The organism is Roseimaritima sediminicola (assembly GCF_009618275.1).
Classification (GTDB): Bacteria; Planctomycetota; Planctomycetia; order Pirellulales; family Pirellulaceae; genus Roseimaritima; species Roseimaritima sediminicola.
The window spans coordinates 1-43787 of sequence record NZ_WIAD01000050.1 but is presented as its reverse complement, the minus strand read 5'-3'; the positions used below and the strand labels follow the sequence as shown (position 1 = coordinate 43787).

At 63.8% G+C, this 43787-nt stretch carries 24 protein-coding genes; 11 read left to right on the top strand and 13 right to left on the bottom strand.

Annotated features, from left to right (window positions below):
* Positions 1–195 precede the first annotated feature (195 nt).
* The 4 genes from GE027_RS18670 to GE027_RS18655 form a co-directional block, all read right to left on the bottom strand.
* Positions 196–936: a GDSL-type esterase/lipase family protein gene (locus GE027_RS18670; RefSeq protein WP_153558739.1), complete on the bottom strand. Its 741-nt coding sequence runs from the start codon at positions 934–936 to the stop codon at positions 196–198.
* 221 nt (positions 937–1157) lie between these two features.
* Positions 1158–2420, bottom strand: coding sequence for an LL-diaminopimelate aminotransferase (locus GE027_RS18665; RefSeq protein ID WP_153558738.1), 1263 nt, complete (start codon positions 2418–2420; stop codon positions 1158–1160).
* Between the two features lie 657 nt (positions 2421–3077).
* Positions 3078–4490: a UTP--glucose-1-phosphate uridylyltransferase gene (locus tag GE027_RS18660; RefSeq protein ID WP_153558737.1), complete on the bottom strand. Its 1413-nt coding sequence runs from the start codon at positions 4488–4490 to the stop codon at positions 3078–3080.
* A 149-nt stretch (positions 4491–4639) separates the two neighbouring features.
* The gene (locus GE027_RS18655; protein WP_153558736.1) at positions 4640–5986 is read right to left on the bottom strand and encodes a replication-associated recombination protein A; all 1347 of its coding nucleotides are present in this window, start codon (positions 5984–5986) and stop codon (positions 4640–4642) included.
* Between the two features lie 25 nt (positions 5987–6011).
* Here GE027_RS18655 and GE027_RS18650 point away from each other — a divergent pair, with 25 nt between their 5' ends.
* Positions 6012–6482 carry a DUF1499 domain-containing protein gene (locus tag GE027_RS18650; protein ID WP_162006814.1) on the top strand — a complete coding sequence of 157 codons (471 nt, stop codon included), beginning with the start codon at positions 6012–6014 and terminating at the stop codon, positions 6480–6482.
* A 397-nt stretch (positions 6483–6879) separates the two neighbouring features.
* Here the strand turns inward: GE027_RS18650 and GE027_RS18645 are convergent, their stop codons facing one another.
* Positions 6880–8208: a PLP-dependent aminotransferase family protein gene (locus tag GE027_RS18645; protein ID WP_153558734.1), complete on the bottom strand. Its 1329-nt coding sequence runs from the start codon at positions 8206–8208 to the stop codon at positions 6880–6882.
* A 481-nt stretch (positions 8209–8689) separates the two neighbouring features.
* On the opposite strand from GE027_RS18645, the gene acnA reads away from it, so the two are divergent.
* Positions 8690–11398: an aconitate hydratase AcnA gene (acnA, locus tag GE027_RS18640; protein ID WP_153558733.1), complete on the top strand. Its 2709-nt coding sequence runs from the start codon at positions 8690–8692 to the stop codon at positions 11396–11398.
* A gap of 116 nt (positions 11399–11514) precedes the next feature.
* Positions 11515–15291, top strand: coding sequence for an FG-GAP-like repeat-containing protein (locus tag GE027_RS18635; protein WP_153558732.1), 3777 nt, complete (start codon positions 11515–11517; stop codon positions 15289–15291).
* Between the two features lie 519 nt (positions 15292–15810).
* Here GE027_RS18635 and GE027_RS18630 read toward each other — a convergent pair.
* Positions 15811–16416 (bottom strand): metallophosphoesterase family protein, encoded by a 606-nt coding sequence (locus GE027_RS18630; protein WP_153558731.1) that lies wholly within the window; start codon positions 16414–16416, stop codon positions 15811–15813.
* Positions 16417–16839: 423 nt separating this feature from the next.
* On the opposite strand from GE027_RS18630, the gene panB reads away from it, so the two are divergent.
* A complete protein-coding gene (panB, locus tag GE027_RS18625; RefSeq protein WP_153558730.1) occupies positions 16840–17649 on the top strand; it encodes a 3-methyl-2-oxobutanoate hydroxymethyltransferase in 810 nt (269 codons plus the stop codon).
* 166 nt (positions 17650–17815) lie between these two features.
* Entirely contained in the window at positions 17816–19459 is a 1644-nt protein-coding gene (locus tag GE027_RS18620; RefSeq protein ID WP_202617466.1) for a dipeptidyl-peptidase 3 family protein, read from the top strand.
* Positions 19460–19550: 91 nt separating this feature from the next.
* Here GE027_RS18620 and GE027_RS18615 read toward each other — a convergent pair whose 3' ends face one another.
* The 3 genes from GE027_RS18615 to GE027_RS18605 form a co-directional block, all read right to left on the bottom strand.
* Complete coding sequence (locus GE027_RS18615) at positions 19551–20735, bottom strand: MFS transporter (protein ID WP_153558728.1); 1185 nt, start codon at positions 20733–20735, stop codon at positions 19551–19553.
* Positions 20736–21421: 686 nt separating this feature from the next.
* Positions 21422–24544: a DUF7133 domain-containing protein gene (locus tag GE027_RS18610; protein ID WP_237607651.1), complete on the bottom strand. Its 3123-nt coding sequence runs from the start codon at positions 24542–24544 to the stop codon at positions 21422–21424.
* Positions 24545–25293: 749 nt separating this feature from the next.
* Complete coding sequence (locus tag GE027_RS18605) at positions 25294–26727, bottom strand: sulfatase family protein (RefSeq protein ID WP_153558726.1); 1434 nt, start codon at positions 26725–26727, stop codon at positions 25294–25296.
* A 305-nt stretch (positions 26728–27032) separates the two neighbouring features.
* Here GE027_RS18605 and GE027_RS18600 point away from each other — a divergent pair, with 305 nt between their 5' ends.
* From GE027_RS18600 to GE027_RS18590, 3 genes are all read left to right on the top strand, one after another.
* A complete protein-coding gene (locus tag GE027_RS18600; RefSeq protein WP_153558725.1) occupies positions 27033–27638 on the top strand; it encodes a hypothetical protein in 606 nt (201 codons plus the stop codon).
* Between the two features lie 453 nt (positions 27639–28091).
* Positions 28092–28784, top strand: coding sequence for a hypothetical protein (locus GE027_RS18595; protein ID WP_153558724.1), 693 nt, complete (start codon positions 28092–28094; stop codon positions 28782–28784).
* Between the two features lie 140 nt (positions 28785–28924).
* Positions 28925–30094 carry an SGNH/GDSL hydrolase family protein gene (locus GE027_RS18590; RefSeq protein ID WP_202617465.1) on the top strand — a complete coding sequence of 390 codons (1170 nt, stop codon included), beginning with the start codon at positions 28925–28927 and terminating at the stop codon, positions 30092–30094.
* Here the strand turns inward: GE027_RS18590 and GE027_RS18585 are convergent.
* Positions 30061–31404: a Gfo/Idh/MocA family oxidoreductase gene (locus GE027_RS18585; protein ID WP_153558723.1), complete on the bottom strand. Its 1344-nt coding sequence runs from the start codon at positions 31402–31404 to the stop codon at positions 30061–30063. The two genes, GE027_RS18590 and GE027_RS18585, sit on opposite strands and share 34 nt — an antisense overlap.
* 526 nt (positions 31405–31930) lie before the next feature.
* Between GE027_RS18585 and GE027_RS18580 the strand changes: the two genes are divergently transcribed.
* On the top strand, positions 31931–33541 hold the full coding sequence (locus GE027_RS18580) for a sulfatase family protein (RefSeq protein ID WP_237607649.1): 1611 nt from the start codon (positions 31931–31933) through the stop codon (positions 33539–33541).
* Between the two features lie 184 nt (positions 33542–33725).
* Here GE027_RS18580 and GE027_RS18575 read toward each other — a convergent pair whose 3' ends face one another.
* Entirely contained in the window at positions 33726–35852 is a 2127-nt protein-coding gene (locus GE027_RS18575; RefSeq protein WP_162006813.1) for a sodium:solute symporter family protein, read from the bottom strand.
* Between the two features lie 223 nt (positions 35853–36075).
* On the opposite strand from GE027_RS18575, the gene GE027_RS18570 reads away from it, so the two are divergent.
* Together GE027_RS18570 and GE027_RS18565 are read left to right on the top strand one after the other, a co-directional pair.
* The gene (locus GE027_RS18570; RefSeq protein ID WP_153558721.1) at positions 36076–36723 is read left to right on the top strand and encodes an RNA polymerase sigma factor; all 648 of its coding nucleotides are present in this window, start codon (positions 36076–36078) and stop codon (positions 36721–36723) included.
* Between the two features lie 124 nt (positions 36724–36847).
* Positions 36848–40810 (top strand): serine/threonine protein kinase, encoded by a 3963-nt coding sequence (locus tag GE027_RS18565; protein WP_153558720.1) that lies wholly within the window; start codon positions 36848–36850, stop codon positions 40808–40810.
* Between the two features lie 286 nt (positions 40811–41096).
* Here the strand turns inward: GE027_RS18565 and GE027_RS18560 are convergent, their stop codons facing one another.
* Both GE027_RS18560 and GE027_RS18555 read right to left on the bottom strand, forming a co-directional pair.
* A complete protein-coding gene (locus GE027_RS18560; RefSeq protein ID WP_153558719.1) occupies positions 41097–41843 on the bottom strand; it encodes an MIP/aquaporin family protein in 747 nt (248 codons plus the stop codon).
* A gap of 23 nt (positions 41844–41866) precedes the next feature.
* A complete protein-coding gene (locus tag GE027_RS18555; protein WP_237607647.1) occupies positions 41867–43435 on the bottom strand; it encodes a glycerol-3-phosphate dehydrogenase/oxidase in 1569 nt (522 codons plus the stop codon).
* Positions 43436–43787 lie beyond the last annotated feature (352 nt).

The window sequence follows — 43787 nt, the reverse complement described above, 5'->3', positions numbered from 1 at the left end:
CACACCCCACCCCACGGATAGTCGCGAAGCGACGACCGTTGGCTTGCGCGACGCAATTCCTCGATGGACGCTGTAAGCTCCTACCTCGGATTGCCATCCGAGGCTATCAACTGCCATCGCTTCGCGATTCAGCGCGTTGCGGCAGGCTCCAGACCACAGAACCGGACGCTAGCGCGCCAGCGGCTGATAGACGGCCTACTGCAACACTTCCTCGAACCGACGCTTCAACAGTTTCGTCCAAACTTTGTACCCGTCGTGGGTCAGATGCAATTTATCTTCGCGAAACAATTCCGGTCGCGGCTGCTTCTGCGGGTCCAGGAAATAATCGGCCGTGGGGACAAAGTACGTGTGGGGCGTGGTCAAGCACAACTGGCGCATCGCCGAGTTGACGTCGCGGATCTGCGGCCACACATCCCAGCGCCGCTCGGTAGGCGTGATCTCCAGCACAAACACCGGGGCCTCGGGCTGGTGCCGGCGCGAGACCCCGATCACGTACTCGAGCAATTCGGTCACCTCTTCAGGCGTGCGATCGTCGTCGCCACCCGAAACGTCATTGGCCACGAACAGGACCAGCGCACCGTAACGATGCGGCTGAATCAGTCGCTCGGCGAATACGGCGAGGTCCGAGAATTTGGCGCCGCCGTAACCGCGACGAATCGTGGGGTAGGGGTGCATGTCCTGGGCCAGCGTTTCCCACAAGCGAATGCTGCTGCTGCCCACAAACAGGATGGCCTCCTCGGGATGCGACTGCTCCACATCCAACCGCTCCAGGGCAGCAATCGTGGTTTCCCAGCGTTTGACCGCCGCCGCTTCATAAGGAGCGAACACGGCCGAGTCGGTCTCGGTCGACGGCTCGGCCGGTACACGGTCGTCGTCAGCACTGGCGGTACTCAGCACGCAGCAGGAAATCAAAGTCCACAGCACGAAGCGTCGCATGGAAAACTCCAAAACAGGGTAGGGAACACACAATCATGCTCCGAACAGTTTAGTCACCGCCTGGGCCGCACTGTCCCCTCGTTCGCCTGCGCACCGTGACCGCGCCCCACACCCCACTGGCCCGGAGCCCAACAAGCGGCTCAGTTCGCCGCAAACTTCAAAACTTCAAAACTTCAAAACTTCAAAACTTCAAAACTTCAAAACTTCAAAACTTCAAAACTTCAAAACTTCAACTTGGCGGCCGAAAGTCGCTGGCGCGTTTCCTGCATCAAGGCATCTTCGGCCGCTTCGTCGGCGGCCTCGTAGGTGACGCTGAAGCGGAGGTACGCTCCGGCGTCGTCCCAGGGCACGGTCACGATACCGTGCTGTTCGATCAGGTGACGCGTGGCATCCTCGGCGGCGTCGAACGAGACGCCGTCTTCGGTGCCCTTGGGAGCGGCCGTGTACAGGAAGTACGTGCCGCCGGGCATCTCGCACTGGAATCCGCAATCCTTCAAAACGGCGACCAACTTTTCCAGCCGGCGACGGTACTTGCTGGCCACCGCGGTGGGAATCGAGTCGTCGTCGAGGGCCGCCGCGGCCGCTTTTTGGGTGGCGATGAATTGGCCGCTGTCGCTGTTGTCCTTGACGTCGGCAAAGGCCTGCACGATCCGCTCGTGACCGCACACCCAGCCCATCCGCCAGCCGATCATGTCATAGCCCTTGCTCATCGAATGCACTTCGACGCCCACGTCCAGGGCGCCGGGCGTCTGCAGGAAGCTGCGCGGCGGACCGTCAAAGGTCAGCATGATGTGGGCCGCATCGTGCACAACGATGAACTGCTTCTCTTTGGCCAAGGCCACAACGCGTTCGAAGAATTCCGCCGGAGCGGTCCGTCCGGTGGGGCTGTTGGGATAGTTCAACACCAACATCTTGGTGCGGCGAAACACGTCTTCGGGTACGCGGTCCAAGTCGGGCAGAAAATCGTTCTCGGCCAACAGCGGCAACTTGAAGACTTCGCCGCCGTAGTACTGCGTATGCGTGCCGGCCACCGGGTACCCGGGAACGGTCATCAAGGTCACGTCGCCGGGATTGATAAAGCAGGCCGGCAACATCGCATAAGCCGGTTTGCTGCCGATGCAGTGATTCACCTGGGTGTCGGCATCGAGTGTCACGCCGAACTGGCGCTGCATGAAGCGGGCTGCGGCGGCCTTGAATTCGGCCACCCCGTTGTCGGCATAACCGCGGTTCTCGGGCTTGTCGATCTCCGCCGCCATGGTCTGGCGAACCTGCGGGGCGGCCATCGAATCGTTTTCGCCGATGCCAAAGTCCAGCAGTTGGCGGTCGGGATGATCAGCCAACGCCTTGCGTTTGGCGCGTTTGATCTTTTCGAACTTGTAGATCGCCGTGCCCTTGCCGTACTCGGCACCTCCGATGCGGTCGGCGAACAACTGTTGGAAATAAGGATCGGCGGCGTCGGTCGTGCTCTGCTGCGTCGTGGACATGGTTTCAGTGGAAGCTTAACGAGGGGGGGACTGCCGCGGCGGGCGAACAGTCTGAAACGGCTGGGAACCGGTAAACGAGCCGCCAGCCTACCAAACCAGGTTGCTTCGGCAACCGCGGCCCGAACCGCGGATGCGTCTATCAGCCGCTGGCGCGCTAGCGTCCGGTTCTGTGCTCTGGAGCCTGCCGCAACGCGCTGAATCGCGAAGCGATGGCAGTTGATAGCCTCGGATGGCAATCCGAGGTAGGAGCCCCCCAAGATACGTCGGGAGTCGCGGAGCGACGGCAGTCGTTTGTGCTCGTGCCTTAGAGCGTCCATCGAGGAATTGTGTCGCGCAAGCCAAAGGTCGTCGCTTCGCGACTATCCGTGGGGTGGGGTGTAGCCGACCTGGGATTAGCATCCCAGGCTATCGACGGTCGTTGCTTCGCAACTGGCGTAACCGTGGGTTAGCGCCCTGCGGCTGATGCGTCTATCAGCCGCGACGCGCTAGCGTACGGTTCTGTGGTCTGGCGCCTGCCGTGATGTGTTGCGTGGATCGAACCGTGGGCTAGCGCCCTGCGGCTGATCGAACCGTGGGCTAGCGCCCGAACCGCGGATGGCGGGTTTCACAAGCGCGACCGCTGTGGACCGCCCAACGTTTACGGAAAGGCGCCGTGCGTTACTGGAAGTACGTGTCCCGCTCGATCCGCTTCGTTCCGGCCAGCTTGCTGCGCAGCGCCTCGGCGTCGAGGGCAAAGCGGGGGTTGATCTCCACCTGCACGCCCTCGGCCACTTCGATGCCCGCCTCCTCTAATTGGCGGCGAGCCTGTTCGACCATGGCCTGCCGAGCCAGCTCGGGCGTGTCGGCCGGGGCTCCGTCGGCGTTCTTGACCGGCGCAAACACATCCTCGGGCAAGCCTTCGACCACGAACGCGTTCTTGGCCGCCGGCAACAGGTCGAAAATAAACCGCTCGAACTTGATCGCGTTGGGCTGCTCGGGCGAGACCTGATCGCCGTGCTCGTCGATGTAGGGCACCTTTTTGTTGGCGCGGTGGAAGGGCAGGGCGTCGGCCTGGTCGCTCATCCGCTGGAAGAAGTCGACGTCGCAGACGTGCACCGCGATACTGCCGGCCCACAGTTTCAACTGGCCGTCGTCGTCCTTTTGATGAGCGGCTTCCTCGGGCAAGTCGCTGTACTCGATGATCTGAACCTTGCCGTCGGCCAGGACGACGTTGCCGACCTTCTCGGTCGGATAACGCTTGCGGACCACCTGCGTGGTCATCTCGCTGTCGGCGGCGATGTGATGGCCGATCAAGCCGGGATCGCACAGGTAGACCAGCGGGTTGTCGACTTGACCGTAGGACAGGTACCGCACGCCACGGCGCTGCGCATCGGCCAGGCAGCCGGATTTTTTTAGCGCCGCGACGGTGCCGCCGTGACCATCGGGACTGAGCGCGATCTGGTCCTTATCGGCCAACAGCACGCGGCCCGAACGAGCATCGACCGCCGGCATCGTCCCTTGGCAAAAGACACGCACGTCATCGGGCGACATCCCCAGCCACTGGTTCTCTTCCCAATACGCCACGGTCTCGTCGTGCGTTGCCGGACTGGTCATCAAGTACAGTGGAATCGATACGCCGAACGCGTCGCCGATGGCCAACAGACGGTCGGCAAAGATCTGGAACAAGGTCCGCTCCGACAGTGGGCCGATCGGGAACATGCCCTTGGGTTTGTCAAAGCCCAGCCGCGTCCCCTGTCCGCCGGCGACGATGACCGCGGCGACCTGCCCTTGCGAGAGCGCCTCGCGGCCTTTCGCCAACGCCTGCTCGACCGTCCAGTCGGCTCCCTCGCCCCGGGCGTCGACCGATGGCGGCGGCGTGCTGCGCGCCGCCAGCGCCGCAAAGTCCACTTCGTCGTCCTTGCCGGCGACCAACTGAGCCAATTGCTCGAAGTCGATCTCGGCCAATTGCTTCCGCAAGCGATCCTGCTCCTGCGCCGACAATTGCTCCCAGAACTGAACCAGGTGCGACTGGGAATACTGGGCCAAGTGGTTTCGCAGGGTCGGGAGATCCGCGTTTGGTGGCAAACTCATGTGCATCAAGTTGTTCTAGAGGAAACAGGTTATCGAAGGCTTACGGCAAGGTACTCAAGGTAAGCGTACCGGCGCGGCAATGGCCTGTCGATTTAGTGAGCCGTGCGTTTTCGACGAAATCGACAGGCGCGGCAAGCCACCTGGCAGGGCTACGACTTCAACCGCTGGCGGATCGTTTCCAGCCGCGCCTGCAGCTCGGCTTCGAAGCCGCGATCGGTGGGTTCGTAGTACACGCGGTCGACGCCCAGATAATCCTGGGCGGCGATGCCATCGGGAGCGTTGTGCGCCGAGCGGTAGCCTTCGCCGTGGCCCATCTGCTTGGCTCCGCCGTAATGGGCATCGCGAAGGTGTTTGGGAACGGGCACGGTCTGGCCTTCGCGCACATCGCGGCGAGCGGCGGAGATGGCCGTGGTGGCCGCGTTGCTCTTGGGCGCACAGGCCAGGTACGCCACGCACTGGCTGAGCGTCAGTTGGCACTCGGGCAAGCCGACGAACTCGCAGGCCTGCATCGCCGCCACGGCCAGCGACAGGGCGTGCGGGTCCGCGTTGCCGATATCTTCGCTGGCCAAAATCACCAACCGGCGACAGATAAAACGGATGTCCTCGCCGCCTTCGAGCATCCGGGCCAACCAGTACAGGGCGGCGTCGACATCGCTGCCGCGGATGCTCTTGATCAGGGCGCTGGCCAAGTCGTAGTGGTCGTCACCGCTGCCGTCGTAACCGACCTGCTTCTGCTGGACCGATTCCCGCACCAACGCTTCGGTCAGATGCACCGCACCGCTCTGGGCGGAGCCCGTTTCGGTGGCGGAGCCCGTTTCGGTGGAGCTGAGCACGGCGATCTCCAGGGCGGTCAGCGCCCGCCGGGCATCGCCCTCGCAGATGGTCGCCAGAAATTCGATGGCCTGCGGATCGGCCTGGATCTTCCAATCGCCCAGTCCCCGCCCGGGCGTTTCGATCGCTCGCCGCAGCAGCGTGGCGATTTCTTCCGCCGACAACGCTTCCAACTGAAACAGCTGACTGCGGCTCAGCAGCGCGGCGTTGACCGAAAAGTACGGGTTGCTGGTCGTCGCCCCAACCAGATTGACGACGCCGTCTTCGACGTCCGGCAACAGCACATCCTGCTGGGATTTGGAAAAGCGGTGGATCTCGTCGATGAACAGGATCGGTCGGCCGTCGCCGGCGGCCACGCAGTCCCGCGCCCACTGCATCACTTCGCGAACTTCCTTGACCCCGCTGGCCACGGCGCTAAGCTGGCGGAAGGCGCCTTCGGTTTCGCGGGCCAACAGATGAGCGACCGTGGTTTTGCCGGTTCCCGGCGGACCGTACAGGATGATCGAACCCAATCGTCCCGCATCGATCATCCGCCGCAATAGTTTCCCGGGCCCGAGGATATGCTGTTGGCCGACCAGGTCGCGTAGCCGCTGCGGGCGCATCCGAGCGGCCAACGGCTTTGCCTCGTTCAGGTTCTCGGCTTCGGACTGGGCAAACAGGTTCATGAGACTCCCCGCATCGACGATCAAGATGACAAGCAAAACACACCTGCAGATTAAACGTCCTCGCGGCTGCGGGATACTGGCCATGGCCTCGGTTACGCTGGTCTGGATGGCCTGGTTGGTCGACGACTGGCGCCGCGACTTCACCACCAACACCGCCGCGACCGACCCGGCGGCCGAACATCCCGACCAGCGGCCGCTGAGGGTGGACCGGCTGGCAGAGCAGGTCGCCGAAGCGGTCCGCGAGTGGGCCGAGCAGCGGCCGCGATGGAAGGTCGAGCAGCAGGAGGACACCGAGGGCGGGATCCGCATCCACCTGACGCGGCGCACCCGCATCTTCCGCTTCACCGACGACATCCACGTGACGATTCGCCGTGAGCCCGATTCAGGCGAGACCACCCTGACGGTCCACAGTCAATCGCGCGTGGGCAAGGGCGACCTGGGCCAAAACCCCCGGAACATCCGAGACCTGGTTCGAGGCGTTCGGGAACGAATGTGAGGAAGAGGAGAGGGGAGATTGCAAACTGCAAATTGCAAATTGAACATTGCAAATTTGCTGACTCCGGCGGAATCTATGTATGGCTCGGAGCGATAGAATGCAACGTTTTCTCCCCTCTCCCCCGCTGCGCCGCGAGCGTCAGCGAGTGAAGCAGTGGTGGGAGAGGGGCCGGGGGTGAGGGGGCTCGGGTGCAACGCAATGGCTCTTGGCGTACGATCCCCAGGGTCGTGCACCGCCTCGAGATACGGCAATGGTGCTGCTGCTCTGCATTCCCCCTCACCCCCAACCCCTCTCCCCCGAAGCCTGACTCGCTTAGGCTCACCAGGCTTCGGGGGAGAGGGGAGTAAACGACTTTGTTCGTACATAGAATCCGCCGGAGTCAGCAAATTTGCAATGTTCAATTTGCAATTTGCAATCCTCCCACCAACGCGCTGGCCAGGGCGGCGTCTTGGGCGGCGTCGACCCAGCGGAGGTCCAGCACGAGGGCATCGTCGTCGACATCGGCCAAGATCGCTGGCGTTTGATCCAGCAGCTGCGCCGCCCAGCTCTGCGGCGAGAGCGTGACGTGCTGCAAGCGCAGCTGCCGCGAACTGACCTCGTAGGGGGCTCCGGCGACTAGGCGGGCGGGCCGGTCGGTGACCAGGCAGCGGCGGATCACGCCGCCGTCGGATTCGTCGGCGGCGGCCAACCGGGTGCAGAGGTTTTCCGCGCGGTGTCGCAGGTTGTCGATCGACGTCTCCAGCAGCTCCGCGACCGGCGTCGCCCGCTCGGTGGCTTTCCCCGCAGCCCGCTGGGCCGCCACCAACAACATCGTTTGCGTGGCCGCATCGGCTTGAATGATCGACCACAGCTCCGTCGCAGCGATCTCGTCGAGCACCGGCCGCCGGCCCATGATCAAACCGCACTCGGGCCCACCCAGCAGGCCGCCGCCGGAGGTGATGACCATGTCGGTCGCGCCGTCGAGCAATTGGGCGAAGGTGGGCGGAGCGGGCGAAACGTCGCCGCCGAGCGGTTCGACGCTGGCGCCGCGAATCAGGCTGACCAGCGTGCACTGGACCTGCGAGCCGACCAGGCCCAGACGAGCCGGATCTTCGGCCACCAACAACACATCGCGCTCGCCGGCGTCGGCCCGCTTCCACTGCTCGGCGTCCAGTCCGTCGTTGGAGCCGATCTCGCGCACCGACGCTCCGGCGGCGACCAACCATTCCGGCAGACTCATCCCGCCGGCCAGAGCGATGGCACAACATCGTGGCACCAGCACCGTCGCCCGGCGCCGCTTGGCGACTTCCGCCAAGGCCCACACGGCCGCTTCGACGCCGCTGGCCACCAGCATGCGTTCACAGCCCACGCGCCGGGCCACGCGGCTCGCTTCCTGCTCGAACCAATCGCGCGAGCTGTGGCGAGCGGTGCGAAAGGAAGCCAGGTTGTCCGTCCCCGCGGCAACGGCTGCCGCGGCAACCGGTGTGGCGCTGACCGCTCCGCCGTAGAACACGCCGCTGGCATTGACGACGGCCGTCCCCAGAGCGGAGCCGGGACGGCGACCGGGCCCCGCCTGGGCTCCGTCTCGCGCCTGCTGCCAAGCCTCTCGGGCCGCCTGCGGCAGCTCCTGCAGCCATTCTCCGGCGCGATCCCGCAGCTGCTGGACCGCTTCGGGGTTCTTCAGCTGGGCCGCCACGTCGCGGAGTTGACGTTTCACTTGTTCGACGGCCCATTCAGGAATCGCCATATCGCTAGTTCTCGCTGGAATCGAAGGAAAGGAATGACACCCTCCCTCTCGGGCATTGATGTCTACACACCGCGATCACCCTCCCCCTGGGAGGGTCGGTCTCTCAGGACCGGGAAGGGCTTTACCGTGCGGTCCGTCCATAATACTTCACCGCCGCACCATCCTCCCAGCACTGAGCCGTTGGGGCGATTCATCCACAGTGGCATTGTGTTTGCGGAACATCCTGCTAGGATTCCAAAATCGCGGCGTGGTCTCTGCACGTCGCCCGAGGATTTATTTACATCATTATCAGTAGGGAGCCGTTGACTGGATGGGTACAAAAAAGACAGGCAAAGGTCGTCGCAAAGTTGGTCGTAAGAAGCGTCGCATGCGCGCCAAGATCCGTCACCGCAAGAAGTAGTAAGGCTATTCGCAGCGGCGCCAGCGATCGCTAGAATGGGCTCGTCATTTACAGCTCGTTCGATTTTAAGGTGGTTTGCTAGTGAGTTCTGATCCGTTTGGCGCCCGCGACACGTTTGAAACCGGCAATGGTCCCGCAACGATCTACCGCCTCAGCCGCCTGCAAGAAGCTGGCTTAGGCCAGATCGATCGCCTGCCGTTCTCGATCCGCATCCTGCTGGAAGCCGTCCTGCGCAACTGCGACGGCTTTGCCGTCACCGAGCAGGATGTCCGCAATCTGGCCGGCTGGAATGCGGCGGACCCGGACAAGCAGGAGATCCCCTTCAAGCCCTCGCGGGTGGTGCTGCAGGACTTCACCGGCGTTCCCGCCGTGGTGGATCTCGCCGCGATGCGCAGTGCCATGCAGCGTCTGGGCGGCGATCCGGAAAAGATCAATCCGCTGATCCCGGTCGATCTGGTCATCGACCACAGCGTCCAGGTGGATTTCTTCGGCACCCCCGACGCGCTCAAGCGAAACGTCGATATCGAATTCCAGCGCAACCGCGAACGGTACGAGTTCCTCAAATGGGGCCAGCAGGCCTTTGCGAACTTTCGCGTCGTTCCGCCCAACGTCGGGATCGTGCATCAGGTCAACCTCGAGTACCTGGCCGGCGTGGTCTCGCTGCGAAAGGTCGGCGACGAGCAGGTCGCGATGCCCGACACCCTGGTCGGTACCGACAGCCACACGACGATGATCAACGGCCTGGGCGTGCTGGGCTGGGGCGTCGGCGGGATCGAAGCCGAAGCCAATATGCTGGGCCAACCGCTGTACATGCTGATGCCCGAAGTGGTCGGATTCGAACTGACCGGCGCGCTGCCCACCGGCGCCACCGCGACCGACCTGGTGCTGCGGGTGACCGAAGTGCTGCGATCCGAAGGCGTGGTCGGCAAGTTCGTGGAGTTCTTCGGCCCCGGCGTTTCCAAAATGAGCCTGGCCGACCGGGCGACGCTGGCCAATATGGCGCCCGAGTACGGTGCGACCATGGGCTTCTTCCCGGTCGACGAGGTGACGGTGGAGTACCTGCGGATGACCGGCCGCAGCGACGCCCAGGCTCAGTTGGTCGAGCGTTACACCAAGGAGCAGGGTCTGTTCCGCCGCGACGACGACGCACCGCTGAACTACACCAAGAGCCTGTCGCTGGACCTGAGCACGATCGAACCGTCGTTGGCCGGCCCCAAACGGCCCCAGGACCGCGTCGCCCTGCGGCAGATGCAGGACGACTTCCGCACCTCGCTGTCGGCACCGGTCGGAGCCAAGGGCTTTGGCCTCGACGACACCGAACTGGCTCGCACCGGCACCTTCCGCAACAACGGCCATTCGGCGGAGCTGACCCACGGGGCGGTCGTGATCGCGGCGATCACCTCCTGCACCAACACCAGCAACCCCTCGGTGATGATCGGCGCCGGCTTGCTGGCCAAGCGGGCGGTCGAGCGGGGGCTGAAGGTGCCCGAGCACGTCAAGACCAGCCTCGCCCCGGGCTCGCGCGTGGTGACCAATTACCTGGATCGCGCCGGCCTGACCGATGCGCTCAACAGCCTGGGCTTTCAGACCGTCGGCTACGGCTGCACCACCTGCATCGGCAACAGCGGGCCGCTGCCCGAACCGGTGGCCGAAGCCATCACCAGCGGCGACCTGGTCGCCTCGGCCGTGCTGAGCGGTAACCGTAACTTCGAAGGCCGCGTCAATCCGCTGACCCGCGCCAACTACCTGGCCAGCCCGCCGTTGGTCGTCGCCTACGCTCTGGCCGGAACCACCGACATCGACCTGGTGAACGATCCGCTGGGCACCGACAGCGAGGGCAACAAAGTGTTCCTCAAGGATCTCTGGCCCAGCAGCGAAGAGGTCCTCCAGACGGTACGGGAAACGGTCAAACCCGAGATGTTCGTCAAGGAATACTCCGAAGCCGTGGCCGGCGACGCGCACTGGAACAGCATCGAAGTCGAACAATCGGCGATCTTCGACTGGCAACCGTCCAGCACCTACATCCAGGAACCACCGTTCCTGTCCGAACTGACGCCCGAAGTTCCCGATATCGCGCCGATCAAATCGGCTCGCGTGCTGGCCCTGCTGGGCGACTCGGTGACGACCGACCATATCTCTCCGGCCGGAGCGATCGCCAAGGACGGACCGGCCGGCCGATACCTGCAGGAACAAGGCATCGAACCTCGCGAGTTCAACAGCTTTGGCAGCCGCCGCGGCAACGACCGCGTGATGGTGCGAGGCACGTTCGCCAACATCCGCATCCGCAACCAACTGGCCCCCGGCACCGAAGGCGGCGTGACCCGTAAACTGCCCGGCGACGAAGTGACCAGCATCTACGATGCGGCCATGCAGTACCGCAGCGAAGGCACACCCCTGATCGTCCTGGCCGGCAAAGAGTACGGCACCGGCAGCAGCCGCGACTGGGCGGCCAAGGGCACGATGCTGTTGGGCGTCAAGGCCGTGATCGCAGCCAGTTATGAACGGATCCACCGCAGCAACCTGGTCGGCATGGGCGTGTTGCCCCTGCAGTTCGCCGACGGCGAGTCCTGGGAATCGCTGGGCCTCTCCGGCGAAGAAACCTACGACATCGCCGCCCTGGACAACGACCTCCAGCCGCGCAGCCGGATCACCGTCACAGCCACCGCCGCCGACGGCACGACCACCAGCTTTGACTGCCTGGTGCGAATCGATACGCCGGTGGAGATGCAGTACTACCGCAACGGCGGAATCCTGCCCACGGTGCTGCGAAACCTGGCCCGAGGCCAATAAGCGGCGCCACCACGACGTAGCTGAATTCGCCAGAATTGGGACAGCCTAGCCTCGAACAGCCCCAAGTCTGGCGACTTCGGCTACCGGATCCGGTGTTCCCTCTGAAGGATACAACGATGCAGTTCGGCCGACGACGACAACGACGCGGCCGCGCCGCCTGGATCGCGGTGGCGGCGGTGGCCCTGGCGCTGCTGGCCGGCATCCTCTGGCTGATTCGCAGCGATGACGCGGACCCCGGCGAACCAACGCCGCACGACCCCCAGCTGGCTTTCGAAACCACGCGGGCCGCGCTGGCCGCCACCGAGAACCTGGACGTCGAAACGGCGGACCAACGCTGGTCGGATGTCTTGCGGCTCCGCTCCGGCGACCTGGACGCGCTTCGCAACGCCGCCCTGAACCGCGTCTCGGCCGTGAGCCAGCTGTCGGCGCGGCTGTACGACGGCACGCTCACCCCGGACCAGCGGTCCGAGGCCCAGAGCCGGCTGCCCGCCGCCGCCCAAGCGGCCCGCGAGGCCATCGACGCCTATGCTCAGAGCGACGGCCAACCACAACTGGTCGGCTGGATGCAGGCCATGGTCGCGATGCAACGAGCCAATCAATTGCCGGCCGCACAACAACAACAGGCGCGCGTCGACGCCTTCCTGCAGTTGGCCGACCGGATCGAGCGGGCGCCGGAGCCGTTGATCATGGTCGGTCCGCTGACCGACCTGGCCAGCCTGCTGGACGATGCCGCCGCGGGCCTGCCCGATGCGATCGCCGGCCGCTATGTCGACGTGCTGTACGAGACGTCGGAGCGATACCCGCGGAATCTCTTTCTCGCGATCGAAACCATGGTGCGGCTGTTGAAAGCGGAAGATCCGCGAGCCCCTCAGCTAGTCGACCGCGTCGAAGACTTGACGATTCCGCTGGGCGGACTGCTCCAGCGATACGCTTCGGCCGACAGCGGTTTCATGGAAACACAAACCGCCGCGATCCGCGAAGCCATCGCCCAGGACAATTGGGCCCGCGCGGCCATCCTCGCTCAACAGATTCGCAACGTTCTAACACCGACGGAAATCGTTCGCACCGACCGCAAACGTGCTCACCCCAACGCCCTCGATCTGCTTTCCTTCGACGGCCTGCGGCGCTTGGCCGCCGAAGCCTCCGCGGGCGAACAACCGGACACCGCCGGCGGCGTCGAGCTACGGCTGCAGCCGACCCCCGAACCGATCTCCGCGACCGCCTTTGCCACCCGCGACTTCGACCTGGACGGCATCACCGATCTGGCCACCGTCGCCGCAGGACGCCTGACGCTGTGGCGCTGGCGCGAGGCCGCGTGGCAATCGTTCGCCGTGACCGAAGTCCCCGAGAATGCGGCCGGCGTGTTGATCACGGACCTGTACATGGTCGACGCCGGCGAACCGGGCCGCTTGCGCCGGCCCGCTGCGCCCGATGCCGATGCCGCCACCGCCGCGGCTCGGTCCAGGCAACACGAGACCTACCCCAGCGTCGTCGTTTTCGGCGGCTCGGGCGTCCAGCTGTTTCGCATCGACGGCCGCGACGAGGCCGCCGAGGACCGGCGTCTGCTGCCGCCCACCGCCCCCTCGGGCTTGGAATCGGTCGGACCGGTCACGGGCGTGACCGCCGGCGACCTGGATGCCGATGGCGACTTGGACCTGTTGTTGGCAACGCCCGGCGACGGCCTGCGAATCTGGATCAATCGCGGCAACATGACCTTCTTCGAAGTCACCGAGCACAGCTCGCTGCCGCCGGCCGACGACCCGGTCGTGGCCACCGCGATCGGCGACTACGACCGCGACCTGGACCTGGACGTGCTGCTGCTGCACGGAAACAGCGGCCGTGTGGCGGTTCTGGAAAACCTGTTGCACTTGCAGTTCCGCTGGAAACCGCTGGAGGACATTCCGCCGCTGGCCGAACCGTCGCTGGTCCAGCTGGAGGAGGTCGACGGCGACGTGTCCTGGGACATCGTCGCGGCCGGAGCCGAAGCCGCTCGGATCGTCTTCACCCAGACCCCGGGCGCCGGCCAAGTGGACGTGACGACGGTTGCCGAAGTGCAGGCCGCCGCCGGCGCCAGCTTGCTAGCCGACTTGAACAACGATTCCTGGCTGAACCTGCTCCGCACCGCGCCGCCGCCCGCCGCAGGCTCGGACGACGCCCCACAGAATTCCGCCCCGACCGCGTCGGCCTATTCACTCGGACCCTGGGGCCAGCGACCGCTGCCGCTGGAGGCCGACCTGCCACCGCACACGACCGACCTGGCTGCCTGCGACCTGAACGGCGATGGCCTGCAGGACGTGGTCGGCATCGCCGACGGCCAGGTCTGGACGGCGATCAACACGACGCCCCGCGCCGGACATTACCTGGGCGTTCGTTTCCGCGGCAAGAATGACAACAACGAGAACTCCGGCCGCATCAACCACTACGGCATCGGCACGGTGCTGGAGCTGCGTTTTGGGCCGCACTACCGCGCCCGCGTGATCACCGACCGGACGACCCACTTCGGCATCGACGGATACGACGGCGTCGACACCGTGCGAGCCATCCTGCCCAACGGCATCACCCAGAACACGGTTGCCCCACCGGTCGACGCGGTGCTGGACGAAGAGCAAACCCTGAAAGGGTCCTGTCCATATCTGTACGCCTGGGACGGCGAGAAGTTTGCCTTCGTCACCGATTGCCTGTGGGCCGCGCCGTTGGGTTTGCAGCTGGCCGACGGTGTGGTCGCACCGGATCGCCCCTGGGAATACCTGAAGGTTCCCGGCCGCTTTGTCGCTCCCCGCGATGGCCACTACGAGCTGCGGATTACCGAAGAGCTGTGGGAAGCCGTTTACTTCGACCACGTCCAGTTGTCGGCTGTGGACCATCCCGCGGACGTCGAGATCTTTACCAACGAGAAGGTCGGCCCCGGCTCGATCGCCCAGCACACGATCTTTGCCTTCGACCCGGCCAGCCTGCGGCCCGTCAACGCAGCGCTCGACACCCACGGCCGGGACGTCAGCGAGACGCTTGCGGCCGAAGACCAACGCTTCGTCAAAGGCTTCGACGCGCGGCTCCGCCAGGGCCTGTGTCCACCGCACTGGATCGATCTAGATCTGGGCGAGGTGGCCGACGGCGATCGCGTCCTGTTGGTACTGTGCGGATGGATCCTGCCCACCGACACGTCGCTGAATATCCAGATCGACCAGAACCCCGATCTGCCCGCGGTCGAACCGCCCTCGGTGTGGGTTCCCGATGGACAGCAGTGGCGCGAAGCGATCCCCTTCATGGGCTTTCCCGGCGGCAAGACCAAGACGATCGTGGTCGACCTGAGCGAACACATCAATGCGGCCGATCCGCGAGTTCGCATTCGCACCTCGGCGCAGATCTACTGGGACCGGGCGGCGGTGGCGATCAATCCGGCCGAGCCGCCGATCGTCGAACAACCGCTGCGTCTGGAAAGCGCGGAGCTGACCTGGCACGGGTTTTCCAAACGCATCCGCGACGACGAACGTTTGCCCGAAACCTACGACTACGCGGCAGCCAGTTCCCAGCCGCGTTGGCCTCCGCTGCGCGGCCTGCTGACCGGCTACGGCGACGTCCTGCCGCTGCTCGGCGAGTGGGACGACGCGATGGTCGTGATGGGCGCCGGGGACGAAATCCGGCTGAAGTTCTCGCTGCCGGCCGAACCGCTGCGCCCCGGATGGCGGCGGGACTTCGTACTGCACAGCGTCGGCTGGGACAAGGACGCCGACCTGAACACCCTGACCGGCCAGCAATTCGATCCGCTGCCCTTCCGCGAGATGAGCGGCTACCCGCCGCCGCCGGAACAAGCGGAGCAGGCCGAGGCCGTCCGCCAGTTGAACGCCCCCGGGCGAACCCGCCAACAACGCTTCCGCGACTTCTGGCGACGTTAGTTGTTAGTTGATGGTTGATGGTTGATGGTTGATGGTTGATGGTTGATGGTTGATGGTTGATGGTTGATGGTTGATGGTTGATGGTTGATGGTTGGCAGGTAGTAAAAGGCGGTTCGTGGTTGTTGACACTTAGCCATGACAACGCTCCTCGTGGAAAAACACTTTCTCCCCTCTCCCCCGAATCCTGGCGAGCCCAAGCGAGCCAGGCTTCGGGGGAGAGGGGTCGGGGGTGAGGGGGCTCCGGCGCAAACGCCTGTCGCGCCCCACCGCTCAGGCGCAACCGCGAACGAACGAACGAGCGAACGAGCAAACGAGCAAACGAGCAAACGAGCACGAGCAAACGAGCACGAGCACGAGCACGAGCACGAGCAACTCACCACTCACCACTCACCACTCGCCACTCGCCACTCGCCACTCGCCACTAACAACCAACAACCAACAACCAACAACCAACAACCAACAACCAACAACTAACAACTAACAACTAACAACTAACAACTAACAACTAACAACTAACAACTAACAACCAACCACCACCCCTCTTGGTCCGGCGTTCAGAACCAGCGACTCGCCCAGCTTCACTTGCTTTTCCCAGTCGCTGTGGATGTGGCCACAGACGACCAGCCGCGGCTGCTTTTCCAGGACGGCGTCCCGGATCGCCTGTGAGCCGCGGACTCGGCCGTCGGCATCCTGGTCGACCGTATCGAGCGGTGGTGAGTGAACGACCAGGACACCGTTTTGGGGGCATCCGGCCAACATCTCGGCGGCTTGCTGTTCGTCGAAGTCGTAGCTCCAGTCGCCGAACGGGGTGACCGGGATCCCGCCACCGACGCCCCAGAACGACAGCCCGGCCACGCTGCAGCCTCCGCCGTGCAGCACCGTCGCGCTGGCCCACCGAGCCGCCTCGACCGCATCGCGCAGCTCTTCGACCGTCTCTCCGTTGCCGGGCACCAGGACGGCTGGCTTGGTGATCGCGGCCAGCACGTCCAGCGTATCGGGCAGACCGCGATGACGATTGGCAAAGTCGCCGGCGCCGACCACCACATCCACATCCCGAGCCAAGTCAACCAACCGCTTCGCCGCCTGGGCGTCGCAGTGCAAATCGCTGAAACAAAGCACCTTCATCGTCGAACATCCTCGCAAAAGAGTGGCCCCCATCAGCCGCAGGGCGCGAGCCCAATGCCATCTACTTTCACCATCGCTTGCGATTGAAGCGTTAGCGGAGCGGCGCAAGCCGCCCGGTGTGTGAAGATTCGCACCGCAAAACCGGACGGCTCGCGCCGTTCCGCTACAAAGGAAGTGGCATTGGGCGCTAGCCCACGGTTCCTCGCAAAAGAGTGACCCCCATCAGCCGCAGGGCGCTAGCCCACGGTTCCTCCAGGCTACCCCACGCCCCTCCAAACGGCTCTGTGTATCCCGTCCTCACAGGCTGGAGGCCTCTGCCACTACACTTTAACGCCCCGCGCTGACGCATTGCAGGTCAGGGCATAGACTGAACGGTGCACTCGTTTACGCGCTTACCAGCCCCTCCCGACCGTTTCCCACTGTATGTCTTCCAAGCAATCTCCTTCGGCTCGCGTCACCACCGCTTCACTGGCCCAGATGGCTCGCGAGCGGCAACCGATCACGATGCTGACGGCTTACGATTTTCCCACCGCCCAGGCTCTGGACCAGGCGGGCGTGGACTGTCTGCTGGTCGGCGACACCCTGGCGATGGTGGTTCAAGGTCACGAGACCACGCTGCCGGTGACGCTGGACCAGATGATCTACCACGCCGAGATGGTCGGCCGGGCGGCCGAGCGAGCTCTGGTCGTCGTGGACCTGCCGTTTCCCGAAGGTCAGATGTCGATCGAACGGAGTCTCGAAGCCGGCGCCCGGGTCCTGAAAGAAACGCGCTGCCAAGCGGTGAAGCTGGAAGGCGGACACGAACAAGCCGCCCGGATCGAAGCCATGGCGACGGCCGGGATACCGGTCATGGCCCACGTCGGACTACGCCCCCAGAACGTTCATCAAGACGGTGGTTATCGCGTCCAGCGAGACACCGAGCGGCTGGTCAACGACGCGATCAGCGTCCAGCAAGCCGGCGCGTTTGCCGTCCTGATCGAATGCGTCCCGGTCGACGCCGCCCGGCAGATCACCGAAGCGCTCGACGTGCCCACGATCGGCATCGGCGCGGGCCCTCACGTCGACGGCCAGGTACTGGTGACCAACGATATGCTCGGTTTGACCGCCGGTCACCTGCCGCGCTTCGTCAAGCAGTACGCACAGGTGCGCGAAACGATCGCCGAAGCGACGCGTCAGTACTGCGACGATGTTCGCCAGGGTCGCTACCCCGAATCAAAACACAGCTTCCAGTAAATTCGGCTGTCCCAGCCGAGGAGATCCACCATAGTAGCTCGGTTGTCCCAGCCGAGAGCTCCTACCGGTCACGGCTCGGAGAGCCGTGCTACTTTTCACAGGCTGGAAGCCTATGCCACTGGTTTCCTCCCCCCCCTCGCTAGTTCGACTTGGAACCATCATGCAAATGACTCAATCGTCCGTGCGTTCGCTGTGCTGCGCCCTGCTGGCCGCTGCTTTCCTGCCCACGGTCGGCTGGACACAGGATCCGGCCGAGCCTTCCGAAGCGTCGCTTGCCCAGCGGCTTGAGCAGTACGCGACGGTGCGTCTCGATGCCGACCTGTCGCCGCTGAGCGAGAAACAAAAGCGGATGCTGCCGCTGTTGATCGAAGCGGCCGACATCATGGACGCCTGCTTCTGGTACGAAGCCTACGGCGACCGGGAAGCCTTGCTGCGTTCGATTCCCTCGCAGGCGGGCCGCCGCTTCGCCGAAATTAATTACGGTCCCTGGGATCGACTAAGCGGCAACGAACCCTTTCTGCCCGGCGTGGGCCAGAAGCCACTCGGCGCGAACTTCTACCCCGAAGACATGACTCGCGAGGAGTTCGAAGCGGCATCGCTGCGCGGCAAGGACAGCCAGTACACGTTTCTGCGCCGCGATGACCAGGGCAAGTTGATCGTGGTGCCCTACCGCGAACAGTTCGCCCCCCAGGTTCAGCGGGCCGCCGAACTGCTGCGCGAGGCCGCGGCGCTGGCCGAGGACAACGGCCTGCGCCGCTACCTGATGCTGCGTGCCGAGGCGCTGCTGACCGACGACTACCAACCCAGCGACCTGGCTTGGTTGGACATGAAGACCAACACCATCGACGTGGTGATCGGTCCGATCGAGAACTACGAGGACAGACTGTTCGGATACAAAACGGCGCACGAGTGTTATGTGTTGCTGAAGGACAAGCAGTGGAGTCGCCGGCTGGCGCACTACGCCCAGTTCCTGCCCGAGCTGCAAGCCAGTTTGCCGGTCCCGCCGCAGTACAGGCGGGAACAACCCGGCACCGATACCGAACTGAACGCCTACGACGTTGTTTACTACGCCGGCGACTGCAACGCCGGATCAAAAACCATCGCCATCAACCTGCCCAACGACGAACAGGTCCAGCTGCGTAAGGGCACGCGCCGCTTGCAGCTGAAGAACGCGATGCGCGCCAAATTCGATCAGATCCTGGAACCCATCGCCGACGAATTGATCGCACCCGAACAACGCGATCACGTCACCTTCGACGCCTTCTTCGCCAATACGATGTTCCACGAGGTCGCACACGGGCTGGGCATCAAGAACACGATCGACGGTTCGCAGACCGCCCGCGAAGCCTTGAAAGAGCACTACGCGGCGATCGAAGAAGGCAAGGCCGACATCCTGGGCCTGCACATGATCACCCAGCTGCACGCCAAAGGCGAAGTCGAAGGCGACCTGGCCGATTACTACGTCACGTTCATGGCCGGCATCTTTCGCAGCGTTCGCTTCGGCGCCTCCAGCGCCCACGGCAAAGCCAACATGATCCGTTTTAATTTCTTTCAAAAGCAGGGTGCGTTCCAGCGCGGCGACGACGGTTACTACCGCGTCGATATGCAGCGGCTCGAGCAAGCCACCGAGAAGTTGTCGACGGTGCTGCTGCGGCTGCAGGGCGACGGCGACTACGCCGGAGCCGGCAAACTGTTGGCCGAACAGGGTGTGATCGGCGCCCAGCTGCAAGCCGAACTGGATCGGTTGAGCGACCTGGGGATCCCCGTCGACGTCGTCTTCGAACAAGGCGTCGACGTCCTCGGCCTGTAGCCGAAGTCGCCACTCCCATAGTAGCTCGGCTGTCCCAGCCGAGAGAAACACCCATCACGGCTGGGACAGCCGTGCTACGATCGGCGCCCACCTAATCCGTCAGCGCGGTTCCGATCGTCAGATTCCTCGCCACCCAGGTCAACACCGGCATCATGGCCGCGGCGACCAACACACTGGTCGCCGGCGAGTAGACCTCGGCGACCTGTCCCCACAGCATCGATCCGCCCGACATTCCCAACGCCAGACTCATCAGGTAACACGCCATGCCCCGGGCCCGCAGCGGCCGGGGCAGGGTCATCTGGGCCGTCGCGTTCAGTGTCGTCAGGACGATCATCCAACACGCTCCCAGCGGCACGATCACCGCAAACGACAGCGCCTTGGAAGTCGACAGGGCCAGCCCCACCACGAGAGCGGCAAACACGATTCCGGTCACCATCAGCAGCCGGTCGCTGCCCAGACGCTGGCGGACCCAGTCGATCTGCGTCGCCGCCAATACGGCTCCGATCCCCAGGCCACCGATCAACAATCCGAATCCGGTCGACCCCCACTGCAACTGGTACCGCGCGATCAGCGGCAGCTGGGACCACATCGCGCTGGCCGGCAGGACGAACATCACGACCCGCAGCAGGACGTGCCGCATCGTCTGGTCGCCGGTCACAAAACGCAGGCCCTCGGCCATCGACGCCCCGAAGGTCTGGCCGTTGGCATGCTCCATCCGCGTTCGCTTCCACCGCCCCAGCACCACCAGGACGCCGGCGAACGAGCAGGCGTTCATCGCAAACGCCGCCCACGCGCCCAGCGATCCGACCAAGATGCCTCCCAGCGCCGGGCCGGCCGAACGAGCCAAGTTAAAACTGATGCTGCCCATCGCCACGGCCTGCGGCAATAATCGCCGCGGCACCAGCTCCGGCGTCGACGCCTGCCACATGGGAACGTGCAACACCATGCCCATGCCCATCAGCGTGGTCAGAAACAGCAATCCCCAAGGCGTTATGCGTTCGGCCCACGACAGGCCGGCCATCGTCGCCGCCACCGAAAACATCATCAACTGCGTCAGGATCAGCAACCGGCGGCGGTCCAGGCGGTCGGCCAACACCCCGGCCGGCAGGGCGAACAACAGGATCGGCAACGACATCGACGTCCGCACGGCCGCAACCATCACGGGCGAATCCACCAGATCGGTCATCAACCAACTGGCCCCCACCTCGTGGATCCAGGTCCCCAGGTTCGACGCCAAAGACGCCAACCAGAACAGCCGAAACAGCGGCAGCTGCATCGGTTGCCAGGTCTTGGGACGCCCGACATCGGCGGGATTGACGCGGGGCGGATCGACGCGGGATGGACTGACTTGGGCAGGATCCGCGATCGGCGCCGCCGGCGCCGGAGGGAACGGGTGAGGGATCTTTCCTTGAGTATCGGTCGCGGTAATTTTGGGTCTCTCAAAAATGAAATCGTAGCCGAAGTCACCAGACTTTAAAGAGTGTCGCCTTTCGCTCCGCCGAAAGTAGCCACCACGCTCGTAGCCGAGGTCGCCAGACTTTGGAGAGTGTCGCCTTTCGCTCCGCCGAAAGTAGCCACTACGCTCGTAGCCGAGGTCACCAGACTTTGGAGAGTGTCGCCTTTCGCTCCGCCGAAAGTCGCCACCACGCTCGTAGCCGAAGTCACCAGACTTTGGAGAGTGTCGCCTTTCGCTCCGCCGAAAGTAGCCACCACGCTCGTAGCCGAAGTCACCAGACTTTGGAGAGTGTCGCCTTTCGCTCCGCCGAAAGTAGCCACTACGCTCGTAGCCGAGGTCACCAGACTTTGGAGGGGGCAGCACCGGAATCCCGGCTCGAGCCGCTGCGGTACGCAAACCGGCATCGCCTAAAGGCTGGACTCCAACGCTCCCCCCCCCCCCCAGACTCTAACCAGCGCGGCAAGCGCACCGGCCCAAAGTCTGGCGGCTTCCGCTACGGGCTGCGCTCACTTCGCGGGCCGCATCAAGAACGCGAACAGATCGCGGACGTCTTGAGGCGACAATGAGGATAATAGATTTTCAGGCATCAAAGACACCGCAGAAGCGTCGAGTTGTTCGACGTCGTCGCGAGCAATCGTGACCGCTTGCCCTTCTGCGGTCCTTAACACGTAGGTTTGGGGCGTCTGATCCTCCAACAGCCCCGTTAAAACTTGTCCGTCGACGGTCAAAATTCGGTAGTTCGTGAACTCTTCGCGAATCGCCGCCGAGGGATCCACGATGGCATGAGCCAGGAAGGCCAGGTTGGTGCGTTCGTATCCGGTCAGATCCGGCCCCACCTTGCCGCCTTCGCCCAGCAGCGTGTGGCATTTGCCGCAGTGCTGCTGGTACAGTTTACCGCCGTGGTCGAGTCGTCCGCTGCCGCCGGCGGCCAACCACTGCTGGACCTGCGCGATCTGCCGCTGCTTGGCTTCGGGTGTCGCCCGCAGCGTCCCCCAGTGCTGCTCCAGCCGCTCGTCCAGCGTCGGATCCTCCAGGGTGCGCATCTGCATCACCACGTCCGGCGGCACGCGTTCGGCAGCGATCCGGGCCGCGGCGATCTCATTCAGCAGAGCATCCGCCCAGGCCGGGCGGCTGGCCAGCACCCGGATGGCGATCTCCCGCAGGTTGCTGCTGTCGTCCATGGCGTGGTGGTAGGCCGACGCGATCGCGGCTCCGAGGCCGGGGTCTTCGTACCGGCTGAGCGCCTGCAGGGCGGCCCGGCGCACGGCTACCGAGGGATCTCCGGTCAAGCGGCTGCGAAGCGCACCGACGGCGGCCGGTGGACGGGTTTCTCCCAGAGTCTCGATCAAGCGGATCCGCTCGCCCGGCAATCGGGCCGTATCGGCGATGTGCCGCAGAGCCAACTTCACCGCTTCGGCTTCGCCCTGACGCAGCCGCAGCGGCAGATCCGACTCGGGCCGCTGGGCGCGATACTCCGCGATCTGTTCGCGCAAACCCTCCGGCAGGGCCTCGACCGCTCGGCCGACAAAGGCTTCTTCAAAGCCACGCATCAACCGTTCCTGGGACGCCAGGTCCGGCGCCCGCCGCATCAGGGCCGCACAGGCCTCGAAGTCGGCCGCTTCTCCCGCCGCCGCAAACCGACGCATCAACCGGCCGGCGACGATCTCCTGGACCAGCGGCTGGGACCACAGCGACGGATCCTCGAACAGATCGACCACGGCGTCCGGGGCGGAAGCGCAGTGACGCTCCAGAGCCCACCAGACCAACAACGGCAGATGCAGGTCTTCCAGATCTTCGCCGCGGCGAAGCATCGCATCGATCACCGGCAAGGCGGTTTGCGAAGGCAACCGCGCGGCGCTCGAAGCCAACTGCGAGCGGACGCGGGGATCGGTTTCGTGTTTGGCCAACGCGACCAACGCGGCCGCTTGGTCGCCGGTCGCCGAACGTCGGTCACCGATCAGGCGGATGGCCCAGCGCCGCAGGTCGGCGTCGGATTGCTCGGCGGACAACAAGCCCAACAGGGCCCCGTCGCGCAAGGCTCCACGGCGGCTGAGCGTCCACAGGGCCTCCAGTCGACGGGGGTCGGACGCGTCGTCGAGGATGCGTTGAAGCTCGCCGTCCAGGCCCTCGTCGACGCGCGTTGCCAACACATCCAAACCGGCGAAGCGGATCGTGCGGCTGGGATGCGACAGCACCGCCAACAGGTCCGCTCGGTCCAAAGCCGTCAGATCGAAACGCGTTCGAGAAGCGATCGGCTGTGCCGCCGAGGAGGGGCCGGACGCGTCCGCCGCCTGGGTCTGCTGGTCAACCTCTGTATCGGCTGGCCGCACGCGGTAGATCCGGCCGCTGGACTTGTGCCAGTTGTCGCGGGGGTCGACGTGCGTCAACCGCGTGTCGTACCAGTCGGCCAAGTACACCCCGCCATCGGGACCCACGGCGATATTCACCGGGCGGAACCAGCGGTCGTCGGTTTCGATGGTCTGCTCGAAATCCTCGGTGCGGAACGTCGATGTATCCTCCTGCAGGTGGCTGCTGACGACGCAGCGCTGCAGCGGGTTGATGGCGATGATCTGGTCGCGGTAACGCGGCGGCAGCACGTCGTCCTGATAAACCACGAACGACTGCGTAAAGCGACGCGTGTCGCCTTCGAAGCGCATGTGCCGAAAGAAACCAAAGGCATAGGGATTGGTCAGCGGCCCGTGCTTGCCCCAGCTCTTCTGCCCGTAGCTGCCCTGCGGATAGAACATGCCTCGCGTGCTGCCGGCATTGGTCCCGGAGAACGTCAGTCCGGTGTCGGTGATCTCCAGTCCAAACGTATTGCCGCCGCCCTCGGCAAAGATTTCGAACCGGTGGCCGGTCGGGTGGTAGCGCCACACACACTGGCCGCGAAACGGCGTGACGGCCTGGGGATCTTCGGCCAGCGGAGCTCGGACCGCTGCCGTGGTCGTACTGCCGTTGACGCCGTACAACCATCCGTCGGGCCCCATGCGGATACTGTTGGCCACCGAGTGCGTGTCCTCCAGCCCAAAGCCGCTCAGATGCACCGTCGGCGGGCCGTCGATCACGGCGTCCTGGTCCGCATCGGGATAGAACAGCAGGTAGGGCGGGTTCATCACCCAGATGCCTTCCGGGGTGACGGCCACGCTGGTCGCAATATTCAGGCCCGTGATCACGTCGCGGTGCGAGTCGTAATCGCCGTCGCCATTGGTGTCCTCGAACACCGTCACCCGGTCCTCGCCCGGAACGTGGTTCGGCGGGGCTTCGGGGACGCGGTCGAAGACGGCGCGGAGGTGTTGGTCGTAGCGAACGATTTTCAGTCCCGCCGGAAAGGGATACTGCAGGTACTGCACGACCCACATCCGGCCCTTGAAGTCGAAGCTGACGTGCAGCGGTTGAGCGATCTCGGGTTCGGAAGCGACCAGCTCCACCTGCAGGTCGTCGGGCACGGACAACCGCCGAAGCGTTTCCATGGGGGTGGCCGGCAGGGAGTCGTCTCCCACTTCGCCGCGTCCTTTGAACTCGCGCATCACGCGAGCCACTTCCTCGTTGCCCGCGGGCAGCTCGGACGGATCACGCGACGACGGTTGCTGGGCCAAGGCCGGCGATAAAGCGACCAGGACGCACAACACGCTCAGCCAGCCTGCCGGCGACGCGAGAAACCGTCGAAGGCAATCAGACCGAAAGAAGGGAATACACATACAGCACCAAGGCGGGAGGATGGGCAAGGAGGGGAAGCAGGTTGTTGGTTGTTAGTTGTTAGTTGTTGGTTGTTGGTTGTTGGTTGTTGGTTGTTGGTTGGTGGTTGGTGGTTGGTGTGTTGGTGTGTTGGTGTGTTGGTGTGTTGGTGTGTTGGTGTGTTGGTGGTTGGTGTGTTGGTGGTTGGTGGTTGGTGGTTGGTGGTTGGTGTGTTGGTGGTTGGTGGTTGGTGGTTGGTGGTTGGTGGTTGGTGTGTTGGTGTGTTGGTGTGTTGGTGTGTTGGTGTGTTGGTGTGTTGGTGTGTTGGTGTGTTGGTGGTTAAGAGAACAACATTCCTGCGCAACACTTCCCCCCTCTCCCCCGCGGCGCCGCGAGCGTCAGCGAGTGAAGCTGCGGGGGAGAGGGGTCGGGGGTGAGGGGGCCTCCGGCGCAAACGCCTGGAACGCCACGCCGTTTATGCCCAACCACGAACAAACGAGCACGAGCACGAGCACGAGCACGAGCACGAGCACGAGCACGAGCACGATGAACTAACAACTAACAACTAACAACTAACAACCAACAACCAACAACCAACAACCAACAACTAACAACTAACAACCAACAACCAACAACCAACAACTAACAACTAACAACTAACAACTAACAACCAACAACTAACAACTAACAACTAACAACTAACCTACGGCACAAACCGGTGCTCACCGCGGCGGGCGGCTTCCAGCGACCGAAGGGTGTCCTGCGGGATGCCGGGATCGCCCTGAGCGGTCATCCAGCGATCCAGTTCGCGATTCAGCTCGGCTAGTTTCTCCGCCATTTCCGGCTGGTCCGCGAGGTTGGTCATCTCGTGGGGATCCTCGGCCGTATGATAAAGCTGCACGGCCGGACGTCGCATGTAGCGGCGGGTCAGCCGATACGTGTTGGCATCCTCGCTGGCCTGACCGACCCAGGACTGCCAGTAGGGGTTGTTCAATTTTCCGTTGCCCTGGATGCCCATCAAATGCCGCTCGATGTACAGCTCCTCGGGCGTCAGGTTGCGGATCAACCGGTACTGGCCGTCGGTGATCGTCCGCACGGGGTAGGGCGGTCCTTCGGGAAGATTGTTGTGCAGGCCGTAAGCATAACGCCGCGCGGTATCGGTCTGTCCCAACAGCACCTCGACGAAACTCTGTCCATCGATCGGCGGGGCGTCGGCAGAGGGCGAGAGTCCGGCCAGTTCCATCAGCGTGGGCAGCACGTCGGCGTACTGGACGATGGCGTCGGTTCGCCGGCCGGCGGGCACGCGCCCCGGCCAGCGAGCTACCAAGGCGGTGTGCACGCCGGTGTCCCAGTTGGTCCATTTGCATCCGGGAAACTGCGAGCCCTGCTCGGACGTAAACAACACCAGCGTCTCGTCCGCCTTGCCACTCTGCTCGAGCATCTCGAGGATCTGTCCGACTTGGCCATCCATGTAGGTGATCTCGGCCAGGTATCGCGAGAAGGCTTCCCGCGTCAGCTTGGTGTCGGCCAGGTGCGGAGGCAGACGCAATTGATCCGGCGGGTACTGCGAGGCGTCGCCCATCACCCATGGCACGTGCGGTTCGACCAAGGCCACCACCAGGGCGAACGGATCGTCGCCAGCGACGAACTCAGCGGCGGGTTGCAGGTCGCAGGTGCGCGTCGGGTCGCGCACGCAGTTCGGATCGAACCCGGCTACCCTTTCAAACGGATAGACCGCACGCGGTTTCACGTGCACCTTGCCGGCCAGTCCGACCCGGTAGCCGGCCCGCTCTAGCCGCTGCGGCATGCTGATCGTATCGGGTCGGCTGGCCGAATGGTTCCAGGCGCAGCCGTTGCGCATCGGGTACTGTCCGGTGTACAGCTCCGAACGACACGGCTGGCACATCGCCTCGCTCAGGTACGCTCGATTGAACGTCAACCCTTCGGCGGCCAAGCGATCGATGTTCGGCGTCTGGGCGTTCTGGCCACCGTACAGCGGCAAGTCGCTGAAGGTGCAGTCGTCGGCGATGATGATCAGAACGTTGGGCCGCTCTGCGGCAACCGCGGGCACCAAACCGACGAATGCAATCGCCCACAACAAGGCGCAGGACAGTGCACAGGAGCGAGACACAGGCATAGCAATTCCGGTGAAAGCAGGGCGGGGTGAAGGGCGGCGCAAGGCGTTTCATTCTAATCCCCGCGGCGACGCTGCGGGGCCGATGACGCGGCAAACGCGACAAACGCAAATCTCAGCAGGAGATTTTCCTTGGTGTGCGATCAGTGAAGATTAAGCACGTCGCAACATTTCATTCGGCTTTACTCTCCCACTGAGAGAGTAAAGCCGAATGAAATGTTGCGACGTGCTTAACGGACTGGCGATCCAGCCGTAAACGCATGGCTCACTGAATCCACCGCTCTTCTAGCAACCGGGAATTCAATCCGATGAAACGCATTGTCTTGGCGGGTCTCGCCGGCGCCGTCATCTATTACGTTTGGCAGCTGCTGGCCTGGATGGTATTGCCCATTCACGGCCCGACGGTCGGCCCCTTGGTCGACGAGGATACGATCCGCGACGCGGTCATCGCCCAGGACTTGGACACCGGCGTGTACGTCGTCCCCTACGGCAGCAGCGAAGCGATGATGGATCCCGCATCGGAATACCGTCAGCGGCATCAGCAAGGTCCGATTTTTACCTTGTTCGTTCATCGCGAAGGTGGCCCGCCGATGCCGCCGACCACGATGCTGCTCGGTTTTTTGACCGACTTTCTGGGCGCCTCAATCGTCGCCACGCTGCTGTGCTGTGCCGCCGGCGGTTGCTGCTGCAAGACGTACCTGCAGCGAGTGGGTTTTGTCAGCGGCTTCGGCGTCTTCCTGGCCTTGATGGGACACGTCGCGTACTTCAATTGGATGTGGTTTCCGGCGCACTACACGGCCATGTTCGTCCTGGACGTGATCGTCGGCTGGTTCCTGGCCGGCCTGGCGATCGCCGCGATCATCAAGCCGTCGGACGTCTGCGACACCCCCACGACCATCCCCGCCGAACGCTAGCCCGCGGTTCGATCGTGACTCGGCTGAGGACAGCCGAGCTACTATTGGGGGCTCGCAAGAGAATCGCCAGTTGCGAAGCAACGACCGTCGATAGCCTGGGATGCCAATCCCAGGTCGGCGCTTCGCGATTCAGCGCGTTGCGGCAGGCGCCAAACCACAGAACCGGACGCTAGCGCGCCAGCGGCTGATGGACACATCCGCCGCCGGAGGGCTAGACTCGGATCAGTTGTCAAATCGACGACAGCTTCCTGGCGTTACGACATCAATCTGATGGCGCTACAGAAATGCGGATCGCCGCGACAGATTATCTGCAAACTACCTTCGGCAAACGAGTTGCGCTCGCTCCGACGTTGTGACTCCCGCTTTGGCATGATCGCTGCACCTTGATAGGAGTGCTGAACAGGTCCCACGACGGGGCCCATCGGCTCCTCCCCCCGCACAGGAATTGCTGACATGACTTGGCTGACAAAATCGCTGCTGACCCTGACGCTCCTGACCACCGGCTCGCTGTCCACCGCTCAGGCTGACACCTACGAACACATCGACCAGTTGGCCCTGCGGATCGCCGGAAATGCCCGCCGCCTGATCCCGGAAACCCGGCACTACCGGCACACCCACGAGTACCGGCACCTGCTGTCGGACGCTCGCGACCTGGAACGCTTGGCCGACCACCTGCACGAGCTCGCTCACCATCACGGCAGCCTGCACCACATGCAGGCCGATGTCGCCTCGCTGGATCGCCGCTTCCATCACTTGGAGGACTTGATCGAATCGATCGAACGTCATTCGCGACACGGTCATGGGCATGTGCACGGTCATACCGAACATGTATGGAGTCTGCTGCATGCGATCGAAGACGACCTGCATCACTTGCAGGAAGACCTGCGGACGCTCTCCGGCACGGCCCGTCATCACAGCGGACGAATCGTGGTGCCGCAGCCGATCATCGTCGACCCACCGGTCGTCCATCCCCATGTCGACTCGCACCGGAGCCGCTGGGGCGGGTACAACCCTGGCTTCGATCGCCACCGCTTCGATGCCCACAGCTTTGACCGCCACCGCTTCGACCGCGGCCACGACGTTCGACGTGGTCGCCGTTCGTTCTCCATCGGCGGCGGCAGCTCGCGGATCACCTTCGGTTTCTAAAGCGAACCGTTTCCAGAACGGCATCACGCCGGCGTCCCAGCCACCGAGGCTGAGTGGTTAGAATGAGTCCGCCCGGATCACGTTCGTGATAATTCCCGTCGACCGGGCGTGACTGAATCACCCTGACCGAGGCTCCGCTAATGCTCCCCGTGCTCCGCAACTTCTTTGTTTGTTCTCTGGCCGTACTCGCGTTTCCGCACGCATCGGTCTTCGCGCAAGACGTCGCCATCGGCGAGCTCGATCCGGAGATGCGGCTGAGCAGCAAGTCTGCCGACGGCCTCGAGTGGTACGACGTGACGCAGTGGGGCGTGGAAGGCCGCATCTTGCCGGACCAGCCGCGCGAGCGTTGGTTCGATCGGCTGCCTGCGGCGGCCGAAGGCCATGTGACCAGCAACGTCTGGAACCTCAGCCGCGATAGCGCCGGCATGATGGTGCGGTTCAAAACCGACGCGACCACCCTGCACGTGCATTACAAGCTGCGCAAGAGCAACCTTTCGATGGTTCACATGCCGGCCACGGGGGTCAGCGGCGTCGACCTGTACGCTCGCAACGCCGCCGGCGACTGGCGCTGGGTGCAGGTGGCACGGCCGGGATCCCAGGAAGTGAAGACGCAGCTGGTCAGCGGACTGGCGCCGGGCCTCCGTGAATACGCCGCCTACCTGCCGCTGTACAACGGCGTGGAATTCATGAGCATCGGGGTCCCGCCGGGAAGCCACTTCGAAGGCTTGGCCCCCCGCGGCAAACCCATCGTGTTCTACGGAACCAGCATCACGCACGGGGCCTGTGCCAGCCGGCCCGGGATGGTCCACACGGCGATCCTCGGCCGCCGCTTCGACCACCCGGTGGCGAACCTGGGTTTTTCGGGTAACGGCCGCATGGACAAGGCGGTCGGCGAGTACCTGGCCCAGGTCGATGCCGCCATGTACGTCATCGATTGTCTGCCCAACATGAACGCCGAAGCGGTGTCGACCAAATGCGTCCCGCTGGTCCGCCAGCTGCGGGCCGCTCGCCCCGATACGCCCATCGTGTTGGTCGAGGATCGACGCAACACCAACGACTGGATCCTGCCCGCGCGGCATGAGCACCACACGCGCAATCACGCGGCCTTGAAAGCCGCCTACCAGCAATTGGTCGACGAGGGCGTCGGCGGGCTGCACTACATCCCCGGCGACCACCTGTACGGCCGCGACGGCGAGGGAGCGACCGACGGCTCCCACGCCAACGACCTGGGCTTCATGCGTCAGGCCGACGCGTTCGAACCCGTGCTACGCGCGGCTTACACCCAGGTGGGTTCCCAGCCGGGCCGGTAAGCCTTGCGGACATAGGCGTCGGCCGGCGGAAGGTTGGTGACCTGCGCCGCGTCGGCGTTCCACTCGAGCGGTTGACCGGCAAAACGGACCGCGATGGTTCCCAGCAGAACCGTTTCGGTCAGCGGTCCGGCGTAGTCGAAGTGCGACGTCGTTTTGCCCTCACCGCGGCACGCGTCGGCCCACTGAGTGTAGTGGTTCACGCTTTCGACGACCGGCAAATCCTGCGACGCGAAACGCTCTTCGGGGAACATCACGGGTTGGGCGTAGTGCGGGATGACCATCGAACCTTTCTCACCGACCAACACCGACCCGGCTCCGGGCAGTTTGTAGTCCTGGGGCACATCGCCCAGGGCTTCACGCGGCGGCCGCACGTCGACGCCGTCGTACCAGGTGACGGGGATCGTGTCGGCCGCGGTGTACTGCGTGCCGGGAAAGACGTACCGCACGGTCGCCCAATCGGTCCACGACTCGGGATACATCGCCGGCGCCTCGGCAACCAGTTTGGTTGGCGCGGTCAGCTGTAAAGCTTTGAAGACCGGGTCCAGGATGTGGCAACCGAAATCGCCCAGTTGCCCGGTGCCATAGTCCTGCCAGCCGCGCCAGCGGAACGCGTGGTACATGTCTGCCTTGTAGGGTCGCCGCGGGGCGACGCCCTGCCACAGATCCCAGTCGACGTGGCTGGGCACCGGATCGCTGCCGGTCGGCCGAGCCAGGTGCCGTGGCCAGCGGGGGTTGCCGCCCTGCCAAGCGTGAACCGATTTGACCTTGCCGATCACGCCTTCGTGCACGCGGCGGACGGCTGTTCGGTACGCCGAATGCGATTGAATCTGATTGCACATCTGCGTGACCGCGTCGTACTTGGCCGCGGCCAAACGCATCTGACGAGCTTCATGCACCGAATGCGTCAGCGGCTTCTGACAGAAGACGTGCATCTTCTGATGCATCGCCGCCATCGAAATCGGCGCGTGCATGAAGTCGGGCGTTGAAACCAGCACGCCCTGGATGTCCTGGGACTCATCCAGCAGTTTGCGCCAGTCGGCGTACTGCCGGGCCGCCGGATAACGCTCGGCGGCGCGGCCGAGGTGTTCTTTGGAACTGTCGATGTCGCACAGCGCGACGACCTCAACGTGCGGACTGGCCGCGACGCCCAGCAGGTCGCTCCAGCCTTTGCCGCCGGTGCCGACACTGGCGATGCCCATCCGGCTGTTGGCACCGTAAACGCGGGAATACTGTAGCGCCGGCAGGGCCAAAGCGGTCCCGGCAACGGCGGCGGTTTTCAGGAAGGAACGACGATCTGGCGAAGCGACCATGGGCAGGATTCCGTACAGGCGGGAAAAACAAAGCAAAGGGAAGGGCACCGATTCTAACCCAAACCACCACCGGTTGCCGCACTTTGCCCGCAACCTTTATGACTCCGCCAAAATCTATGTTAAAAACCTTTTTACTCCCCTCTCCCCCGAAGCCTGGCGAGCCTAAGCGAGTCAGGCTTCGGGGGAGAGGGGCCGGGGGTGAGGGGGAATGCAACGCAGCACTGCAAACCGTCCAGCACAATCGCTCCATGGACTGCGGCAACACGGTATCGTCGTTCCGTACAGCCGACTCCGAAAGCGGCCATTTCATCCGGTGCAAGAAGTCATACAAATGCACCGGAGCTCCCTTCCCCCGGCTCCCTTCCGCCCATCCTGGGTAAGTGGATCTTGGCCAGGGCCGGCAGAGAGAGGGCAAACGTCGAGATACAATAATTTTCCCAAATCATCCCTGCCTCCTGCTTAGAATGGCGGCGGGAACCGCTCCCTACACTATCGCTCGCCTCTCGCTTCCCACCGCCCAATCGCCATGAACCATGCCCGCCCCCGCGTTCGCGCTACGCTGCCGCTCGCCGTATTCCTCGCCACGCTGCTCGGCCTCCTATCCGCCGCCTCGAACGCGCCGGCGGCGGATCGGCCGCCGAACTTCATCGTGATCTTTTGCGACAACCTGGGCTATGGCGACATCGAACCGTTTGGCTCTCGCCTGCATCGCACTCCGAACCTCAATCGCATGGCTCGCGAAGGCCGCAAGTTCACGCACTTCTGCGTCACCGCCGGCGTCTGCACGCCCTCACGCGCGAGCCTGATGACGGGCTGCTACTCCCAGCGAGTCGGCCTGCACACCAATCCCCGCGACGGCTGGGTCCTCCGCCCCGTCTCGCCCTATGGCCTGCATCCTCAGGAAGAAACCATCGCCGAAGCGCTCAAACAACGCGGCTACGCCACCGCCATCGTCGGCAAGTGGCATCTGGGCGACCAACCTCCATTCCTGCCCACCCGCCACGGCTTCGACTGGTTCTTCGGCGTGCCCTATTCCGACGACATGACGCAGCGCACCTGGACCGACGGCTCCGAGTGGCCGCCGCTGCCGCTGATGGAAAACGAGAGCGTGATCGAAGCTCCCTGCGACCGCGACGGCTTGACCCGGCGCTATACCGAGCGAGCCATGCAGTGGGTCGAAGCGAATCGCGACCGGCCGTTCTTTCTGTACTTTCCGCAAGCCATGCCCGGCAGCACGTCCAAGCCGTTTGCCAGCCCCGAATTCAAAGGCCGCAGCCGAAACGGTCCCTGGGGCGACGCCGTCGAAGAACTGGACTGGTCGCTGGGCGTGATGCTGCAGCAGCTGCGCAAACTCGGCTTGGCCGAAAACACGTTGGTGATCTGGACGAGCGACAACGGCGCCCCGCTGGCCCGCGATCCCGAGGACCCACGCCGCGGTTCCAACAGGCCCCTACACGGCCGCGGCTACACGACCAGCGAAGGTGCCTTCCGCGTGCCCACGATCGCTTGGCAGCCGGGTCGCGTTCCGGCGGGAACCGTCTGTGATTCGCTGTGCACGACCATGGACCTGCTGCCCACCCTCGCCGCCCTGGCGGACCGGCGTCTGCCAGCCGATGAGAAGAATCTATCACTAGGCGAGAGAAATCTACCGCGTGACGGCGGAAATCTTCCAGCCGATGAAAGGAAACGTGCGACTGGTGGCACAAAGCTCTCAGGCGGTGACAACGGGGCAGACCGGCGCCGAATCATCGATGGTCATGACATCTCGGGGCTGCTGTACGATGCGGTCCCCGGCGAGTCGCCCTACGAGGCGTTTTACTACTACGCCCAGGATCAACTGCAAGCGGTGCGCAGCGGGCCGTGGAAATTGTTCCTGCCGGTGAAGGCGTCGCGGCATCCGCACTTCGATGCCCGCACTCCGCCACAGCCGCTGCTGTTCAACGTGGTCGAGGACATCGCTTGCGAGCACAACGTCGCAGCCCAGCACCCGGACGTTGTGGCGAGCCTGCAGCGGCGGGCCGAGCAGGCGCGCGAGGAGCTCGGCGATCGCGGCCGGCCCGGACGAGGTCAACGCCCCGTGGGCCGCATCGCCAAAGACGCCGAACCCGCCGCGTTGACACTGTCCCCGGTTCCCTGAGCCGTTTGGGCGACAGCCCCGGTTCCCCAAATTGAAATCGTTTTCTCCCCTCTCCCCCGAATCCTGGCGAGCCTAAGCGAGTCAAGATTCGGGGGAGAGGGGCCGGGGGTGAGGGGGATCGCCGTTTCCGACACACCCAACAATAAACTAACAAACCGGGGCTATCGCCCAAACGGCTCAAAACCTAGCTGCCGATGTTGGCGATGAACATCAGCAAGCCGACGATGATGACGCACACCGCACAGGCGGCGAGAAATCCGACGACGTCTTTCACCGTCGGTTTGACGAACTCCCAGTCCGACGCCGGGAACAATTTGCGCCGGGATGACGAGAACGGTTTGCCATACGCTCGCTCCAGGGCCAACCGATCGGCCTCGGGGTCCGCCAACACGGGCGTGTTCATCTTGGCGTAGAACCGCGTCAACGCATCCAGATGACCGCGCGGCGTGATGTAGCTGAGCAGCAACAGGACCAGGAAGGGCATCAGCAACCGGGGCGGCAAGCGGAGCGTTTCCAGCGTCGCTTTGGAAACACCCGATAGATCGATTCCCATGGCCGAGTACATCAACAGGTCGACGTTCAACGAGCCGACGCCGTACTTCAGACCTTCCTGCCGGTACACGCGCACATCGCCCTCGTCGGTGGTCCAAGCGTCGACCAATTTGCGTTCCTGCCGGCCCACCGGACGCGTGCCCTCGCGCCAGTAGATTCCCTGACCGCCGCTGACCATCGTGATGGTGATCGGTTCGCCCAGGACGGCCTCTGGTGGAGCCGTGCCGGTGCGGCGTGAACCGTCGTCGCCGCCCGTTTCGAGCCAGGCTTCGTAGCGAGCCACATCGGCCGCGGTGGCCGGCCGCTCGAACGTTTTCTCGACCACGTTGGTGGTCGTCGACAGCGCGGGCTCCGAACGCAAACCGGGGTTGGCCAGCGGAACGGCCACGGGCAAGATGAAGAACACCAACAACGAGAACAGGATGGTGCCCCACACGGCGTAGCGGTTGACGCGCCGCCAGTACATCCCAAGCCAGAACGGTGCGGCGAACAGAATGGGCAACTCCATCGCCATCTTGAACTGAGCGAACACGTCGCCGATCAACAGCGCGAACGTGGCCGCGCCGACGATGATCACCAGCCCCGTCAAACGCCCCACGCGAACGTACGTACGCTCGTCGGCGTTGGGATTCATGTACGCGGCGTACACGTTTCGCACCACCAGACCCGAAGTCACGATCATGTAGGTATCGGCGCTGCTCATCATCGCGGCCAGCAGGCAGGCCAACATCAATCCGACCAGTCCCAGGTTCAGCGGTCCCAGGATCTCGCGAGCGGCCACACCCCAGACGCGGTCCGGGTTGGCCGCGATTTCGGCACTGCCGGCCAGCAGGGCCAACGCGATCAAAGCGGTCAGCGCCCAGCCGGCGGTGCACAGTCGCTTGAGAAAATTACCCACGACCAGACCGATCCGGGCCTCGTCTTCGGTCTTGGCCGACCCGCCGCCGGTGGCGATGAAGTGCGGTTGGACGACGATCCCGATCATCGCCAACAACGTCAGCGAAACGATGTACTGAATCGGAAACTCGCCGCTGCTCGGTCCGGCGAACAAACTGAAGTGGTCTTCGGAGACCCGCTGGTGCATGATCCGAAAGCCGTCCATCAAGCCTCGTTGGCCTTCGCCGCCAAAGCGTGCGGCCAGCGCCCACAGGCCATAGGGGATCAGCAGCACCGACAACAGAATAATGAACAGGCCCTGAATCAAATCGGTCCAGTAGGCGGCGGTCAATCCGCCCAGCACCCCGTACAACACCACGACCACGGCGATCGCCGGGACCAACGTGTACTTCAGCTCCCATCCGAACAGTCCGGTTTCGAAGCCCAACAGCGGCACGGCGAACGCGGCGATCGCCGAAAACATGGTCGACAGATAAACCATGTAGAAGACGATCGCGAACGCCGTGTACGCGGCTCCCAGTGCCCGCGACTCGTACCGCTCGACGAACCAATCGCCGAGCGTCAGGTGACGCATGCGGCGGTACCACACGGCCGTGATCCAGTACACCGGCGTGACGAACAACCACATCAGGGCCGACCACACGCCGCTCAACCCGCTGCTCCACGCCGTGCTGCCCACCTGCACCGGTTCGTGGGCGCCGGTGCCCGCGCCAAAGGCCGCGAAGGTCTGCAGCAGTTTGCCAAAGCCGCGGTTGCCCATGAAGTAACCTTCCTGGTCGCGCACCCGCCGCATCGCCCACAACCCGATCCCAATCATGACCAGGAAGTAGCCGACCAGCACCGCGTAATCAATCGTTGTCATATTCGATGGCTTCCTGAAGCAACACTCTCCCTCTGGGAGAGTCGGGCTCTCAGGCCCGGAGAGGGCGTACACCAGGGCCCGATCATGATCGAACACGCGGCCACTTTCAAACCCTCCCCCCGGTAAACCGCCTTCCATTCGCCTCGCCCGGCGATCGGTTATCATGCAGAACCAGCACGAACCTGCAAATGCGCTCGTCAGCTTTTCTCTCTCCCTGCCGCCGATGATCCACCCGCAAGCACGACAGGACGAGCCCTCCACCCACCCGTCGCTGTTGGCTCGCGCTGCCGGCGGGGGCCCGCAGGCCTGGCAGTACCTGGTCCAGATCTACGGACCGATCGTCTATCGCTGGATCCGCCGCTGTGGACTGCAACCGGCCGACGCGGCGGACGTGATGCAGGACACGTTCCTGGCCGTTTCCGGAGCGCTGCACCGCTTCGATCACTCGGCGGCTGACGCCAGCTTCCGCGGGTGGTTATGGACGATCGCTCGCAACAAAATGCGTGACCTGCAGCGCCGCCAGAGCCAGCGTCAGGAGCTGGACGGCAGCGTGGCCCGGAGAAAACTCGACGACATCCCCGCAACCGACATCCCTACAGCCGACGGCCCCGCAACCGACGACTCGCCAGCCGCCGCGCCGCAGCCACCCAGTGCCGTCGACGAGGATTCCCAGTTGCTCCGCTGGCGGGCGCTGCAGTGCCTGCGTCAATCGATCGAACCGCGCAGCTGGCAGATGTTTTGGGAAACGACCGTCATCGGCCGGCCAGCCGGCGACGTTGCCCAGGAGATGCAGGTCAGCCGCTGGGCGGTTTACAAAGCCCGCACGCGGGTCCTGGAGCGTTTGCAGCGAGAACTGAAGGATTTGCTCTGACCGACGAGAAAAAGTCGCTTTTTTTCGCCGGCCTGTCCAATCGCGCCGTTGTGTGAAGTGCTCACGGTGACAGCGGTTCGTACCGCCTCGCCACGTCGCACCTCGTACCGCAGAGAACCAGACCATGATCGCAACCACGACGCAATGCTTGACCGCAGCGCAAATGCAGGCGCTCGTCGACGGCCGGCTGTCGCCCGACCAGTCCGATTCGCTGATCCAGCACGTCGACAGCTGCCACGAATGCCGCGAGCGGATCGAAGGATTGGATTCGGAAAACGTCGCCAGCACCTCGTGGTCGCTGCCGGCCGAACCGTCCCTCGCGGTGGATTCGGAGTGCGAGCTGGCGATCGGCAACCTGGTGCGTCAAAGCCCGCCGGCGGATCGGATCGGACCGCTCGAGGAATCGATGCAGCTGGGCCCCTACAAGCTGCTCGGGACGCTTGGCCAGGGCGGGATGGCCGCGGTGTGCCTGGCGATGCATCAACGCTTGAACCGCAAATGCGCGATCAAGTTCCTGCCGCGTCACCGTGCCAGCGACGCGGATTGGCTGCGGCGTTTCGATCGCGAGATGGTTACGGTGGCGGCTTTGGAACACCCGCACATCGTCCGTGCCACCGACGCCGGCCACGAAAACGGTTGGCACTTTTTGGTGATGGAGTATCTGCAGGGCATGGACGTCGGCCGCGTGGCCAGCACGCTGTCGCAATTACCCGTGGCCGATGCCTGCGGGATCGTGCATCAGGCCGCGTTAGGCTTGGCGTATGTCCACCAGCACGACCTGATCCACCGCGACATCAAACCATCCAATCTCATGCTGTGTCAGGGCGGCACGGTCAAGCTGTTGGATCTGGGGTTGGTTCTGGCCGGCGATGATCCGCTGGGCAGCGACGACCGGCTGACGACCGTGGGCCACCTGATGGGCACGATGCCCTACATGCCGCCGGAACAGCTGCTGGACAGCCGTAGCGTTTCGCAAGCCGCCGACGTGTATGCACTCGGGGCCACGCTGTACCGATTGCTGTGCGGCCGCACGCCCCATCCGGCCCAGCGGGGACTGGCCAGTCAAGTCTTGGCGATCACCCAGCAGAGCCCCCCGCCGGTGGACCGCCTGCGCGGCGACTGCCCTGAAGAGGTGTCGACGCTGGTGGGCGAGATGCTCGACCACGACGCAGCGAGCCGTCCCACGGCCGCTGAGGTTGCCGAGCGTTTAAAGCCGTTCGCGGCTGATGCCAAACTGAAGCGATTGGTCCGTCATGCTCAGCACAGCGAACCGGCCGGCGAGAACCTCGAGCCACCGTCTTGGATGCCGACGCCGGCCCGCGCCGTTGCCGCCCCGCCGGAGCGACCACGTCTGCGACGCTGGATGCTCGCCGGCGGCCTGCCGCTGCTGGTCCTGCTGGCCGGCTTCGTTATCAAGCTGCAAACCGAGCACGGCGACGTGACCATCGAGGGAGACGACGCCAACGCGGTCGTGTCCGTGCGCGATGGCGAAACCACGGTCGAACTCTCCCAAGCCGCCGGCGGTCAGCTCGGAACGTCCGTCGCCGCCGACAACGGGGCCGACAACCGCGTCTACCAAGGCCAGCCGCTGAGTTACTGGCTGGACTTGCTCCGGCGCGAGCAGGACGTGGAACAGTTTGCCGAGGCGATGAACGCGGTGGAAATGCTCTCTCGTGGCACAGACCAGCGTGTTGACGCTGCGGAAGCAACGCTATTAAAAGCTCGAGAACTCGGCGGGTTCGTGATCGGTCTTAGCAGCGATCCGTCGCGGGCTTTCATGGGTGATTTTCGTGTGTTATTCCGGCGTTACCTACCTGATCCAGGCCTGACGTTGTTGATTACCGAACTGCACGAAGGAAACCACAATAGCCGCTTGGCGACTCTAGCGGTTTTGGTCCCTGCTCAAACGCTTTTCCGCTCCGAGCTGACGGCGAGCACGAATCGCAGCGGGACGGAAACACGCGATTCACAAAGACTCTCGGCATCCGACAAGCAACAACTGCAGGAGCTGCTCGGCGGGCTGGAGAAAACGGTCCAGTCGCTGCAGGACCGCCCGGAAGACCGGGTCCATACCCTGGCTGTGGAAATGGCCGTTTCTTTGGCTGTGCACCTAGCATCTACTCACCTCGGCCCCGATCAGATACCCGATTGGACAGCCGCACCGATCGCTTCGCGTTTGCAGGAAAACCAGCAACGCTACAACCGATCGACAGAATACAAATCGCCCCTGGCAGCCAATCGTCCCAGTTGGCTGCCGACCTATGACTATCTGGCTTTTGCTCTCCGACACCAGGAAGAGGACCGCTTTCGCTTAGATGCTGACTTTGCAATCGCGTCTGCCGCCAATCATCACTTCTTTCAGGCCGATCGCGATATGGGTGAGCTGTTGAAGACGGTGGCAGCAGTCTACCCCGAGCATGAACGCGAACTGGCTGAGCAATTATTAGAATCGCTTCCAGCGATGCATCTATATCACGAGCAATTTGATGTATCGCTATATCACGAGCAATTTGATGTATCGGCCTCCGATCCCAGACGCCTGTCTTCTCATACCGTTTACTGGATGCAGGCAATCGAACGAATCGTCGCCGAACGCGAACTGACCGATCGCGCACTGACGGCGATGATACATGCCAAAGAAAGGTTACAAAAGCGCGATAGCGGTGTTGCCCAAGAGCTGCTCGCAGCGATTGACCAAGCACTTTACGTCCTTCAGCAGCGCTCGGACGGTAAGCCACCCACGGAGCAAGAAGGTGGCGAGATGAAAACCGATCCTTCCCTATCCTCTTCTGGTTCGCCTTACACGGCGAGCGCCCCCAGCGATGCGTCCCCAGCCGACAACCGCGTTTACCAAGGCCAGCCGCTGAGCTACTGGCTGGACCTGCTCCGACGCGAACAGGACGTCGACCGCATCGCCGACGCGATGAACGCGGCGGAAATCCTTTCGCGTGGTACGGACCGGCGTGGGGACGCCGCAAGGGTGACGCTAATGAAAGCCCGGGAGCTGGGGGGATACGTGATCGGCAGTCGCGGGTTCGGTGCGGGTTCCAGTAATCAAGACCCGTCCGGAGTCTTTATGGGTGATTTCGTGGAGACATTTCCACAATACATGCCCGATCCGGGCCTGCCATTGCTGGTCGCCGAACTGCATGAGGGAAACCTCAACAGTCGCCTGGCAGCTCTGTTCGTGTTGGCAACGGAAAAGGGTCCGTACCTAGGGGAGCAACCGGGGATCTCCCGTAACGAGAAACAGGGACGCCTGCATCAACACCTGGCGGCCGACCAGCAATTGCTGCAGCGATTACTCACCGGGCTGGAGAAAACGGTTCAGTCGCTCGAACAGCGTCCGGCAGACCGGATCCACACCCTGGCCGTGGACACAGCCGTATCCCTAGCGATGCAGTTGGCCTCGCAGCACCTCGGTCCCGACCAAACGCCTGATTGGATCGCCGCACCGATCGCCCAGCGTCTGGAGGATTATCAGAAACGCTATCGCCAATGGGTCGATGGCACGCTGACCGTCATCGACGGCGGACAGGGCATGAGCAACGGTGTGTCACGCCCGGTCTGGTTGCCGAACTATGACTTTCTGGCCTACGCGCTGGCGAACCGCACCGAAGACCGCTTTCAACTGGACGCCGACTTTGTGATCGCCTCGGCAACGCATGCCGCGATCCTTCAGATGGATCGTTCGATGAATGCTCTGCTGGAGCAGGTGGCCGAAGCGTATCCGGACCACCACCTCCAGCTGGCCGAACAGCTGCTCGGCCGGATTACCGAGATGTCCTTCCACGGCGGGCCCATCAGCGGCGGAGGACCCTACGATCCCAATGCGACGCACTGGACACTGGTCCCGCACGTGGAGTACTGGCAGCGAGCGGTCGAGCGAATCGTCGCCCAGGACGAACTGAGCGATCGAGCAATGCCGGCACTGCTCGACTGGAAAGGCAGGCTCGAAGGGCTCGAGGGTGGTGCTCCGCAGGCGTTGCTTGAAACCATTAAAAAGGCCATCCCTATTTTGAAAGAGCGGTGGACCGAGAAGCATTCGCAGCAAGGCGGCCCCGCGACCACCGGCGGGTTGTTTTGATCCTGTGGTTCGAGCGAACTGAGCCGCAAGCGAGTGCCTCGGGCCTAGAACCGCTATTCCAATATTTGCTCCCCTCTCCCCGCCGGTTTGGGCAAGTGGTGCTTGCCCAGGCCGGCGGGGAGAGGGGAGAAAGTGATCTTGTTTCTGACGAGTTTTTGATCGGCAAGAAGCCATTAACGAGTCTTCTCCGGGAGAGTCGAACTCTCAGGGTTTTGCCGAGAGATTCCTGCCGACGTGCTTATCGCCTAAACGGCTCAATAAATCGACAGCCGGTCACGTCCCCGGCTTACGCGATCAACCGGTACGTCAGAGCGGCCAGGGCGGCGCCGATGACCGGGCCGACCACCGGAACCCAGGCGTAACTCCAATCGCTGTCGCGTTTGCCCGGCACCGGCAACAGGGCGTGCACGATCCGCGGCCCCAGGTCGCGAGCCGGATTGATCGCGTAACCGGTCGTCCCGCCCAGCGAGAGGCCGATACCGAAGACCAACAGCGCGACCGTCAAGTATCCCAGCGATCCCAGCCCCAGTCTCGGGTCGGTGTCCGCTGGCGTCTCGCCCATCATCAAGCTGGGCGTGACGATCAAAAAGATCGGCAGGATCAACGCGAACGTGCCCACCACCTCGCAGAACAACGCTTGCGGCAACTTGCGGACGTTCGGTGCCGTACAGAAACAAGCCAGCTTGGCGTCCGCGTCCTCGGACAGACCGAAGTGCTCGCGGTAGAACAGGTACACCAATGCGCCGCCGGTCATCGCGCCGGCCATCTGTGCGACCAGATAACTCAGGGCCGCCATCACCGGGATCTTTTCGGCCAACAGCATCGCCACGGTGACGGCCGGATTGATATGAGCGCCGCTGAAATCGCCTGCACAGAACGCGCCGACAAACACGGCGATGCCCCAGCCCGCGGTGATCACGATCCAGCCGCCGCCGTGCCCCTTGGTACGCGCTAACACGACGTTGGCGACCACGCCGTTGCCAAACAGGATCAACATCATGGTTCCGATGAACTCAGCCACAAACGGCGACATACGCAGGGTCCTCGATCAGAAATCTAATTGTGCATCAGGAAGTGTTTCGCGGTGGCCTTGAACTGGGCAACTTGTTCGTCACACCAGGCGGGGTCCCGATCCAGTTCGCCAGCCATCAACCGGGCGACCGCGGGAGCGATCTCGACGGCCACGGGAGAATTTAGGAACAAGCTGCGTGTGCGCCGAGCCAGCACGTCCTCGACGGTCCGAGCCGCCTCATTGCGTACCGCCCAGACCACGTCCGCGGGGCACACCGGCAGCGCCGGATGCAAGGGCTCGGCCCACGCCGGTTGTTCCTTTTCCAGCAATTTTAATTCGGCCAGATCGGCTCCGTAGTACGCTCGCGGACCCGAGGGCAACGATTCGGTCGCGCCGTGGATCGGCAACTGTTTGGTTTGACAGGAGCCGGCCGACACCCCCGTCTGCTCGATCACCCGGTCCACACAGTCCTCGGCCATCTTGCGCACGGTCGTCCATTTGCCACCGGTGATGGTCAACAACCCCGAGTCCGAGGCCCGGATCACATGGTCGCGGGACAGGGAGGCGGTCCGCGCGGATTTGTCGCCTTTGACCAAGGGCCGGATCCCAACAAACACGCTCAACACATCGGTTCGCCTGGGCACCTCGGAAAGGAACTCGGCGGTCGTGTCCAGCAGAAACTGAATTTCCTGCTCCTGGGCCGAGGGCTCCAGTTCTACATTTTCGATTGGCGTGTCGGTCGTGCCAACGACGACATGGTCGTGCCAGGGGATCATGAACAGGACGCGTCCATCGGAGGTTTCCGGGACGATCAAGGCCGTGTCGCCGGGAAAGAACGAACGGGGCAGGACGATGTGCACGCCTTGGCTGGCCGCCAGCATCGGTTGACAGTCGGCCTCGTCCATCCGCCGCACGTCGTCGCAGAACGGTCCCGCCGCGTTGACCACACAGCGCGCGGCGATCTCCAACGTTTCACCGGTTTCCTGGTCCACCGCCTGCACGCCGGCGACCTTGTTTTGGTCGTCCTTGATCAGGCCCGTTACGGGAAAGTAATTCAGCAGGGTCGCGCCGTGTTCATCGGCCGTTTGAGCCATGTTGATCAACAGCCGCGTGTCGTCGAACTGGCCGTCGTGGTAGATCACGCCGCCGCGGTACTGTGCGGGACGCAGTGTCGGCAGCCGCTGGGCCGTCTTGGGTCCGGAAATGCCGTGCGAGCGACCAAACGAATTGCGTCCGGCCAATAGGTCATACACCTTCAGGCCCGCGCCGTAGTAGAACCGTTGCCAGCGGCTGCGACAGGGGATCAGAAACGGCATGTCGTGCACCAGATGCGGCGCGTTTTTCCGCAGCCGCGTGCGTTCGTGCAGGGCGTCGCGGACCAGGGTGAGATTGCCTTGCTGCAGGTACCGCACGCCGCCGTGAACCAGTTTCGTGCTGCGGCTGGAGGTGCCTTTGCCAAAGTCGGACTGTTCCAGCAACAACACGTCGATGCCCCGGCTGGCGGCATCCATCGCGATGCCCACGCCGGTCGCCCCGCCGCCGATGACGACCAGGTCCCAGGGCGTTTCTCGGGCGGCAACTCGCTCGAGGGCTTGGCTTCGTTTGGTCAGCACGCGTAGAACCTCCGGCGCGGTGAATCGACAAGTCAGGTTGGGTACCGCAAACCCCAGCAACCGGTCCGACACCGGCCCGAGGGCACAAGCTTAACATCGCCGCCCCGCTCGTGCACCGCCATAACCCGTTCGGCAACGCGAACTTCGACAAAGCCTGCCCGAGGCTCGGGAACTCACCCGGATCGGCTTGAGGAACTGGTGGAGATCTGGGAGTGGCTCAATAGCGAGATGAAGGAGTCCCGAAGGGACGGCAGGATGTAGCCACGGGCTCGCGCCCAATGCCATCTACTTTCACCATCGCTTGCGATTGAAGCGTTAGCGGAGCGGCGCAAGCCGCCCGGTGTGTGAAGGT

Excerpts from the sequence above, each read along its gene's own strand:
- GE027_RS18580 (WP_237607649.1), top strand. The coding sequence starts at position 31,931 with ATGAACCATGCCCGCCCCCGCGTTCGCGCTACGCTGCCGCTCGCCGTA.
- GE027_RS18665 (WP_153558738.1), bottom strand. The coding sequence starts at position 2,420 with ATGTCCACGACGCAGCAGAGCACGACCGACGCCGCCGATCCTTATTTC.
- GE027_RS18585 (WP_153558723.1), bottom strand. The coding sequence starts at position 31,404 with ATGGTCGCTTCGCCAGATCGTCGTTCCTTCCTGAAAACCGCCGCCGTT.
- GE027_RS18565 (WP_153558720.1), top strand. The coding sequence starts at position 36,848 with ATGATCGCAACCACGACGCAATGCTTGACCGCAGCGCAAATGCAGGCG.
- GE027_RS18605 (WP_153558726.1), bottom strand. The coding sequence starts at position 26,727 with ATGCCTGTGTCTCGCTCCTGTGCACTGTCCTGCGCCTTGTTGTGGGCG.
- GE027_RS18560 (WP_153558719.1), bottom strand. The coding sequence starts at position 41,843 with ATGTCGCCGTTTGTGGCTGAGTTCATCGGAACCATGATGTTGATCCTG.
- GE027_RS18575 (WP_162006813.1), bottom strand. The coding sequence starts at position 35,852 with ATGACAACGATTGATTACGCGGTGCTGGTCGGCTACTTCCTGGTCATG.
- GE027_RS18655 (WP_153558736.1), bottom strand. The coding sequence starts at position 5,986 with ATGAACCTGTTTGCCCAGTCCGAAGCCGAGAACCTGAACGAGGCAAAG.
- GE027_RS18660 (WP_153558737.1), bottom strand. The coding sequence starts at position 4,490 with ATGAGTTTGCCACCAAACGCGGATCTCCCGACCCTGCGAAACCACTTG.
- panB (WP_153558730.1), top strand. The coding sequence starts at position 16,840 with ATGTCTTCCAAGCAATCTCCTTCGGCTCGCGTCACCACCGCTTCACTG.
- GE027_RS18645 (WP_153558734.1), bottom strand. The coding sequence starts at position 8,208 with ATGGCGATTCCTGAATGGGCCGTCGAACAAGTGAAACGTCAACTCCGC.
- GE027_RS18635 (WP_153558732.1), top strand. The coding sequence starts at position 11,515 with ATGCAGTTCGGCCGACGACGACAACGACGCGGCCGCGCCGCCTGGATC.
- GE027_RS18615 (WP_153558728.1), bottom strand. The coding sequence starts at position 20,735 with ATGCAGCTGCCGCTGTTTCGGCTGTTCTGGTTGGCGTCTTTGGCGTCG.
- GE027_RS18570 (WP_153558721.1), top strand. The coding sequence starts at position 36,076 with ATGATCCACCCGCAAGCACGACAGGACGAGCCCTCCACCCACCCGTCG.
- GE027_RS18650 (WP_162006814.1), top strand. The coding sequence starts at position 6,012 with ATGACAAGCAAAACACACCTGCAGATTAAACGTCCTCGCGGCTGCGGG.
- GE027_RS18620 (WP_202617466.1), top strand. The coding sequence starts at position 17,816 with ATGACTCAATCGTCCGTGCGTTCGCTGTGCTGCGCCCTGCTGGCCGCT.
- GE027_RS18630 (WP_153558731.1), bottom strand. The coding sequence starts at position 16,416 with ATGAAGGTGCTTTGTTTCAGCGATTTGCACTGCGACGCCCAGGCGGCG.
- GE027_RS18600 (WP_153558725.1), top strand. The coding sequence starts at position 27,033 with ATGAAACGCATTGTCTTGGCGGGTCTCGCCGGCGCCGTCATCTATTAC.
- GE027_RS18595 (WP_153558724.1), top strand. The coding sequence starts at position 28,092 with ATGACTTGGCTGACAAAATCGCTGCTGACCCTGACGCTCCTGACCACC.
- GE027_RS18590 (WP_202617465.1), top strand. The coding sequence starts at position 28,925 with ATGCTCCCCGTGCTCCGCAACTTCTTTGTTTGTTCTCTGGCCGTACTC.
- GE027_RS18670 (WP_153558739.1), bottom strand. The coding sequence starts at position 936 with ATGCGACGCTTCGTGCTGTGGACTTTGATTTCCTGCTGCGTGCTGAGT.